The following is a 48,652-nucleotide window of genomic DNA, read 5'->3' as shown; positions in this document are numbered from 1 at the left end:
TGAATTCTTATTCCCCCCCCCACGGGGCCCGCCAGCCCCCACCCAAAAACCGCCCGACCGCGGGGCCCCCCGCGGGGACCCCCGGCCAAACGCCGTCGGCGGACGCCGCCGGTCAGGCGTCGACCAGCTGCTCGCTGGGCAGCTCGACGTGGGCGCCGAGGTCGCGCAGCTTGTCCATGAAGTTCTCGTAGCCGCGGTTGATCAGGTCGATGCCGTGGACGGTCGAGGTGCCCTCGGCCGCGAGCGCCGCGATCAGGTACGAGAAGCCGCCGCGCAGGTCCGGGATGACCAGCTCCGCGCCCATGAGCTTGGACGGGCCGGAGACGACCGCGGAGTGCAGGAAGTTGCGGGCGCCGAAGCGGCACGGGGTGGCGCCGAGGCACTCGCGGTAGAGCTGGATGTGGGCGCCCATCTGGTTGAGCGCGCCGGTGAAGCCCAGGCGCGACTCGTACACCGTCTCGTGGACGATGGACAGGCCGGTGGCCTGGGTCAGCGCGACCACCAGGGGCTGCTGCCAGTCGGTCTGGAAGCCCGGGTGGACGTCCGTCTCCAGGGCGATCGCCTTGAGCTCGCCGCCCGGGTGCCAGAAGCGGATGCCCTCGTCGTCCACCTCGAAGGCGCCGCCGACCTTCCGGAAGGTGTTGAGGAAGGTCATCATCTCCAGCTGGCGGGCGCCGCGGACGTAGATGTCGCCCTTCGTGGCGAGCGCCGCGCAGGCCCAGGAGGCGGCCTCCAGGCGGTCCGGCAGGGCGCGGTGGGTGTAGCCGCCCAGCTCGTCCACACCGGTGATCAGGATGGTGCGGTCGGTGCCCAGGGTGATGATCGCGCCCATCTTCTGCAGCACGCAGATCAGGTCGACGATCTCCGGCTCGATGGCCGCGTTGCGCAGCTCGGTGACGCCCTCGGCGAGGACGGCCGTGAGCAGCACCTGCTCGGTCGCGCCGACCGACGGGTAGGGCAGCTCGATCTTGGTGCCGCGCAGCCGCTGCGCGGCGACCAGGTAGGTGCCCTGCGGGTGCTTCTCGATGGTGGCGCCGAACTGGCGCAGCACCTCGAAGTGGAAGTCGACCGGGCGGCCGCCGATGTCGCAGCCGCCGAGGCCGGGGATGAAGGCGTGGCCGAGGCGGTGCAGCAGCGGGCCGCAGAACAGGATCGGGATCCGTGAGGAGCCGGCGTGCGCGTCGATGTCGGCGACGTTCGCGCTCTCGACGTGCGACGGGTCGAGGATCAGCTCGCCGTCCTCGTCACCGGTGCGCACGGTCACGCCGTGCAGCTGGAGCAGGCCGCGGACCACCTTGACGTCGCGGATGTCCGGGACGTTGCGCAGTCTGCTGGGGCCCTGGCCGAGGAGGGCGGCGACCATGGCCTTGGGGACCAGGTTCTTCGCACCGCGGACGCGGATCTCGCCTTCGAGCGGGTTTCCGCCGTGGACCAGCAGGACGTCGTCGGTCATCGTTCTCGCAATCCGGGGTGCCAGAGAAATGGGGAAGGGCTCCTGCGAGCCGGTGGTGGAACGTTCGTACGGGCGCGTTCGGGCCCCCGGCGAAACCGAGTCGGCACCGTGTAAAGGCGTCCACCATCCGTAGATGGTAGTGGGCGTCCCGATGGTTCCCGTGAGCCTCTCCCGTGATGGTGCTCTCTTCCGGGGTTCCGGCGCCCGCCGATGCGCCCGTACGGGTGTTCGTCCGGCGTGGCGGGGTTTCGTGTGTTGCGGTGTCCGCGCCCGCCCGTTCTGCGGGATCATGTGTGGCATGACGGCGGCCCATTCGCACGGAGGCCGGTCCCACACCGGCCGTCTGCTCGTCGCGACGCCCGTGCTCACCGATCCGAACTTCGCCCGGGCGGTGGTGCTCCTCCTCGACCACGACGCCGAGGGGGCGCTCGGCGTCGTGCTCAACCGGCCGACGCCCGTCGAGGTGGGCAGCGTGCTGGACGGCTGGGGAAGGCTGGTCGGGCAGCCGGCCGTGGTGTTCCAGGGCGGGCCGGTGGCGCTGGACTCGGCGCTCGGGCTGGCGGTGGCCCCGGGGGAGCCGGGCACCGGCGAGCCGCTCGGCTGGCGGCGGGTGCACGGCGCGATCGGGCTGGTGGACCTGGAGGCGCCGCCCGAGGTGCTGGCCGGCGAACTGGGCGCGCTGCGGATCTTCGCCGGGTACGCGGGCTGGTCGCCCGGCCAGCTGGAGGCGGAGATCGAGAGCGGCGCGTGGTACCTGGTGGACTGCGAGCCGGGGGACATCTCCAGCCCCGAGCCGGAGCGGCTGTGGCGCTCGGTGCTGCGCCGCCAGCGCGGCCCGCTGGCGCTGCTGGCGACCTACCCGGACGACCCGACGCTGAACTGACGGCGGGGGCCGTCGGTGCGACACTGGCCCGGTTTCCCGGGGCGCCCATAGACTTGGCACCTATGAGCACTCTTGAGCCCGAGCGCGGCCTCGGCACCGGCACCCTGGTCGAGCCCGTCCCGCAGGTGTCCAACGGGGACGGCGACCACGAGCGCTTCGCGCACTACGTCCAGAAGGACAAGATCATGGAGAGCGCGCTCTCCGGGTCCCCCGTGGTGGCGCTCTGCGGCAAGGTGTGGGTGCCCGGCCGCGACCCGAAGAAGTACCCGGTCTGCCCGATGTGCAAGGAGATCTACGACGGCATCGGCAAGCCGCAGGGCGGGGACGACGACAAGTAGTCCCGCGGGGCCGCCGCACCGCGCCGTTTTGCATCGTGCGGCGTTTGCGCAGTGGTCTATGCCAATCGTTCCGGGCGCGGGCAGGATGTCGGAATGGACCTCATTCCCGCACCTTCGAGTGCCGTCCGCCGCCCGGGCGAGGACTTCCCCCTCGACGACGCCACGACGCTGACCGCCCCGCCGGCGCTGGCCGGTGCCGCGCACTGGCTGCGCGCGGCGCTGTCCGCCGCCACCGGGCTGCCGTTCGCCCCGGGTGCTCCCGGGGCGGGCGTCGAGCTGGTCCACGACGCCGCCCTGGCCGCCGAGGCGTACCGCATCTCGGTCCGCCCGGGCCGCGCGGTGATCACCGCGGGCGGTCCGGCCGGCGCGCTGTGGGGCGCGCAGACGCTCCGCCGGCTGCTCGGCCCGGACGCCTTCCGCCGGGCCCCGCTGCGCCGCACCGGCTGGGTGCTGCCCGGCGCCGACATCGAGGACGCCCCGCGCTTCGGCTGGCGCGGCGCGCTGCTGGACGTCGCCCGGCACTTCCTGCCCAAGGCGGACGTGCTGCGCTTCGTCGACCTGCTGGCCGTCCACAAGCTCAACGTCCTGCACCTGCACCTGACCGACGACCAGGGCTGGCGGGTGGAGATCAAGCGGTACCCGGAGCTGACCGCGCGCGGTGCGTGGCGGGAGCGCTCGATGGTCGGCTACCGCAGCGCCGGGCGCCGCGACGACCGGCCGCACGGCGGCTTCTACACCCAGGACGACCTGCGCGAGATCGTCGCGTACGCGGCGGAGCGCGGGGTCACCGTCGTGCCGGAGATCGACCTGCCGGGCCACACCCAGGCCGCCGTGGCCGCCTACCCCGAGCTCGGCAACACCGACGTCGTGGACACCTCGGCGCTCGGCGTGTGGACGGACTGGGGCGTGAGCCACAACGTGCTCAACGCCTCCGAGGCGACGCTGCGCTTCTTCGAGGGCGTGCTGGAGGAGGTGCTGGAGCTCTTCCCGTCCGAATTCGTCCACCTCGGCGGCGACGAGTGCCCGAAGGAGCAGTGGAAGGACAGCGCCGCCGCCCGGACGCGCATCCGCGAGCTCGGCCTCGCCAACGAGGACGAGCTGCAGAGCTGGATCATCCGGCACTTCGACCGCTGGCTGGCCGAGCGCGGGCGGCGGCTGATCGGCTGGGACGAGATCCTGGAGGGCGGCCTCGCGCCGGGCGCCGCCGTCTCGTCGTGGCGCGGCTTCGGCGGCGGGATCGCGGCCGCGCGCGCCGGCCACGACGTCGTGATGTGCCCCGAGCAGCACGTCTACCTGGACCACCGGCAGGCGGACGGCCCCGACGAGCCGATCCCGGTCGGGTTCGTCCGGACGCTGGAGGACGTGTACCGCTTCGAGCCGGTGCCCGGGGAGCTGGACGAGGCCGCCGCCCGGCGCGTGATCGGCACCCAGGCCAACCTGTGGAGCGAGTTCACGGACACCGCCAGGGACGTCGACTACCGGGCCTTCCCGCGGCTCGCCGCCTTCGCCGAGGTGGCCTGGTCCGCCCTGCCCGCCGAGCCGGCCGAGCGCGACTACCCGGCCTTCGCGCGCCGGCTGGCGGCACACCTGGAGGTCCTGGACGCGCTCGGCGTCGAGTACCGCCCGGCCGATGGCCCGCACCCGTGGCAGCGCCGGCCCGGAGTGGTCGGCCGTCCGATCGAGGGGCCGCCGCCCGTCCGATAGGCGTTCGGGCCGGGCGGCCGGAATGCCGGGCAGCGGGAATGCCGGGCCGCGGGAATGCGGGGGAGGCGGAACACGGGGAACTTCCGGATGGTCATCCGACGTCAAGAACAGATGAACATCTGTTCCGGTCCGGCCCGGGCCGGGGCAGATAACGCCCGGTATCCGCCCCAAACGGGCAGTCCCGTTCACCGGCCCCGAAGTGATCATCGAGCATTGTGTGCCAGAGTTGCCCAACCCGGCCCGATCGCCCGTACCCTACGGGCCAGGCCGGACTGCTGACGCGGACACCACGGCCGAAGGCCGCGGGCGGCAGGCGATCGATGAGCAAGTGGAGCACGGTGGGACCCAGGTGAACCGGACGATCATGCTGCCGGCCTCGCTCGACGAGGCCGTCGACGCGCTGGCCGCCGCCCCGGCCGCGGTGCCCGTGGCCGGCGCCACCGACCTGATGGAGGCCGTCAACGCCGGCCGGCTGCGCCCCGCCGCCCTCGTCGGCCTCGGCCGGATCACCGAACTGCGCGGCTGGCGCTACGAGGACGGTGGCACCGCCGTGCTCGGCGCCGGCCTCACCCACGCCCGGATGGACCGCCCGGACTTCGCCGCGCTGATCCCCGCCCTCGCCGACGCCGCCCGCACCGCCGGACCCCCGCAGGTCCGCAACGTCGGCACTCTCGGCGGCAACATCGTCACCGCCGCCCCGGCCGGCGACACCCTCCCGGTGCTCGCCGCCCTGGAGGCCACCGTCACCCTCGCCCGGGCCGGCGGCACCCGGGAGGTACCGGTCAGTCACCTCCTCACCGGCCTCGACCCGGTGCGCCCCGGTGAACTGCTCACCTGGGTGCGCGTCCCGCTGCTGCACGCGCCCCAGGTCTTCCTCAAGGCGACCGGCCGCAGCGGCCCGGCCCGCGCCACCGCCTCCGTCGCCCTCGTCCTCGACCCCGCCCGGCGCTCCGTGCGCTGCGCCGTCGGCGCCGTCGCGCCGGTGCCGCTGCGGCCGCTGGAGGCCGAGGCCTGGGTGGCCGGCTGCATCGACTGGGACGGCAGCCGGGAGATCGACCCCGCCGCGACCGCCGCCTTCGGCGAGTACGTCGCCGCAGCCTGCGTCCCCGACGGCTACGGCGCCGAGGGTGCCTGGGAGGCCGTGACCGAGGGGCCGAGCGCGGCCGCCGTTCGGCTACGGCGTACCGTGTCGGTGCTGGCCCGACGGGCACTGGGAAGGGCGCTGAAGTGAGCACAGACCCCATCGACACCCTCGACGCCGACCCGCTCGGCTTCTCCCCGCAGGTCAGCCGTGAGCTGCGCCCCTGCGCCTCCTACACCCTGCGGGTGAACGGTTTCGAACGGCCCGTCACCGACGCCTGGATCGGCGAGAGCCTGCTCTACGTGCTGCGCGAGCGGCTCGGCCTGGCCGGTGCCAAGGACGGCTGCGAGCAGGGCGAGTGCGGCGCGTGCTCGGTGCAGGTGGACGGCCAGCTGGTGGCCGGCTGCCTGGTGCCGGCCGCGCTGGCCGCCGACAGCGAGATCAACACCGTCGAGGGCCTGTCGGCGGGCGGCGGCGCGAGCGACGTGCAGCAGGCGCTCGCCGAGTCCGGCGCGGTCCAGTGCGGCTACTGCGCGCCCGGCATGGCGATGGCCGTGCACGACCTGCTCCAGCGCAACCACCGGCCCACCGAGGTCGAGGCCCGGCAGGCGCTGTGCGGCAACCTCTGCCGCTGCACCGGCTACCGCGGGGTGCTGGCCGCCGTCCAGAGCGTCGCCGACGCGCGCGCCCTGGAGGCTGAGGAGGCGGAGGAGGCCGCGCTCGCCGAGGAGGCCTCCGCCGCTGCCGCGCCCGCCGCCGAAGGGGCCGCCGGGCAGCCGGCCGCCGAGGCGCCCGCGGAGGAGCCCGCCGCCGAACCCCCCGTCTACACCGACGCCGACGCCTGGATCGAGCACGTCCCGCAGCCGCCCGCCGAGGAGCCGGCCGCCGCGGTCCCCGGCCAGGGCCTGCCGTACGGCGCCGACGGCCAGGGCGGCTACGACGGCCAGCACGGCTACGACGGCCAGGGCGGCTACGACACCGGGGTGTACGACACCGGTTCGTACGAGATCCCGGCCGTCCCGCCACAGCCGACCGACGACCAGGTCTACTACCAGTCGCAGGGCTACCCCGAGCAGCCGTACCAGGCCACCCCCGCGCACGGCACCTACCTGCCCGGCGCCGGCTACCCCGAGGGCTACCCCCAGCAGCCCGGCTACGACGGCGGCTACGACGCCCCCGTCTACGAGCCCACCCCCGCCCACGGCACCCCGGTGCCCGGTCCCGGCTTCGACGGCACGCCCGGTCCCGGCTTCGACGGCACGCCCGGTCCCGGCTTCGACGGCGCGCCGTACGTCCCCACGCCCCCGCACGGCGTCACGGCCGAGGGCGGCGCCCCGGCCGGCGTCCCGTACGGCGCCACCCCCGCCCACGGCATCCGGCTCCCCGAGGACGACCACGCATCATGACGTCGCCTACCGACATCGGCGCAGCAACCCAGCAGGACGGCGACGGGGCCGGCGCGCCGGAGCCGTTCGGGCTCGGCAGCTCGCCGCTGCGCAGCGACGCCCTGCCCAAGGCGCTCGGCATCTACCCGTACGCCGCCGACCTGTGGGCCGAGGGGCTGCTGTGGGGCGCGCTGCTGCGCTCGCCGCACCCGCACGCCCGGATCAAGGCCATCGACACCTCGGCCGCGCTCGCCCTGCCCGGCGTGCACGCCGTCGTCACCGCCGCCGACCTGCCGCCCGGCCCGGACGGCCTGCCCGACGGCGCCCCGGCCGGGCCGATCGTCGCCGACCGGCCGGTGCTGGCCTCGGGCGTGGTGCGCCACCACGGCGAGCCGGTGGCCGCGGTGGCCGCCGACCACCCCGACACCGCGCGGCTGGCGGTCGGTCTGATCGTCGTCGAGTACGAGCCACTGGAGGCCGTCACCGACCCCGAGCAGGCCTTCACCGCCCCGCCGCTGCACCCGGACGGCAACCTGTTCCGCCACCTGCCGCTGCGCAGCGGGGACCCGGACGCGGTCGGCGAGATCGTCGTCGAGGGCCTGTACCAGGTCGGCCGGCAGGACCCGGCCCCGCTCGGCGCCGAGGCCGGCCTCGCCGTGCCGCGCCCGGACGGCGGCGTCGAACTGCACCTGTCCTCCACCGACCCGCACGGGGACCGCGACCGCACCGCCGCGTGCCTCGGCCTGGAGCCGGACCGGGTGCGACTGGTCGTCACCGGCGTGCCCGGAGCGACCTCGGACCGCGAGGACCTCTCCTTCCAGGTCACCCTCGCGCTGCTGGCGCTGCGCACCGGCCGGCCGGTGAAGATGACGCTCACCCGCGAGGAGTCCTTCCACACCCACACCTCGCGCCACCCCGCGCTCCTGCGCTACCGCCACCACGCGGACGCCGAGGGCCGGCTGGTGAAGGTCGAGGCGCAGATCCTGCTGGACGGCGGCGCCTACGCGGACGTCTCCGCCGAGGCGCTGGCCGCCGCGACGGCGTTCTCGGTCGGCCCGTACGTCTGCCCGAACGTCTTCGTGGACGCGTGGGCGGTGCGCACCAACAACCCGCCGGCCGGGCGGATGCGCGGCGAGGGCGCGCTGCAGTCCTGCTTCGCCTACGAGTCGCAGCTGGACCAGCTGGCCGCCCGGGTGGGCGTGGACTCGGTGGAGATCCGCCGCCGCAACGCGATGGCCACCGGCGACCCGATGCCCACCGGACAGGCCGTCACGTGCCCGGCGCCGGTGACCGCGCTGCTGGAGGCCGTCGCCGCCGAACCGCTGCCGGCACTGCCGGTGGACGACCCGGACGCCGAGTGGCTGCTGCCGGGCGGGCCCGGCGGCGCCGGCGACCCGGCCGCCGTGCGGCGCGGGATCGGCTACGCCGTCGGCATGGTGCACATGCTCGGCGCCGAGGGCGAGGACGAGGTGTCCACCGCCACCGTGCGGGTCAGCGGCGACCACGCGACCGTGATCTGCGCGGCCGTCGACTCCGGCCAGGGCTTCGCGACGCTGGCCCGGCAGATCGTGCAGACCGTGCTGGGGGTCGGCGAGGTCTACATCGCGCCGGCCGACAGCGACCAGTCGATCGCCGGGCCCTCCGCCCGCGGACGGCACACCTGGGTGTCCGGCGGCGCGGTCGAGCGGGCCGCGCTGATGGTCCGCCACCAGCTGCTCCAGCCGATCGCCGCCAACTTCGGGATGTCGGTGGAGCTGCTCCAGATCGCCGACGGCAAGATCACCTCGTACGACGGGGTGCTCGGCATGCCGGTCGCCGAGGCGCTGGAGGGCAAGGAGCTGTGGGCCACCGCGCAGTGCCGCCCGCACCCGACCGAGCCGCTGGACGAGGCCGGGCAGGGCGACGCGTTCGTCTCCATCGCCTTCTGCGCGATGCGCGCGGTCGTGGACGTGGACATCGAGCTGGGCGCCGTCCGGGTGGTCGAGATGACCGTCGCGCAGGACGTCGGCCGGGCGCTCAACCCGCGGCAGATCGAGGACCGGATCGAGGCGGGCGTGGCCCAGGGCGTCGGCCTGGCGCTGCTGGAGGAGCTGCGCACCGAGGGCGGCGTGCTGCAGAACCCGTCGCTCACCGGCTACCGGCTGCCGACCGCGCTGGACACCCCCGAGGTGCGGATCGCGGCCCTGCTGGAGGAGCGGGACGTGGTCGCGACCTTCGGCGCCAAGGCCGTCAGTGCCGTGCCCGCGGTGGTCGCCCCGGCGGCCGTCGCCGCCGCCGTCCGGGCCGCGACCGGTCTGCCGGTGGGGCGCCTGCCGATCCGGCCGGAGGACGCCGTCGCGGTGTGAGAGAAATGCGGAACGAGGTAATGGGGGGGGGGGATTATTTTTGGCGCCGCGGTTTGATTTGTAGGTGGGGGTGGGGGGGGTTATAAACTGGTTGAGTGGGTGTGTCTGTGTGTGGGGGGTGGGGGGGGGCGGGGGGGGGTGCGGGGGCGGGGGGGGCGGGCTGGTACTCGTGGGCGCGTCGGGCGTCAGCACCGCCCCGGGGGGGCGGGGGGGGGTGTTGAATAAACGGCGCAGGCAGATCGGCCGGGACCAAATAGCCTCCCCCCCGGCAATTCCTTTTACCGAGGCCGTGACGGGATTCGAACCCGTGTGTACCGCTTTGCAGACGGTTCCCTGAGCCTCTCGGGCACACGGCCAGTGAATTCAGGATGGCGGATTCCGTGAATGGGGTCAACGCTGTTTTGTAAATTCTGTATGGCAATGTGTGCTACCGTCGGGGACAAGTGGCGTTTTCCCGCCACTCCGGACGAGCGCGTCGTACCCGGTGACGACAAGACGGCGCAGTTCAGCGGCAATCCGGCCGCTGTGGACTGCGGAGGTTCGTACCGTCATGGCCTGGCTCGTTCTGATCGTCTCGGGTGTCCTGGAAACCGTCTGGGCGGTCGCCCTGGAGTCGTCCAAGGGCTTCACCCGCCTCGTCCCCGGCCTCGTCTTCGGCGTCGCCCTGCTGCTGAGCATGGGCGGACTGGCGTACGCGATGCGCACCATCCCGATCGGCACCGGCTACGCGGTGTGGGTCGGCATCGGCGCGGTCGGCACTGCGCTCTACGGCATGGCCGTCCTGGGCGACGCGGTGACCCTGGCCCGGATCGGCTGCCTGCTGCTGATCGTCTCCGGCGTGGTCGGCCTGAAGGTGCTCCACTGACCCGGTCCCGGGGTGTGTCCCGAGGCGTGTCCTAGGTCCTGCGGCGGAGTCGACCACCGACTCCGGTCAGGGGTCCAAACACCGGACGGCCCTTACGATATTACGTATGACCACTGCCTCCCCCACCTCGGTCGACTCCGCCCCGATACCCGTCGAGAACGACCCCGGCGGCGGGGTGCTCAGCGGCCGCTACCGCGCCCTCACGCTGGGGATCGTGTCGGTGGTCCTGCTGCTCGCCTTCGAGGCGACGGCCGTCAACACCGCGATGCCGGTGGCGGCCCGGCAGCTGGACGGCCTCGGTCTGTACGCCTTCGCCTTCTCCGGCTACTTCACCACCACGCTGTTCGCCCTGGTCGTCTCCGGCCAGTGGTGCGACCGGCGCGGCCCGCTGCAACCGCTGTTCACCGGCATCGCGGTGTTCGGCGCGGGCCTGGTGGTGGCCGGGACGGCGCCGGGGATGTGGCTGTTCGTGGCCGGGCGGGCGGTCCAGGGCCTGGGCGGCGGGCTGGTGATCGTCGCGCTGTACGTCGTGGTCGGCCGGGCCTACCCGGAACGGCTGCGGCCCTCCGTGTTCGCGGCCTTCTCCTCGGCCTGGGTGCTCCCCTCGATCGTCGGACCGGTCGTCTCCGGAGCCGTCACCCAGCACCTGGGCTGGCGCTGGGTGTTCCTGGCCGTGCCGGCGCTGATCCTGCTGCCGCTCGCGGTGATGGGTCCGGCGCTGGCCCGATCGGAGCGCGAGCACCCCGTGCCGAAGGGCGCGGAGTTCGACCGCCGCCGCACCGCGCTGGCCGCGATGGCGGCGCTCGGCGCCGGCCTGCTGCAGTACGCGGGCCAGCGGCTGGACCCGATCGGGCTGCTCCCGGCGGCGGCCGGTGCGGCGCTGCTGCTGCCGGCGGTGCTCGGGCTGCTGCCCCAGGGCACGCTGCGGGCCGGGCGCGGTCTGCCGACGGTGATCCTGCTGCGCGGCGTGGCCGCCGGGGCGTTCTTCGCGGCGGAGGCGTTCATCCCGCTGATGATGGTCACCCAGCGCGGCCTGTCGCCGACGCTGGCCGGGCTCACGCTGACCAGCGGCGGGCTGTCCTGGGCGCTGGGCTCGTGGCTGCAGGGCCGTCCGGGCGCCGAGCGCCACCGCGAGGCGATGATCCGGGGCGGGTTCGTGCTGACCGCGGTGGCGATCGCGGGGGCGGCGCTGGTGCTGGTCCCGGCCGTGCCGGTCTGGGCGGCGGCGGTGGCCTGGGGCGTCGGCGGCATCGGGATGGGGCTGACGGTCGCGAGCGTCAGCGTGCTGATGATGAAGCTGTCCGCGCCGCAGGACGCCGGGGCCAACTCGGCCTCGCTGCAGATGAGCGACGCGCTCGGCAACGTCCTGCTGGTGGGCCTCGCCGGGGTGCTCTTCTCGGCGCTGGGCGGCGGTTCGGTGGCGGTCGCCCACGGGAACGCCGAAGGCGCCGGGTCGCCCGGCGCCTTCGCGGTGATCTTCCTGACGATGACCGGGGTGGCCCTGCTGGGGGCGCTGGTCTCCGGCCGGGTCCGCAGGGCCTGACGGTCAGCCGACGGCGGCGGCCGGGGCGCTGGCGGCGGCGGTGGGGGACGGCGGCGCCGCCGGGGTGCCGAGGAAGCTCTCCCAGCCGCCCGCCGGGGCCTGGCCCGGGGCGAGGGTCTGCAGCTTGCGCAGCACCGCCGGGTCCTGGGCGTCCAGCCAGTCGACCAGCTGGCGGAAGGACACCAGCCGGACCTCGGGCTTGCTCGCGATGGACTTGAAGGCGTCCTCGACGGCGTTCATGTAGATGCCGCCGTTCCACTCCTCGAAGTGGTTGCCGATGATGTACGGCGCCCGGTTGCCGTTGTAGGTGCGGTCGAAGCCCATCAGGTAGGCGTCGCGCGCCTGGGCCTGGAAGCCCGGGTAGAGCGCGGGGTCGGCCTTGGTGTTGGGGCCGCACTGGTTGAACATGATGTTGTAGTCCATCGACAGCACCTGGAAGGTGTGCCCGGGGAACGGGATGGACTGCAACGGGAGGTCCCACAGGGCGCCGCCCTGGATCTTCTGCGGCCAGACCTGGCTGCCGTTGCCGCTGCTGTCGTAGCGCCAGCCGCGCTTGACGGCGGTGGGCAGCAGGTTGCGCTGGCCCTCCAGACACGGGGTCCGGCTGCCGATCAGCTCCTTGCCGTAGTCGAACGGCAGCGCCGGCAGGTCGGTGAACCCGGTGTTCGTCCGCCAGTTCGTCACGAAGTCCATGGCCTGCTGGATCTCGCTGTCCCACTCCTCCGGGGACCACTTCCCGACGCCGGTGGAGCCGCAGAAGTGGCCGTTGAAGTGGGTGCCGATCTCGTGGCCCTCCAGCCAGGCGGCGTGGACGTTCTCCAGCGTGTCGTGGATGTGCTGGTCGCTGAGGTAGCCGATCTCGGAGGCGCCGGCCTTGTGCTGGGGCGGGCGGTAGAGGTCCTTCTTGGACTCCGGCAGCAGGTAGAGGCCGCTGAGGAAGAAGGTCATCGACGCGTTGTGCTCCTGCGCCAGCCGGCGGAAGCGGGCGAACAGGCCGTTGTCGAGCTCGCCGGCGCCGTCCCAGGAGAAGACGACGAACTGTGGCGGGCGCTCGCCCGGCTTGAGCCGGTCGGGGACGGGCTGGCGGGGCTGGGCGCCGGTGTCGGAGGTGGAGCCGTCGCCGATCAGCACGACCTGCGGCTTGGCCGGTGCCGGGGCCGGGGTGGCGGGCGGCTCGGTGGTCCCGGCGGGGGCCGGGGTTCCCGTCGCGTGCTCTCCGCCGCCGGCGGCGGTGGTCCCGCAGCCCGCCACCAGGGCGGCGGCGCCGGCCGCGCCGGCGGCCAGCAGGGTGCGACGGGATAGGGAGTCCATGGTCACTCCGTTCATGAGGCGTTCGGCAGGCGTGCAGGCATGCGAAAGTCCGGTCGGACAAGTGGGGTGATAGAACCCGTGACCGGGTCAGCATGGCATGCGAACGCATTCGGTCTGCGAGTCGCCACGTACGGTCTCAAGTGATCGCCCGATGGATGCAACCGGACGGACTCGCTCCGTCGTCGATGGTGTGCGAGGTCGGACCCGCCGTGCCTGGGTGAGGCGGTACCTCGTCGCGCTCCGTGACGCAGCCACCACTCGGCGCACGGGTGACGGCCCTAGCCCTGCCGTTTGGGGGGGATTGGTATGACCATCGTATGGACGTGCCTTAGGGTCCCGTCCGGTTCAATTGGTTCCCAGGAAACTCCCAGGAATCGGGAAGTCGTCGGCAGAGGGGAGCGCCCGTGGGCGCCCAACAGCGCAGGAGCCCGTGGCCGGGCACCATCGCGGCCGGTGCCGCGATGGTCCTCGGCGCCTGGCTGCTGCACGACGGCGGCCCCGGCGAGCTCCCTCCCGCGCCCGGCGCCGGGCAGTCCCTGAGCGGGTTCGCCCCGGTCTCGGTCGTCCCGCCGCTCGGCCCGTCCGTGCCGACCCGGATCCGCATCCCCGCCGTCAAGCTCGACGCCCCGGTCACCGGTCTCGGCCTGGAGGCCGACGGCCGGCTCCAGGCGCCGCCCGCGGCGGACCGCAACCTCGCCGGCTGGTACCGCGGCGGGGCGACCCCGGGCCAGCGGGGGACCGCCATCGTCGCGGGCCACGTGGACAACAAGAGCGGCCCGGCCGTCTTCTACCATCTGGGTGCTCTCCACCGCGGTGACCGGATCGAATTCGTCCGCGCGGACGGCGCCACCGCCGTCTACCAGCTGTACGCCATCGAAGTGCACGACCGAAAGGACTTCCCGGACGACCGGGTGTACGGACAGGCCGCCGACGCGCAGCTGCGGGTGATCACCTGCGGCGGTGCGTACAGCGAGGAACACGGCTACGAAGGCAATGTCGTGGCCTACGGTTTCCTGGCCGACACCACCCGGCCGGGGAAAGCGGCATGACCCCGATCACCCTCGCCAACCGCTGGAACCCACTCGACTGGCCGCTGACGCACGGCCCGATCCCGTACGCCGTGCTGGCCGCGGGCTGGGGTGCGCTGCTCGTGCTCGCCGTCGCCCGCAACCGCTCGTGGTGGAGCTTCCGGCTGCCGGCCGCGCTGTTCACCGCGGCGGCGATCAGCCTGCTGCTGGGCGTGGTCGTCGACGACTGGTGGCACCCCTTCCCGGAGGGCACCCCGGACTACGTCACGTGGTGGATCGCCGTCGCCCTGGTGGGCTTCTGCCTGGTCGGCTACCGCTTCCGCGGGATCTCCTGGCGGCGCCGCGGGCTCGTGCTCGGCCTCGGCTCGCTGGTGCTGCTGATGTCCGCGTCGCAGATCAACATCGGCTTCGGCCAGTACCCGAACGGCAAGATCATGCTGGCGCCGTTCCTCACCGACACCGGGGCGAAGATCGCCCCGAAGGTCGCCGAGACCGCGAGCGCGCCGCCGGACAAGGCGCTCTCGGAGGTCTGGACGCGCCCGCCCGGCCTGCCCGCCAAGGGCACCGTCTCGCAGGTGTACATACCCGGGGCCAAGTCCGGCTTCGTCGGCCGCAGCGCCTACGTCTACCTGCCGCCCGCCTACCAGGCCAGCCCGCGGCCGCTGCTGCCGGTGCTCGTGCTGATCACCGGTCAGCCCGGAACGCCCGGGGACTGGGTGCTCAACGCCCAGGTGAACGAGTCGCTGGACGCGTTCGCGGCGGAGCACGGCGGCCTCGCACCGATCGTCGTGATGCCCGACCAGCTGGGCTCTACCTGGGGGAACACGCTCTGCATGGACTCGAAGATCGCGAAGGCGCAGACCTACCTCGCCGCCGACGTCCCCGACTGGATCGACAAGCACCTGCAGACCGCCAAGGGCCGGGGGTCCTGGGCCGTGGGCGGCGCCTCGATGGGCGGCACCTGCGCCCTCCAGCTCGGCATCAACGCGCCCGACGTCTACGGCACCGTCCTCGACATGTCCGGCCAGGAGGAGCCCACCCTGGGCACCCGGGACGAGACCGTCAGGAAGGCCTTCGGCGGTGACCAGGCCAAGTTCGAGGCCGTCGACCCGCTCTCGGTGATGGCCCACCGCAAGTTCCCCGACACCAACGTCGCGATCGTCGTCGGCCGCTGGGACAACGACTTCCGGTCGGGAATGGAGAAGGTCTACCAAGCCGTCCAGACGGCGGGTATGAAGGCCAAGTTCGACCTGGTCCAGGGCGGGCACGGCTGGGGGGCCTGGCGGATCGGCATCGCCGAGCAGCTGCCCTGGATCGCCCGCCAGACCGGGCTGCTCAAGTGAGCCGCACCCAGGCGGCCGCAGCCGTCGTCGCCAGGCCGGAGGTGGTCGTGGACCAGGAGCCGGTCACCCGTACGCCCGTCACCCGCACCCCGGAGCCGCGGCCGCAGCGCGTGCGCCGGACCGCCCGGCTGGTCGGTGCTCGGCTGCGCTCGGCCCCGCTGACGATGGGGGCGCTCGTCGTCCTGTGGGGCGTCGGCGCGGCCACCGGGAGCCTGTCCGGCGGGCCGTCGGGCCGCGTGCTCCGGCAGGCCGGGACCGGCGTGCAGACGCTCTCCGAGGGCCGCTGGTGGACGCCGTTCACCTCGCTGTTCTGGTGCGCCGGGATCGGCGCGTACGTGTTCACCAGCCTGCTGCTGCTGCTCGTCGGCCCGGCCGCCGAGCGGCGGCTCGGCCGGTGGCGCACCCTCGGGGTGCTGGTCGTGGGGCAGGCCGCGGGCACCCTGCTCGGCACCGCGCTGGTCGCGGCCGGCTCCCGGGCCGGCGAGCAGTGGACCGACTCGGTGGTCGACCAGGTCGCGATCGGCCCCGGCCCCGGCCTGTTCGCCCTGGCCGCGGTGCTCGGCTACCGGCTCACCGTGCTGTGGCGCCGCCGGATGCACCTGCTGGTGCTGCTCGTGCCGCTGGTCATGACGCTGTACGTCGGTCACCTGCAGAGCGTCCAGCGGTGCGCCGCCGCGCTGCTCGGGCTCGGCGCGGGCGCGCTGCTCACCCGCGGGCGGCTGCTGCTGCGCACCCACCGCTCCTCGCACACCGAGACCCGGGTGCTGGTGGCGCTGTGCCTGGTCGCCGCCGCCTTCGGCCCGCTGATCGCCTCGCTGTACGACAACGCGGCCGGGCCGTTCAACACCTTCTCCGAGCTGTACTTCTCGCACCGGCTCAGCCCCGAGGAGGTCGCCGACTTCTGCGCGATGTCGGTGCACGACTGCGCCCGCGCGCACGCCGTCGAGCGGATCTTCGACACGCCGGGCCGGCTGATGGCGGCGCTGTTCCCGGCGCTGCTGCTGGTGCTCGCCGAGGGGCTGCGCCGCGGGCTGCGGTTCGCCTGGCGGATCACCGTCGTCACCGAACTGCTGTGGGTGGCGCTGCTGGTGTGGCTGTACAACGACTCCGGGCCGGACGCCGGGGACGTGATCCAGTACTTCGTCGAGGCGCTGCTGCTGCCGCTGCTGACCACGGCCCTGCTGCTCGCCACCCGCCAGCGGTTCCGGCTGCGGCTGGCGGGCCGGGCGGTCCGCCGGCTGGCGGTCGTCCTGGGCGGCGCCGCGCTCGCGGCCGCCGCGGCGTACACGGTCCTCGGGGTGCTGGTCGCCGGCCAGTTCGAGCCCGGGGCCACGTTCCGCGGGCTGGTGCACGGCCTGCCCGCGCAGTTCCTGCCGCCCGCCTACAACGACCTGCTGCCGGACTACCCGATCGCGGTCGGTCCGGTGGCGCGGTTCCTGGAGACGTACTGCGGGCTGGCGTTCTGGGCGGTCGCGCTGACCGCGCTGCTGCTGGCCTTCCGCCGGCCGGTGGTCCACACGGACGCCGCGGCCGCGGAGCGGGCCCGCGCGCTGCTGACCGCGCACGGCGGCGGGACGCTGTCCTTCATCACCACGTGGGACGGCAACCACTACTGGTTCGACGAGGAGGGCCGGGCGGCCGTCGCCTACCGGGTGCTCAACACGGTGGCGCTGACCACCGGGGACCCGTTCGGCGAGCCCGCGGCCCGCGCCGGGGCGGTGGCCGGCTTCGCGCGCTACTGCGACGCGCGCGGCTGGACCCCGTGCTTCTACAGCGTCTCCCGGGACACCAGGGCCGCCGCCGAGCAGCTCGGCTGGCGCTCGGTGCAGGTCGCCGAGGACACCGTGGTCGCGCTGCCCGAGCTGGCCTTCACCGGCCGCAAGTGGCAGGACATCCGCACGGCCCTCAACAAGGCGGGCAAGCAGGGCATCACCGCCGAGTGGTGGGCCTACCACGAGGCGCCGCTCGCGCTGAAGGACCAGATCCGCTCGATCTCGGAGGAGTGGGTCTCCGAGAAGGGCCTGCCCGAGATGGGCTTCACGCTCGGCGGCCTGGAGGAGCTGGACGACCCGGACGTCCGGGTGCTGGTGGCGGTGGACGAGCAGGGCGTCGTGCACGGGCTGACCAGCTGGATGCCGGTGTACGAGGACGGCGTGCCGGTCGGCTGGACGCTGGACTTCATGCGTCGGCGCTCGGACGGCTTCCGCGGCGTGAACGAGTTCCTGATCGCCTCGGCCGCGCTCGGCTTCAAGGAGGAGGGCGCGCGCTTCCTGTCGCTGTCCGGCGCGCCGCTGGCCCGCTCGGGGCAGGACGAGCCCACCGGGCTGCAGCGGATGCTGGACTGGATGGGCCGGGTGCTGGAGCCGGTGTACGGGTTCCGCTCGCTGCTCGCGTTCAAGTCCAAGTTCCAGCCGGAGTACCGGCCGATGTTCATGGCCTACCCCGACCCGGCCGGGCTGCCCAGCATCACCCGGGCGATCGGCAAGGCCTACCTGCCGCACCTGACGGCGGCGCAGGGGGTCCGGCTGATGCGCCGGCTGTCGGGCTGACCGGGAGCGGTGCGGGCGGTCGCCGGCCGCGGGCGCGGGGGCGCTCGCGGACGCCGGTCCGCCGGTCAGCCGAGCAGCTCGGCGAGTGCGCGGTCGGCGTCCAGGTGCAGGTGCTCCTCGCCCTCCGGGACGAGCAGCCGGCTGCGCCACAGGAAGCGGCGCAGGTCGGCGGTGTCGAACCGGAGCAGCGCGGTGCCCTCCGGGGCCCGCAGCTCGACCATGGTGCGGCGTCCGGCGGCGGGGCGGACGTGGACGTCGCCGAGCCCGGCGGGCAGCTCCAGGCCCGCCGAGAGCAGGTGGCGGGCGAACACCCAGACGATGTCGTCGGCGGCCTCCGCGCCGTCGCGGGGGCCGTCGGCGGGCTCGTCGAGGGAGAACTCCGCGGGGAAGCCCATCCGGACGGCGAGCGGGTCCTCCGGGCGGTAGGCGAGGGTGACCCGCAGGCGGACCGAGCGGTGGAGGGTGAGGAGCAGGCGGGCCTGGACGGTCTCTTCGACGGCGCTGTGGTGCACGGCAGGGTCCTTTCGGGGGTCGGGCGGGGCCTCGGTGGGGCGGCCCCACACCGGTGAGAGCGGGGGGACGGCTTCCGCTTACGTGGTTCAGGGGGTTTTTCGATGTGACCTGCGTCACGTCGATTTCCGGCCGTCCGCCGGCCGCGGGGCTCCCGGGCGGAGCCGGGTCGGAGCGCTGGAACGGTGCCGGGGCCGGTAGGCTGGGCGGGTTGTCCGATCGCCGCCCGACTGCGGGAGGAGGCCGCAAAACCGCCTCTGACCTGCGATGATCCCCTTCGGAGCCCGTGAGTACCGCCGCCGCCTCCTCGATGCCGCTCTTCTCCGACGTGTCGGAGCCGGACGCTCCCGTCCGGGCCGCCGGCCATGCCGCACCCGCCTCCTCGCACCACCTCTCGCCGGCCTTCCCCGGCCGTGCCCCCTGGGGTACGGCGGGCAAGCTGCGTGCCTGGCAGCAGGGGGCGCTGGACAAGTACATCGAGACGCAGCCGCGCGATTTCCTCGCGGTCGCCACCCCGGGCGCGGGGAAGACCACCTTCGCGCTCACCCTCGCCTCGTACCTGCTGCACAACCACCTCGTGCAGCAGGTGACCGTCGTCGCGCCGACCGAGCACCTGAAGAAGCAGTGGGCCGAGGCCGCCGCGCGCATAGGCATCAGGCTGGACCCGGCGTACTCGTCCGGGCCGCTCTCCCGGGACTACCACGGCATCGTGGTCACCTACGCGGGCGTGGGGGTGAACCCGATGCTGCACCGCAACCGGACCGAGGCCCGCAAGACCCTCGTGATCATGGACGAGATCCACCACGCCGGTGACTCGAAGTCCTGGGGCGAGGCCTGTTTCGAGGCCTTCGAGCCGGCCGCCCGGCGGCTCGCGCTGACCGGTACGCCGTTCCGCTCGGACACCAACCCGATCCCGTTCGTCCAGTACGAGGCGGGCGGCGACGGCATCCGCAAGTCCGTCGCCGACTACACCTACGGTTACGGGCACGCGCTCGCCGACCACGTCGTGCGCCCGGTGATCTTCCTCAGCTACAGCGGCAACATGCGCTGGCGCACCAAGTCCGGCGACGAGCTGGAGGCCCGGCTCGGCGAGCCGATGACCAAGGACCTGATCGCCCAGGCCTGGCGCACCGCGCTGGCCCCGCAGGGCGAGTGGATCCCGTCCGTCCTCCAGGCCGCCGACCGGCGGCTGACCGAGGTCCGCAAGGCCATCCCGGACGCCGGCGGGCTCGTCATCGCCACCGACCAGACGGTGGCCCGCGCCTACGCCAAGATCCTGCGCGAGATCAGCGGCGAGAAGGTCACCCTGGTGCTCTCGGACGAGGCCGAGGCGTCCAAGCGCATCTCCGACTTCTCGGCGGGCACCTCCCGCTGGATGGTCGCGGTCCGCATGGTGTCCGAGGGCGTCGACGTGCCCCGGCTGGCCGTCGGGGTGTACGCGACCTCGATCTCCACCCCGCTGTTCTTCGCCCAGGCCGTGGGCCGCTTCGTGCGCGCCCGCAAGCGCGGCGAGACGGCCTCGGTCTTCCTGCCGACCATCCCGATGCTGCTGGGCTTCGCCAACGAGATGGAGCTCCAGCGGGACCACGTGCTGGACCGCCCCAAGAAGGAGGGCGAGGGCCTGTTCGACGAGGAGGACCGGCTGCTCGCCGAGGCCGAGCGGGCCAACGACGGCCCGGACGGCGCCGGCGGCGACGAGTTCTCCTACGAGGCGATCGGCTCCGACGCGGTCTTCGACCGGGTGCTGTACAACGCCATGGAGTTCGGCATGCAGGCCCACCCGGGGAGCGAGGAGGAGGAGGACTACCTCGGCATCCCGGGCCTGCTGGAGCCGGACCAGGTGCAGATGCTGCTCCAGAAGCGCCAGCACCGCCAGATCCAGCGCAGCAAGACCAAGCCCGCCGAGGAGGCCGACCTGCTGGAGCTGCCGGCCGAGCAGCGGCCGGTCGTCACCCACCAGGAACTGCGCGAACTGCGCAAGGAGTTGAACGCCCTGGTGGCGGCCTGGCACCACCGCACCAGCCAGCCGCACGGCACGATCCACAACGAGCTGCGCCGTGAGTGCGGCGGCCCGCTGACCGCCCAGGCGACGGCGAATCAGCTGAAGGCGCGGATCGCCCGAATCCGGGAATGGGCGAAGTAACGGTACGTCAGTGGATTCCTCCCGTTCGGTAAGGGGGGAATCCGGAGCGCGGTAACGCGTTATGACATTCCGGTATAGCTGGTGGAATTGTCGGGGCGATCGGTGTGATCATCCGATAGTGTTCCGCGTGCCGCGCTGCCACCGGACCCGTCCGTGCTGCGCGCCGACCCGACCGGGCCGGCCGTCAGCGACGGTGGAACGGCGGGCACCTCACCACCCGGCAGGCGACGGATCTCGCGGTCGGGCCAGTCAGACCAAGGAGCACAGCGAACGTGTCGTACCCCCCTCAGCCCGGCCAGCCGTACCCGGGCCAGCCGTACCCCGGTCAGCCGTACCCGGGCCAGCCGGAGTACTCGGACAAGTCGAAGATCGTCGCGGGCATCCTGCAGCTCTTCCTCGGCGGGTTCGGCATCGGCCGCTTCTACACCGGTCACATCGGCATGGGCATCGCCCAGCTCCTGACCTGCGGTGGTTTCGGCTTCTGGGCCCTGATCGACGGCATCATGTTCCTGGTCAGCAACGACCGCACGGACGCCCAGGGCCGTCTGCTGCGCGGCTGACCTTGAGCACGCCACGCACGGCACGCCGCCCCGGCTCCGGCCGGGGCGGCTTCGCCGTGCCCGCGCGCCTGCGCACCGCGGGCCCGCCGCTGGCCGTGCTCCTCGGCGGCCTGGCCGGCTCGGCCTACCTGTGGTCGCGCGACCCCCACCTGCCCGGGCAGGCGCTGCCGTTCTGCCCCTGGCGCCGGATCACCGGCCTGCAGTGCCCCGGCTGCGGCGGCACCCGGATGACCTACGACCTCCTGCACGGCGACCTCGCGGCCGCGTTCCACGACAACGCGATGCTGCTGATCTCCCTCCCGCTGGTCGCCCTGATGTACGTGACCTGGCTGCGCGAGGGACTGGCCGGCCGCAGCTGGCGGCCGCCGCTCGGGCGGCGCGGCACGGCGGCGGTGCTCGGCACCGCGGTGGCCTGGACGGTGCTGCGCAACCTCTGGTGAGCGGCCCCGCGCCCGCGGCGGAAACGGCTCCCGCGGCCCGGCCCCCCGAGGCCCCCGACACTCCGGAGTGTCCGGACTTCGGACTGTGCTCGAACTAGCGGTCGGGTGGGGCGGTCGATATGCGGCATTCTGCCCCGATTCGTTCCGGGTGCCGCAATCGATCACGACCGAATTTTGGACAACCACTTCCGTCGCGACATTTCCTTCACTACCTTTCCCACACGCTCTTCCGCCGGGTCACCCCCGAGAGACGGGCGCCGCAGGGCTCGCACGGGCGTCATGGATTCGCACCGCGATTCGCACTGCGCGACCCGAGCGCGGCCACCCCCCCATCTGCGCGCGAAACCCCGCCCCGGGCCGGCCCCCACCGGTCCGTGAGCCGCCGCGGAAAGGAATGCCCGTCGTGACAGCCGAGACCTCCCAGACCCTGGACCGTGGCGTCCGGGTGCTCAAGCTCCTCGCCGACTCCGAGCGCGGCCTCACCGTCACCGAACTGGCCGCCCGGCTGGCCGTCAACCGGACCGTCGTCTACCGGCTGCTGGCCACCCTCGAACAGCACGGACTCGTCCGCCGCGACATCGGCGGCCGGGCCCGGGTCGGCCTCGGCGTGCTGCGCCTGGCCCACCGGGTGCACCCGCTGCTGCGCGAGGCCGCCCTGCCGGCCCTGCGCAGCCTGGCCGAGGACCTCGGCGCCACCGCCCACCTCACCCTGGTGGACGGCAACGAGGCGCTCGCGGTCGCCGTCGTCGAACCGAGCTGGACGGACTTCCACGTCGCCTACCGCACCGGCCTGCGCCATCCGCTCACCGAGAGCGCCGCGGGCCGGGCGATCCTGGAGGCGCGCACCTTCCCCCACCAGCGGCGGCCCGAGCAGGGCTTCGTCATCACCCGTGCGGAGGAGCAGTCCGGGGCGTGCGGCGCCGCCGCCGCGCTGCTCGGGCTGAGCGGCGTCGAGGGCAGCGTCGGCGTGGTGATGCTGAACGGGCTGGTGCCCGAGCGGGTCGGGCCCCGGGTCGTCGAGGCCGCCACCGAGGTCGCCGACGCCCTGCGGTAGTGCCCGGGCGGGACGTCCGGTGTGTTTGGATTCCTCCTGTGTCCGACTCCAAGCTGACCAAGGCCCTGACCGCCCCGCGCACCCGTGCGCTCACGCTCTGCGGGGTGCTGGTCGCCGCGCTGTTCGGGGTGGCCGGGTTCGTCCCGCTGCCGTACACGCTGACCTGGCCCGGCGTGACCGCGGACACCCTCGGCAGCTACCACGACAAGCCCGTGCTCACCATCACCGGGGCGCCGCTGCGCACCACCGGCGGCGAGCTGCGGATGGTCACCATCTCGGCCACCAACCCGGGGGAGCGGACCACCCTCTGGCGCTCCCTGGAGGCCTGGGTCGACCCGAACGAGGCGGTGCGCCCGACCGAGTCGGTGTACCCGCAGAGCAACCCGGCCAAGGCCGAGCAGGAGACGGCGCAGCAGATGACCGAGTCGCAGGACAGCGCGACCACGGCCGCGCTCGCCTACCTGCACCTGTCGCCGGACCAGGTCAAGGTGAAGGTCGACCTCGGCGACGTGGGCGGCCCGAGCGCCGGCCAGATGCTGGCGCTCGGGATCATCGACAAGCTGGCCGGCGACGGCAAGGGCGGCGACCTCACCGGCGGGCTGACCATCGCGGGCACCGGCACCATCGACGACCAGGGCAACGTCGGGGCGGTGGGCGGCGTGCCGCTGAAGACGCAGGCGGCCGCGCGGGACGGTGCGACGGTGTTCCTGCTGCCCAAGGACGAGTGCACGGACGCCGGCGTGAACAAGCCCGCGCAGCTGCGGCTGGTGCCGGTCGGCACGCTCGCCGAGGCGGTCTCGGCGCTGGACGCGCTCAAGAGCGGCGGCAGCGTTCCGTCCTGCTGAGCGCCGACCGGGTTCCGGCTATTCGGCGGCGGCCTGGTCCACCAGCGGCAGGATGCGGTAGGGGACCGGGTTCTCCAGGGCGATCGCCGTCGAGGAGCGGACGATCCCGTCGAAGCCCACCACGCGGTCGATCACCCGCTGGAGGTCGGCGTTGGAGCGGGCCACGATCCGCACCATCATGTCCCCGGCCCCGGTGATCGTGTGCAGTTCCAGCACCTCGGGCACGCTCGCCAGGTGGGCCCGGACGTCCGCGCCCTGGCCCTGGGAGATCTCCAGGGTCGCGAAGGCCGTCACGGGGTAGCCCAGCGCGGCCGGGTCCACCTCGGGGCCGAAGCCGCCGATCACGCCCTTGGCCTGGAGCCGGTCCAGCCGGGCCTGCACGGTGCCGCGGGCCACCTGGAGGCGGCGCGAGCACTCCAGCACGCCGATCCGGGGCTCCTCGGCGAGCAGGCGGATCAGCCGGCCGTCCAGCGCGTCGATCGCGTCGTTCGTGCCGCCGGCCGGGCCGGTGGCGGTGGCGGACGCGGTGGCGGAAGGGCCCTGCGGGGTGGGGGAGTTGGGCGAGCCGGGCGAGCTCGGGGAGTGGTCGGGGGGCATCGCGGCTCCGTCCTCCGGTGGGCATTCTGTACAGCGGTGCGGCCGATTCTCCCGCCCCGGCGCACAGCTTGACCAGGATGAAACGGAACAGTTGCGCGCAGGTCGGCCCGGCGCCACCCTCCAGCCACGAACCCGTGCCGCCGGGCCCCACACCGGCGGGCGGGGGACCGTCGTGGTCCCGTACGCCCACCGGGAGGACGTCATGACCGACACCGCAGCCGGACCCCTCCGGCGGCCGAGGCCCTCCGGGAGACCGGTCGGGCTCGCGGCCCGGGGCGAGGAGCCCGACCTCGTCCCGATGGGCCGCGCCGACGCGGTGGTCTTCGCGGTCGGCGACGCCGAGCGGGCCGCCCGGCGCTACACGGAGGCGCTCGGCCTGCGCTGCACCGCCTACGCGGGGCCGGAGACCGGCGAACCGGAGACCGTCTCCTACGTGCTGGACGCGCCCGGCACCCGGTTCGTGATCACCTCGCTGGTGCAGGTGATCGGCCCGCGCGGGCGGGAGCTGGCCCGGCACCTGGCCCGCCACGGGGACGGCGTGCTGGACCTCGCGGTGGCCGTGCCGGACGTGTACTACGCGTACGACTACGCGGTGGACCGGGGCGCGGTCTCGCTCGCCGAGCCGTACGTCGTGCGGGACCGGCACGGCACGGTGGCGCTCGCCGCGATCGGGATGCCCGGCGGGACCCGGCACACGCTGGTGGACCGCTCGCGCTACGCCGGGCCGTACCTGCCGGGGTACGTGCCGTTCCGGGGCTGGTGAGCCCGGGGGCCCGGCCGGCGGGGCGTCAGCGGACCGCCGTCTCGACGATCGGCGGGTGGCCGTTCCAGTAGACGAACACCGAGTTGGCCTGGTTGTCCTTGGTGAAGTCCACCCGCATCCACTGGTCGCCGTTCCACACCTGCATCTGCCAGCCCGGGTCCGGGGTGGCCGAGACGAGCGAGGCCCGGTCCGGGCGGATGTCCAGGGCGACCCGGCCGCCGGGCACCGGGTAGCTCTTCACCGAGGACGTCGCCGTGGTGGCCGCGGGCACCGGGCGGCGCGAGGCCGGCGGGGCGGCGGCCGTGGAGGCCGGCGCGCGGGACGCCGTGGCGGACGGGGAGACGGGCTGGGCGGACACGTCGGGCTGCGGCGCGGACCGCTCCTCGCCCGGGCTCGCGGTCGGCGTGCGCGGGCCGCCGCCGGTGGCCGGGGAGGGCAGCGGCAGGGCCTTGGGCTGCTCGAACGCGTCGCCGGTCAGCACGGCGTGCACGCCGAACCAGGACAGCGCCACCGCCGCCCCGGTGGCCGCCGCCCAGGCGCCGAGTTGTACCAGTCCGTTCCGCATCGTGCGGACATCCTGCCGTACTCCGTGCCCGGGCGGACCGGCACCCCCGTTAATAGGAAGGGGAGTTGCACAATGTCTGGGCCGCGCCCCCGCCGCCCCCCGACCGACCCCCGAGGTACAGACCAGTGACCGCCCATGGCGTACCGTGCAGGGCCATGGCAACAGTGCTCGTGGTCGAGGACGACCCCTTCGTACGTTCCGCGCTCATCCGGCACCTGACCGACACCGGTCACGCCGTCCGCAGCGTGGGCACGGCCCTGGAGGCGCTTCGGGAGGTCGCCCAGGTCGGCTGCGACCTGGTGATCCTCGACCTGGGGCTGCCCGACCTGGACGGCAGCGAGGCGCTCAAGATGATCAGAGGGCTGACCAACGTGCCGGTGATCATCTCCACCGCCCGGGACGACGAAGCCGAGATCGTCCGGCTGCTCAACGACGGCGCCGACGACTACTTGGTGAAACCTTTCTCCGGAGAGCACCTGAGCGCCCGGATGGCCGCCGTGCTGCGCCGCATCGGCGGCGGTGCCGCCCCCGTCGCCCAGGTGCTGCGGGTCGGCGGGCTGGCCATCGACCTCCAGCGCCGCGAGGCCGTCCTGGACGGGCGGCTGCTCGACCTGACCCGCCGCGAGTTCGACCTGCTGGCCTTCCTCGCGGCCCGCCCCGGCGTCGTGGTGCCGCGCAAGGAGATCCTCGCCGAGGTCTGGCAGCAGACCTACGGCGGCGACCAGACCATCGACGTCCACCTCTCCTGGCTGCGCCGCAAGCTCGGCGAGACCGCCTCCAGCCCCCGCTACCTGCACACCGTCCGCGGCGTCGGGGTGCGGCTGGAGGCCGCCGGGGACCAGGGGGAGCACCGGACATGAGGCGCCCGGACACCGGGCGGTTCGGGCTCTCGCTGCGCTGGGCGCTGATCAAGGCGGCCGTCGCCGGGACCACCATGGTCGCGCTGGCCTTCCTCATCCCGCTCGGCCTGATGGTCCAGCAGACCGCCCGGGACCGCGCCTTCACCGCGGCCGAGCGGCAGGCCGCGGCGCTCGGCCCGGCCCTCGCCATCACCACCGACCAGGACGCCATCGACCGCGCCCTGGCCAGCACCGACGCCGGCGCCCAGAACCGGATGGCCGTCCACCTGCCCGCCAGGGTGCCGCCCGCCGTCGCGCCCGGCGACGGCGGCCCCGGCGGACCGACCATCGGTCAGGCCCGGGCCGCCGCGGCCGACGTCTCCACCGCGAGCGGACAGGGCCGCTCCTTCACGGTCGGGGTGCCCGGCGGCTACGCGCTCCTCCAGCCGGTCGCGGTCGACACCGGCCGGACGGCCGTCGTCGAGGTGTTCGTCGCCGACGGCGACCTCACCCGCGGCGTCGCCACCGCCTGGCTGGTCCTCTCCGCAGTCGCGCTTGGCCTGGTCGCCATCTCGGTGCTGGTCGCCGACCGGATGGGCACCCGGATCGTCGCCTCGGCCCGTCGGCTCGCCTCCGCCGCCCGCTCGCTGGGCGCGGGCGACCTCGCCGTCCGGGTGCCGGTCGACGGCCGGGTGGCGGCCGGCAGTCCCGAAGAACTGCGGGAGGCCGGCCACGCGTTCAACACGATGGCCGACCGGGTGGTCCAACTCCTCGCCGCCGAACGGGAACTGGCCGCCGACCTGTCGCACCGGCTGCGCACCCCGCTCACCGTCCTGCGGCTCAACGCCGCCTCCCTCGGCGAGGGCGACGCCGCCGACGCCACCCGGCACGCCGTCGCCCAGCTGGAGCGCGAGGTCGACCAGATCATCCGCTCGGCCCGCCGCTCGCCCGGGGACGCGCCCGTCGTCGCCGTCGGCTGCGACGTCACCGAGGTGCTCCGCGAGCGGGTCGGCTTCTGGTCCGCGCTCGCCGAGGACGAGGGCCGCCGCTGGCAGCTCGCCGGGGCCGACCGGGCCCTGCCGGTGCCGGTGCAGCGCGGCGACCTGGCCGCGGTGGTGGACGCGCTGCTCGGCAACGTGTTCCGCCACACGGCGGTCGGCACCGCGTTCTCGGTGGACGTCCTCGCGACGGACGGCTCGGTCATCGTGCTGGTCGGCGACGCGGGCCCGGGCTTCAGCGACCCGGCCGCCGCCCTCAAGCGCGGCGAGGGCCACGGCGGCGAGGGCTCGACCGGCCTCGGGCTGGACATCGTCCGCAAGCTCGCCGAGTCCACCGGCGGCGACCTCGCCCTCGGCCGCTCCGCCGTGCTCGGCGGCGCCGAGCTCCGCCTGCGCCTGCGGACCCGCCCGGAGGTCGCCTCCCCGCGCACCGGGCGGCGCCGCAGCCGTGCCGCGCTGTTCCAGAAGTAGTCGTTCGTGCAAGGGAGTTCACGGGATGGGCTGGTACGTCGAGGCGTTCGAACGGGACGGCGACGCGCTGCTCGCCGAGTACCCGCTGCCCGGATTCACCGAGGCGGACGCCGTCCGGGTGGTGGGCGACCACCCGGACATGACGGCGTGCTTCCCGCTGGACGCCGGGCAGCTCGCCGCGCCGGCCGGCCGGATCGGCGCCGCGCCGGATCCCGAGGCCGCCGCCTACTTCCTGAGCGTGTTCGCCAACTGACGCTCCGGACGTCTTCCTTAACGGCCCCCTAAGGGAGTTCTACCCCTCGCTCAGCAGGCCCGTTCGGGCCCTCCGGCGCCGCTAGCGTCGGTCCCGCCGGTCACCCGACCGAGCCGGGACGGCCGTCCGGACACATCCACGCACCCGCGTCCGGCCGGCGGTCTCCCGTAGGCACCCGCGGAGGTAGCGCGCCCATGACGATCCAGCCCGACCGCCGTTCCGGCCACCGCAGGCGCAGCCGCAGGGGCGCCGTCATCGGGGCCTCGGCGGTGGCCGCCGCACTGGTCGCGGGCGGTGCCGTCGTCCTCGCCACCTCGGCGAGCGCCGCCTCGCTCGGCGCGGTCTACAGCCGGACCAGCACCTGGGACTCCGGCTACACCGGCCAGTACCTGGTGACCAACCCGGACGCCGCGGCGATCGACGACTGGACGCTCACCTTCGACCTCCCGGCCGGGGCGAGGATCGACTCGCTCTGGAACGCGACCTTCACCGCCGACGGGCAGCATGTCACCGTCCGGCCGGAGTCGTGGGACAAGCGGCTGGAGCCCGGCAAGAGCGTCGTGGTCGGCTTCGTCGCCCAGGGCGCCGGCGCGGCGCAGGGCGAGCCGGCCAACTGTCTGATCAACCACACGTCCTGCAAGGGCGGCGACGGCAGCGTGCCGACCCCCTCGGGCCGTCCGACCGCGACGGCCACCCCCACGGCGACGGCGACCCCCACCGCCACCGCGACCGCGACCGCGACCGCCAAGCCCAGCCCGACCGCGACGGCGACCACGAAGCCGACCACCCCGGCCCCCACCCCCACGGCGACCGGTGTGCCCGTGCCCCCGCCCGCCGCCGGGGCCGGCTTCGCCCCGTACGTCGACACCTCGCTCTACCCGCCGTACGACCTGGTCGCCACCGCCAAGGCCACCGGCGTGAAGAACGTCAACCTCGCGTTCGTCGTGTCCGGCGGCGGCTGCACCCCCAAGTGGGGCGGCGTGAGCGACCTCTCCACCGACGCCGTGGCCGCCCAGATCGGCGCGCTGCGGGCGGCCGGCGGTGACGTCCGGGCGTCCTTCGGCGGCGCCAACGGCACCGAGCTCGCCGCCGCGTGCTCCTCCGTCGCCGACCTGGCCGCCGCCTACCAGAAGGTCGTCGACGCGTACGGCCTCACCCGGCTCGACTTCGACGTCGAGGGCGGCGCGATCGCCGACGCCGCCGCCAACGGCCGGCGCGCCCAGGCCATCGCCCAGCTCCAGCGGACCGCCGCCGCCAAGGGCCGGCCCCTGGACGTCTCCTTCACCCTGCCCGCGCTGCCCTCCGGCCTGACCCAGGACGGCGTCGACCTGGTCGCCGGCGCCAAGGCCGCCGGCGTCGCGATCGGTGCCGTCAACATCATGGCGATGGACTTCGGCGACGGCGTCGCCCCGAACCCGCAGGGCCGGATGGGCACGTACGCGATCGCCGCGGCCACCGCGACCCAGGCCCAGGTGAAGAGCGTGCTCGGGCTGGACGACGCGGCCGCCTGGCGCAAGGTCGCCGTCACCCCGATGATCGGCGTCAACGACGTCGCCAGCGAGGTGTTCACCGTCGCCGACGCCAAGCAGCTCGCCGACTTCGCCGCCGGCAAGCACCTGGCCTGGCTGGCGATGTGGTCCGGCACCCGGGACAAGGCCTGCGACGGCGGTGCGAAGGCCTACGCCGACGCGAGCTGCAGCAGCATCGTCCAGCAGCCGCTGGACTTCACCCGGGCCTTCGGCGCCTACACCGGCTGACCTCGGGCCGGACCCGCTTCCCCTCCCCGCGCCCGGGCCGGGCGTGCTCCGATCCGCGACGGAGCACACCCGGCCCGGGCCTTTCGTCACCCTGCGTGACCGTTCGTGGCCGGGCCCGCCCGGCGGCCATCCGGTATCGTCGCTGGTTGGCCGAGCGGTGGACGGAGTGGACAGTGACAGCGGTGCAAGACGAGCGCAGCCCGGTGCGGACCGCACCCGACCCCTCGCCCGGCCCCCTGTCGGAACGGCTGAAGCACGCGTTCGGCGCACCCGTCCGCTCCCTGCGCGAGGCCCCCCGCCGGCCGCTGCTGGCCGTCTCGGCCGTGGCGTTGCTCTCCCTGGTCGTGTACGCCGTGGTCCGCCACTTCGTGCACACCTCGATGGTCGACATGATCGTCTACCGGGCCGAGGGCGCCGCCGTCGCCAACGGCACCGACCTGTACGCACTGCGCGTCACCGAGTGGAACCTCCCCGCGACCTACCCCCCGTTCGCGGCCATGCTGTTCGTCCCCACGACCTGGTTCCCGGTGCCGTTCCTGCGGGTGGCGATCACTCTCGGCAACCTCGGGCTGCTGGCGCTGCTCACCCACCTGTCGTTCAAGCTGGTCGGCTGGCCGCGCAGGGAACTGCGGCCGCTCGGCGTGATCCTGGTGACCGGCTGCGGCGTCTGGCTCGAACCGGTGTTCACCACGCTCCGCTACGGCCAGATCAACCTCGCGCTCGCCTGCCTGATCCTCTGGGACCTCACCCGCCCGGACGCCCGGCGCAGCAAGGGCGTGGCGATCGGCATCGCGGCCGGCCTCAAGCTCACCCCCGGCCTGTTCGCCGTCTACCTGCTGCTCACCGGCCGGATCCGGGCCGCCTTCGTGGCCGGCCTCACCTTCCTCGGCACCTTCCTGATCGGCGCGGTCGCCCTGCCCGACGCCACCTGGGGCTTCTGGACCAAGTACCTCTACGACTCGTCCCGGGTCGGCAAGACCGAGATCGTCGACAACCAGTCGCTGCGCGGCGCCTTCGCCCGCCTCCTGCACGCCGCCGACCCCGGCACGCTCGCCACCCTCGGGGCCGGCGCGGCCGCCGTCGCCGGGCTCTTCGTCGCGGCCTGGGCCGCCCGCAGCTCCCGCTGGCTGCCGCGCGCCGAGGCCTGGGGCGTGTGCTGCGCCGCCGTCACCGCCGTGCTGATCTCCCCGATCAGCTGGACCCACCACTGGGTGTGGTGCGTGCCGGTGCTCGTCCTGCTCGCCGCCGAGGCCTCCGTCGAGCACGCCCGCCCGGCGGCCGTCCGCAGGGTCCGCTGGCGGGCCGCGTTCTGGGCCACGCTCCTCGCGTTCTTCTCCTTCGCGATGTGGGCCGCCAAGCCGCAGGGGCCGGCCGTCCTGCACATGGGGCCGCTGCGCCAGCTGCCCACCTCCGTCTACCCGTGGGTCGGGCTCTGCTTCCTGCTCGCCGCCGCCATCCGGATAAGGGCCCGGCGGCGGGCCGGCGGCGCACCGGTCGTCCGGCTGCCCGGGCAGCGCGACGGCGGACCCGGCGCCGCGCGCGAGCGTCAGCAGGCCCCCGCGGCCCGCTGAGCCGCGCCGGGCCCGGCCCGGCGTCGGGTCGGGTGCGGGCCGGTGGTGGGCCGGGTGCCGCTGCGGCCGGTCCCCGTCCGGCCGGGTGCCCCCGCCGGGGCGGATCCTCACGCGAGCAGCTCGGCGAGCGAGCCGTCCATGTCCAGCGCGGCCAGCTCGCTGCCCGGGGGGACGAGCCGGTGCGCCCGCTCCAGCCAGGCCGCGACGACCGGCAGCGGCGCCTCCAGCAGCGCGTCCCCGGCGGGGGAGCTCAGCGCCAGGCACAGCACGCTGCGCCGGCCCGAGCGGGTCGGCCAGATTCGCACGTCGCCCTGGCCGCACGGGCGGAACGTGCCCTCGACCAGCAGCTCGCGGGCGAACACCCAGGTCACCGGGGAGCCGGAGTCCAGGTGGAAGGTGATGTAGACCGCGTACGGGTCGTGGCTGCCGTACGACAGGCGGGCCTGGACGGGGACGCTGTGTTCGGGGGAGAGCACCAGGTTGAGCTCCAGCTCGTGCTCGACCACGCTGACGGGGCGATCCATGATCGTCTTCCTCTCTGCCTTCGGTTCGTGCCCGGTTTCGGGCCCTGTGACCTTTGAGAGAGCGGTCCGCACCGGCTCTTACTCGTGTTTCCGGAATTTCTTCGGGAAGTTCGGCCCGGGGTTGTGAACGGATGGGGCGAGGGCGCGCGACGGCATTCGCGCGCCAGGGGGCGGCGCGGCCGGATCCCATACCCCGGGCGGGCTCCCGGTGTCCGGTGATTCGCCAACTTCCCGTCACCGGTCCGCCGAGGTACTACCCTTTGTGACTGCCCGGCGACTGTCCGCCCTTCCGGTGATGCCCCCGCACGCACCGACCGCGTAGCCGCCCGCCGCGCCCCGGGCCGCCCGCGGGCCCGCCGGGCGGGCGTGCCGCGGTGGCGCCGCCGGGACCTGCCAGGAAAGAAGACCCTGCATGACGGACCAGTCCTTCGCCGGCGGCGCGGACACGGCGGTCGGGCCCGAGCCGGGCTACTACCCCGACCCCTCGATCCCGGGCTTCGTCCGGTACTGGGGCGGCTCCGCCTGGGTGCCGGGCACCAGCCGGCCCGCCCCGGCGGAGGGCGAGGTGCTGGAGCCGCCGCGTTTCGCGGCCCGGCGGCCGGGGGCGGGGGCCGGTGCCCTGGCAGGGGTGCGGCCGGTGCCGCCGCCCGCGCCCGCCCGGGAACCGGAGCCCGCCGCGTCGGACGGCGGGGGCGGCGCCGGGGAGCGCGCCTCCGGGGACACCGGGCCGGTGTACCTGGACCAGACGGAGGGCGGGGCGTCGTTCGTCGTGGGGCCGCGGATGGAACCGGTCGTGGAGCCGGCAGTGGAGCCGGTTGTGCAACCGGTCGGCGGGCCGGTGTTCCGGACGGGCGGGGAGGAGGCCGGTGGCCCTGGTGCTTCCGGTGTCTCCGGTGAGCCGTCGATGGCGGTGGACGCGTCCGGGTGGCAGGTCGATCCTCGGGCGCAGCGGGGGCTGATGGAGACGGGCGGGGCGCCGCGCTGGGTCTCGTGGGGGGTGCTTCCGGAGGCGCCCGGGGAAGAAGAGGGGCGCGCGGGCGAGGGGCGCACTCCGGTTGATGAGGCGGCGGCGGTCGACGCCGATCCGGTGGCGGTCGGCGCGGCCGGCGGCCCTGCGGCGGTGCTCGTCGCGGGCGTTCCGGCTGCGCCGGCTGCCACGACTTCCACGACTGCTCCGGCTTCTCCGGCCTTTCCGGGGTCCTCGGCTTCTTCGGATTCTCTGGCTTCTTCGGCTTCTTCGGCTTCTCCGGTTTCTTCGGTGGCGGTGCGGGCGCCGGAGCGGGCGACGGTGGCAGAGCCGGTTCTCGCCGTATCCGCCCCCGCTTCGGAAGAGCCCGGCAAGGCTGCGGAAGCGGGGGCGGCCCAGGCCCCGGCCCCGGCGCCGACCCCCGCCGCCCATCCGCAGCGGCAGGCCGCCAAGCGCCGCCGCCCCGCCCCCGCCCCGCCCGCCGGACTCGGACGGCGTCTCGCCGCGCGCGCCGTCGACACCGCCGTCCTCGCGGTCGTCGCCACCGCGGCCGGGATCCCGCTCGGCAACTCCGTGTCCGACCACATCCAGCAGAAGCTCGACCAGGCCCGGATGGCCAGCGCCCTCAGCCGCCACGAGGTCCAGGTGTGGCTGGTGGACGACGTCGTGGTCGGCAAGATCGCCGTCCTGCTCGGCATCCTGCTCTTCGTCAGCCTGCTCTACGAGGTGCTGCCGACCGCCCGCACCGGCCAGACCTTCGGCAAGCGGCTCACCGGGATCCGGGTGGCCGACGCGGCCGCCTCCCCGAGCGCCGCCGTCCGCACCCGGCTGAGCCTCGGCCGGTCACTGCTGCGGTGGGCCGTCAGACAGCTCTCCCTCTTCGTCCCCGTCGCCCTGCTCTGGCCGCTGCTCGACCGCTCGGCCCGGCGCGGCTGGCACGACCGGGCGGCGCGCACCCGGGTCGTCCGCGACTGAGCGGCGGAGTTCGGCCGCTCCCTGCCCTCACCGCGCTCACCGCCCTCCCTGCCCTCCCTGCCCTCACCGTGCAAAACGGACTGAATATCCCAAACCCTGAGAATGTGTGATGTTCTACTCGGGGCATGAGTACCCACGACCCCTCAGGCCCTCAGCCGGAGGGGGGCGGCAAGCCCTCCTTCGACAAGCAGTCCCCGCAGCCGGGCGGCGGCACGCCGGAAGGCACGCCGTCGGACCCGTACGGAAACCCGCCGCCCGCCGACACCCCCCAGGACCGCCCCGGCGCGTACGGCGGCACGTACGGTGGCACGCCCCAGGACGCACCCGGTTACGGCCAGGCCCCGTACGGGCAGCAGACCTACGGCCGGCCGCCGTACGGACAGGACCCCTACGGCCAGAACCCGCCCGGCCACGACCCGAACGCCTACGGATCCCCCGGCGCCGGACCGGTGCCCGGGATGCCACCGATCGGCAGCTGGCCCAACCGGATCCTCGCCCGGATCATCGACTACCTGCTCGTCCAGGTGATCGGCGTGCTCCTCGTCCTGCCCTTCGCGAGCCTCGGCGACCGCTCCGGCGAGACCGGCGCGTTCTGGCTCGCCTGCGCCCTCTACCTCGTCTACGAGGGCCTCATGCTCGGCCGGGACGGCCAGACCCTCGGCAAGAAGGCGATGAAGGTCCGCGTCGCCATGCTCATCGACGGCAACTCGCCCACCCAGTCCGCCGCCTGGACCCGTGCCGCCGTCTACATCCTCCCCGCCGTGCTCTGCTGCGCCGTCCTGTGGTGGATCATCGACGGGCTCTTCGGCGTCTTCGACAAGCCCTACCGCCAGTGCATCCACGACAAGGCCGCGAAGACCGTGGTGGTCTCCACGGCCTGACCGGTGGAGCGGCGACGCCCGAGCGGGACGCCCGGCGGCGGATCAGCGCTGCCGGGCGTACTCGTGCCCGGCCGGCGCCGGCACCCGGGCCGTCCGCCCGGACCTCGACGGCAGGGGCAGCAGCGCCACCAGCGTGCCGAGCGCCAGGGCGAACCCCACCAGCACCGCGACCTCCAGGACGCCCGAGGCGCCCGAGACGGCCAGCAGCGCCACGGTGGCGGCGACGACGGTGAACGTACCGAGGAATAGCTGGGCAGCGGACGGACGCGGCATGGCGGGGTCCTTCGCACGTCGGGGGAAACGGGCGGTCGGGGGGATCTGGCCGGCGTGGTGGTGCAGGCCGCCAGGAGTCCTACCCGGAACAGGAGTTCGGTAAGTCCAGGCTAAGCCGGCGGCCCCGGGGCACGGGGGGCGCACGGGCTCACCCCGGGGTCGTCCGGGCCCCTCGGTACGGTGATCGGGACCGACCCTTCACTCTTCAGGGGGAACCGCCCGTGCCCATCCCCGCCGACTGGCCCACCACCGAGGCCGAGGCCCGCGCCGAACAGGAGCGCCTCCGGCCGCTCGTCCAGGCCCACGACGACCCGGACGCCGCCGCCGTACGGCTCGTCGCCGGCGTCGACGTCGCCTACGACGACGACCGGGACCTCGTCGTCGCGGCCGCCGTCCTCCTCGACGCCGACACCCTCGACGTCGTCGAGCAGGCCACCGCCGCCGGGCGGATCCCCTTCCCGTACGTCCCCGGGCTCCTCGCCTTCCGCGAGATCCCCGCCGTCCTCGACGCCCTCGCCGGCCTCACCCGCACCCCCGACCTCGTCGTCTGCGACGGCTACGGCCTCGCCCACCCCCGCCGCCTCGGCCTCGCCAGCCACCTCGGCGTCCTCACCGGCCTGCGCACCCTCGGCGTCGCCAAGACCCCGTTCACCTTCGACCACGACGCCCCCGACACCCCGCGCGGCTCCACCAGCCCCCTCACCGACCCCGCCACCGGCGAGGAGGTCGGCCGGGCCCTCCGCACCCAGCCCGGCGTCAAGCCCGTCTTCGTCTCCGTCGGCCACCGCATCGGCCTCGACACCGCCGTCGCCACCACCCTCCACCTCGCCCGCCGCTACCGCCTCCCCGAAACCACCCGCCACGCCGACCACCTCTGCCGCGGAGCGCTGACGGCGGCGCAGGCGGCGTCAACGAACTGATGTCACAACGGGGTTGGTGCGGCGCACGTGTGTTAGACATGGCCTAGTCAAACGGACGTACCGGGGAGGCGCCGCCGATGGCCGCGGGCACTGACACGGGAACAGGCACGGGCACGGGGCCCAAAGGCGCCGCGGGGCGGGGCTACCGGGTCGAGGTCGAACAGCTCCGCGCCTTCGCCGCCCAAGTGCGGCTCCTCCTCGCCGAGTTCCAGCACCGCGCCGACGGCACCACCACCCACGGCCAGAGCACCATCGGTCGCACCGCCCTCGGCACCTTCGCCGAGGCCACCGAACTCCACGGCCGCTACGACACCATGCGCGACGCGCTCCGCGACATCCTCAACCAGCTCCAACAGGCCGTCGACGAAGCCCAGAAGAAGGCCGAACTCACCGCCACCACCTACGAGGAACACGAACGGCACACCGCGGGCACGCTCCAACTCGCCTCCGACGGCTGGTCCGTGGCCGCCCCCTCCGCCACCAGCCAGGCCGCCTACCAGCGGACCACCGCCCCGCCCGCCCACCACGGCGGCAAGTCCGACCGCTGACGAACGGAGGCGAATCGCCCGTGGCCTACACCGACTTCGGCACGTACAGCCACACCCAGCTGCGCGCCATGGTCCACGCCCTCAACCCCGGCGAGGTCATGGCCGCCGGCGACCCCTGGCGCCGCGCCGCCGACACCCTCAAGGCCATCCGCACCACCCTCACCCGCGCCAGCACCGAAGCCGCCACGACCTGGGAAGGCACCACCAGCGACGCCTTCCACACCCGCATGCTCCACCTCGCCGAGCGCATCAACCACGCCGCCGCCTACGCCAACGACGCGGCCAACACCCTCCACCACGTCGCCGACGCCATCGCCAAGGCGAAACGCGACATGCCCGAAGAACCCGGCAATTGGGCCCAGTTCAAGGACGCCGTCACCACCTTCACCGACGACGACCCCACCCCGCTGGCCGCCCGCAAGAAGGCCGAAGCCGCCACCGTCATGCAGACCCTAGCCATGCACTACCGCACGGCAACCCCGATGCTGAAGGCGCCCAGCCCACTGGGTGAGCCACCGAAGCCGGGTGGACGCGACGACTTCACCGATATGACGGCCGGCGATCAGGTCGGCGTCGCGGCTGTGGCCGGCCTGGTCGGTGGGGTGGGCGGCGGCCAATTCGGTGGAGCTGTCGCGCGTCCCGAACCCGGGCCGGCCTCACCGGGACGTGGATCCGGCGGTGGAGACGGCCGAGCGAGGCCGCAGAAGGCGGGAGCAAGTGGGGCAGTGGCCCCGGTGGCCAGGGTCGGGGAGGTTCCCGACCGGCCGAGGCGGGTCGAGGGTGGCGCGGCTACCGGGATCGACGCTGCGAGGACGTCGATGGTCAGCGGCTCGAACCAGCCTATGACGGGGCCGGGTGTCGATCCGGGGCCGCGGAAGGGTGGCGAGAGCGACGGGCTCGGGTCGATCGGTCGGGGTGTACCGGCGCCCGGTGCGCCAGGGTTCTTCGGGAAGCTGCAGCCCCTTCCCGAGCGCGGCGGCAGCGCGGAGGCATCCGAGGGCATCCACGGTGGCGCTCCGGTCGCTGAAGGACGGCGTACGGGGGCCGGTCGCACAGGGGGAATCGTGGTGGGTCCCGGGGAACGCCCCGGAGGTGGGCCGCTCGGGCAAGCGGCGCCCCGGGGCCGGGGTGCTTTCACCGAAGGGGGATCCGGTCTGGGGATGCGTAATCGGATCATTCCGGAGCCGGCCGGTGGCCCGGAGCCTACCCGCTCGCCGTTCGTCCCGTACGGCGGTGCCAACGGGGCGGCGAAGGAGAAGGAACGAGGCGGGAGGCGCCCGGACTACCTGGTCGAGGACGAGGAGACCTGGGCGTCGGACCCGGTGGTGAACCCGAACGTGGTGAAATGACCGGGGTCTTCAGGTGATCAGGTGAGTCGGTCGGTACCCTCGGCGTTCTGCGAGTCCCGGGGTGGCCGTGGCGCTGAGTGGGGTGACCGGGCTTGAGGAACGCGCGGCTTGTGCGCGGAGCGGCTGTGGCGGCGGTGACGGCGGTGGTCGTTGGGCTCGGTGCGGGCCCCGCCTTCACGGACGCCGCCCGCGACGGCCAGTGGGTCCTCACCGACTACAAGGCCGAATCGGCGCTCTGGCCGGTCTCGCAGGGGGACGGCGTCACGGTCGCCGTCATCGACAGCGGCGTCATGAAGGACCATCAGGATCTTTCCGGACAGGTCCTCTCCGGTGCGGACTTCTCCGGCGAGAGCGGTGACGGCACGATCGACCGGGACGGCCACGGCACCGGGATGGCGAGCCTCATCGCCGGGCACGGCCACGGCGACGGGGCCGGGATCATGGGTCTCGCGCCGAAGGCGCGGATCCTGCCGGTCCGGGTGAGCTGGACGGCCGGGAGTACCGCTGGCCAGGCAGAGGTGGCGAAGGCGATCCGGTTCGCCGTCGATCGTGGGGCCGGGGTGGTCAATCTGTCGATCGGTGGATTCCCGGGAGCCGACGACGAGACACGGGCGGCGGTGAAGTACGCCGTCGACAAGGACGTGGTCCTCGTGGCGTCGACCGGGAACAGCGGAGACCAGGCCGGCCGGGTCGAGTATCCGGCGGCGTTTCCCGGAGTGGTCGCCGTCGGCGCGGTGGACCGGCAAGGGCGCCTGTGGGAGAAGTCGAGCTACGGGCCCGAGACCACCCTGACCGCTCCGGGGGCCGATATCTACCGCGCGAGCGTGAAGTCTTCCGTCGGCTATGGCGCGGCCAACGGGACCTCGGATGCCGCCGCTTACGTCTCCGCCACCGCCGCGCTCGTCCGGGCCGCCTACCCCGGGTTGTCGGCGGGGCAGGTGATCAACCGGATGATCACGTCGGCGTCGGCGCCGGCCGATGCGTCGGCTGTGCCGAACGGCAGGTACGGGTACGGGATCCTCGCGCCGGCCAAGGCCCTGGAGGCGAATCCCGCCGTCGACGGTGGGCCGCGTGAGAATCCGTTGGTGCACCGGGCGGAGTCTCAGTATCCCGATGCCCGGTCCGCTGACGACACCCCTGGGCCCGTCGTTCCCCGGGCTGCTGCGTCGGCCGGGTGGTACCGGGTCGTGTGGGGGCTCGTCGGGGGTGGGGTTCTGCTCGTCGGGGGGCTTGCCGGGTGGGTGTGGTGGCGGGTGCGGCGGGGGTAGGTGCCGTGGCGGCAATTCGGTGGGTGTTGGCGGCAATGGTGCTGGTCGGGGCTGTGTGCCGGGTTCCATGCTGGGGGCATGAGTGATTCGGGGAACACCGCCGCCATCGTGCCGGACGTCAAGGACTGGACCTGGGTGCTGGAGCGCGCCTGTCCGGAGTGCGGGCTGGAGACGCCGGCCGTCGTCCGGGAGGACGTCGCGGGCATGATCCGGGCGAACGCGGCGGGTTGGGTGGCGCTGCTGGGGGCGGACGGGGCCGCGGTGCGCCGGCGGCCGGCGCCGGGGGTGTGGTCGGCGCTGGAGTACGCGTGCCACGTGCGGGACGTGTTCCGGCTGTTCCACGTGCGGCTGGGGCTGATGCTGACGCAGGACGGGCCGCTGTTCGCCAACTGGGACCAGGACGAGACGGCCGTCGCCGAGCGGTACGGGGAGCAGAGCCCCGCCGTGGTGGCGGAGGAGCTGGTGGCGGCGGCCGAGGTGCTGGCGGCGGCGTTCGACGCGGTGGCGGGGGAGGAGCAGTGGCGGCGGACCGGGAGCCGGAGTGACGGGGCGCGGTTCACGGTGGAGTCGTTCTCCCGCTACCTGGTCCACGACCCGGTGCACCACCTGTTCGACGTGACCGGCGTGCGGCACGCGTAGTGCCTCACCAGCCGGAGGCCTCGCGGTGCATGGTGCGGCGGAGCCGGCCGGCCACGCTGGCGGTGTCGGTGCCGATGACGTCGGCGATCTCGGGTGCGGCGAGGCCGACGACGTAGTGGAGGATCGCCAGGTCGTCGTCGGCGGGGTGGCGCTGCGGGGTGGCGGGCACGGGTCGGCGCGTGTGTTCGGCGACGGTGCCGCGCAGGATCTGCCAGGCGTGTGCGGTGGGGTTGGCGGTGCCGAGCAACTCGCGCCAGTGGACGGCGATTTCGGCGAAGGCCTGTTGGACCGCGGTGGCCGCCTCGGTGCGGTCGGGGAGCCAGACCCGGGCGTAGCTGAGGTACCGCGGGCGGTGGAGTTCGCAGAAGGCGGCGAAGTCCACCGGCACGTCCGCGGGCAGGACGAGCGGAAGGTCGACGGCGAGGTCCGCGGGCAGGTCTGCGGGCAGGTCCGCGGGCGTGCGCGCGGAGGCGCCCGCGGGCACGCCCGTGGGCGCGTCGGCCGGTGCCCGGCCCGGTGGGCCGGCGGGTTCGCCGGGCCTCGGGGGCGGCTCGGCGGAGCTCGGGTGGCGGTTGGTCATCTCGGCTTCTCGGCAAGGGAGATGGGTGTCTGACGGTCGATCATCTGTGCTCACTCTACGGTAGGCCCTCGGTGCGCTGGGTGACCAATCGGATGGAATGCCCGGATCCCGCCGCCGCTCGGCCGGTTCCCGTGCCGGCGGGTGCGGCGCGGTGCGGGCGCGGCCGGTGCGGCGGCGGCGGGGGGATCGGCGGGAGGGTGGTGCGCAGTGCCGCTGGGGCGTGGGGGTGAGCGTGTCGAGGCTGGTCAGAGGTGTGCGGGGGCGTGCTGTCGGTGAGGTCGGCGTGGGTCGCGCGGCGGTTGATGTGCCACCGTAGGCCTTGCGGCGGCCTGCGTCCACGCCTACGGCGCGAAGGCGTGCGCGCGCAACCGCACGCACGACCGGGGCGCCCGATTCCCGGCGTCCGGGGGTGGTGCGGCCACGCCCCGGGGGCATGCTGCCCGGGGCGTGGAGAGGTTGACGGTCCGTCAGTGATGCGGGCGGGCCTCCACGGGGGAGATGCGGTCGTCCGCGGCGGTGCTGCGTTCGGTCTGGGCGGGGAAGGTTTCGATGGCCCGTCGGCGGGCGAGCTGTGCGGCTGCCGCGGCGGCGGCTCCGGCGGCGCTCGCGGCGGCGGCGGTCGTGCCCGCGCTCTCCTCGCAGGGGTGGGTGGAGTGCGCGCCGGTGACGCGTCGTCGGCGGCCGAGGGCGGTGCGTGCGGCGTGCTCCTCGGCCGCCTGTCTCGCCGCCAGGTAGGCCTGGACGGCGGCCATGCCGTAGACGGGCTGGATGAGCTGGTGGCCCTTGAAGAAGGGTCTGGCGGGGGCGAAGCCGGCGGCGACGACGAGGTCGCGGATCTCCGCTATCTCGGCTTCGCTGCGGGCGGTGAAGCGGACCTCCCACCCCTTCTTGTACGTATGGCCCTGTTCGCCGCTGCGGCGGGCCGGGTCCGGGCGGCGGACGTATCCGGGCAGGCGGCCGAGGCGGAGTTGGGCCGCGCGGAGGCCTGCGGTCTCGTCACGTGACATGACGTAAGCCTAGGCAATCCGGCGGGCGGGAGTGACGCCTGGAGGGTGTCTCGCCGTATGCCTTTGGTCACCCTCGGTCAGACGACCTGGTCGGTGATCGTTTTCGATCAGATAGGACAAGCATATTGGCATCCATTACTCCGAAAGAGTGAGGGTATGGGGACTTTAGTGCGGGCTGGTCCCGGTTTCGCGACGGTTGGGTAACAGTGCGTCAGGCGGTGGCTCGCAGGTCCGGGCGGTTGGGGATGGTGTCGGCATGACCTACCGCATCCCCTCGCCGCCGCCGTCCCTGGAGGAGCTGGCGAAGCGTCAGCAGAACGTCGTCACCGCTAGCCAGCTGCGCGCCCGGGGCGTGCCGGCTCGTCTCATCACCGAGCACTGCCGCCGGGGCGGACCCTGGCAGCGCGTCCTGCCCCGGGTGTACCTGCTGCAGGTCGGGGAGCCCACGCCGGAGCAGCGGATGTGGGCCGCGCTGCTGTACGCGGCGCAGAACGGCCGCGAGGAGGGCCGCCGCGAGGGCGCGGTGATCACCGGCACGGCGGCGCTCGCGCTGTACGGCTTCGCCGCCGTGCCGCGGCTGCCGGCCGTCACCGGGGTGGACGTCCTGGTGCCGCGCCAGCGCCGCCTGAAGGACGTCGGCGAGGTGCGGATCCGGCGCACCGAACGGGAGTTGGTGGCCCGCTCGGTGCACGGCCTGGCCTGTGCGCCGGTGGCCAGGGCGGTGGCCGACGCGCTGTGCGAGTGGACGGCGGACGGGATGGCCCCGGCGCCGGTCCGGGCGGTGCTGCGGGAGGCCGTGTCGCGGCCCGAGGGCCGGTGCACGGTGCGGGAGTTGGCGGCCGAACTGGCCGAGTCGGGGCTGACCTCCGAGCCGCGGGTGCGGGCGGCGCTGGACGAACTGCAGGCCGCCGAGCGGGAGTCGGTGCTGGACCGGCTCGGCGGGCTGGTGGACGAGTGGCTGCTGCCCGTCCCGCTGGCCGGCCCGGAGCTGCGGATGCGCGGCGGCACGTACATCGCCGTCCCGGACCTGTACTGGCCGGAGCGCGGCGTCGCGGTGGAGGTGGACTCGGACCTGCGCTGCGTCAGCGAGGGGGAGGCCGCGTGGGTGCGCGGGGGCCAGCACCGGATGGAGTACCTGGGGATCCGGGTGGTCTACGTCAGCGGGGCGCGCCTGGCCGCCGACCCGGAGGCCGTCGGCGGCGAGCTGCGCGAGGCCTTCCGGGAGGGCGGGACGGACGTGGTGGAACTGCTCCTCGCCTAGCTCCTCGCCTAGTGCCGTGGCACTGGCGGTGCCTCAGCGCACCACGGGAGCGCCCACCAGCTCGACCCCGGCCGCCCGGAGCTCCTCCAGCGCGGCGGCGGTGGTCCCCGCCGCGACCCCCGCGGTGAGCTCCAGCAGGACGCGGGTGGTGAACCCGGCCCTGGCCGCGTCCAGCGCGGTGGCCCGGACGCAGTGGTCGGTGGCGATGCCGACCACGTCGACCTCGTCGACCTGGCGCTCGCGCAGCCACTCGACCGGCCCGCGCCCGTTCTCGTCCAGCCCCTCGAAGCCGCTGTACGCGGCCGAGTGGGCGCCCTTGTCGAACACCGCCTCGACCGCGCCGGAGATGACGGCGGGCGCGAAGTTGGGGTGGAAGCCCACGCCCTCGGTGCCGGCGACGCAGTGCACGGGCCAGCTGGTGACGTAGTCCGGCTCGGCGGAGAAGTGGTCGCCCGGGTCGATGTGGTGGTCGCGGGTGGCGAGGATGTGGTGGTAGCCGGCGGAGGACTCGGCGATCAGGTCGGTGATGGCGGCGGCCACCTCGGCGCCGCCGGCGACGGCCAGGCTGCCGCCCTCGCAGAAGTCGTTCTGCACGTCGACGACGATCAGTGCCCGGTGCATGGCTCGCATCCTCGAAATGTGGGGGGCGTCCGGTGGAAGCGGGTGCCCCGGTGGTGGGGGTCCCCGGGAGCGCCCGGCCCGCGGGCGGGTGAGCGCGCGCGGATCGTTCGCGGGGCGTACGCTCCGCCGTCCGGCTCGGCCGGTCGTCACGGTGTACGCGGGGAGTTCCCGGGGACTCCATGGGAACTCTACGGCTGACTCTAGGGAGTGGCGCGCGGAGGCGGAAGGCCCGTGGAGCCGTCCGCCACCCGCGCCCGGTGCTCAGAGGTGCAGTTCGGTCGGCAGGACCGGGTCGCCCTTGGAGAGCTGAGTGGCCGACAGCGGCAGCGCGGCCCGGGCGCGGACGTGCCGGTCGCGCGCGGCGCCGAGCGGTTCGCGGCCGACCGTCTCGCCGGCCAGGACGAGCGGCACCTGCGTCAGGTGCGGCTCCAGCTCGGCCGGGACGGGTCCGGTGCCGACCACCTCGGCCTCGGCCACGCCGTCCGCGTCGGGCCGGCGGGCGGCCCACTTGCGGCCGCCGATGCTGGTCTTGCCGCCGGCCGCGCGCTTGGCGACGGGCACCAGCGGCCCGTCCGGGGTCTCGGCGCGGGCGACGAGCTTGTAGACCATGGCGCAGGTCGGGTGGCCGCTGCCGGTGACCAGGCTGGTGCCGACGCCGTACCCGTCGACGGGGGCGGCGGCGAGCGCGGCGATCGCGTACTCGTCGAGGTCGGAGGTGACGATGATCCGGGTGTTCTCGGCGCCGAGCTCGTCGAGCTGGCGGCGGACGCGGTGGGCGAGCAGGGTGAGGTCGCCGGAGTCGATCCGGACGGCGCCGAGTTCGGGCCCGGCCACCTCGACGGCGGTGCGGACGGCCTCGCGCAGGTCGTAGGTGTCGACCAGCAGGGTGGTGCCCTTGCCCATGGAGGCGATCTGGGCCTGGAAGGCGTCCCGCTCGCTGTCGTGGACGAGGGTGAAGGCGTGCGCGGCCGTGCCGGTGGTGGGGATGCCGTGGGTGAAGCCGGCCTCCAGGTCGGAGGTGGCGGCGAACCCGGCCACGTACGCGGCCCGGGCGGCGGAGACGGCGGCCCGCTCGTGGGCCCGGCGGGCGCCCATCTCGATGACGGGGCGGCTGGCGGCGGCGGCGGTCATCCGGGAGGCGGCGGCGGCGATCGCCGAGTCGTGGTTGAGGATCGAGAGGATGACGGTCTCCAGGATCACCGCCTCGGCGAAGGTGCCGGTGACGGTGAGCAGCGGCGAGCCGGGGAAGTAGACCTCGCCCTCGGGGTAGCCGTGGATGTCGCCGGTGAAGCGGTAGTCGGCGAGGTAGCGCAGGGTGTCGTCGTCGACGACGCCCTGGCCGGCGAGCCAGTCCAGCTGGGCGGGCGTGAAACGGAAGTCCTCGACCGCGTCGAGCACCCGGCCGGTGCCGGCCATCACCCCGTAGCGCCGCCCGTTCGGCAGCCGCCGGGTGAACACCTCGAAGACGGAGCGGCGGTGCGCGGCCCCGCTGCGCAGGGCGGCCTGCAGCATGGTGAGCTCGTAGCGGTCGGTGAACAGCGCGGTCGAGCCGGCCGCGCGCACTGAAGTGGCGTCCATGAGGATGATGCTACTACCACTTAGCGTCAGTTTGACGATTTCTCATGACCGGGCCGGGGCGAAATCGCCTGGGGGTCCCCCGGATGGCAGCATGGGCACTGGAAGCGCATGGACGTCGAGCGCGGGGAACGCGCAGCGAGGAGGACCCGGCGGTGAGTGTCGCGCCCGTGGAGATCGAGCGCCCGGAGGTCGAAGGACTGCCGGTGACGGAGCCCGACACCCCCTGGGTGACCATCGTGCACAACGACCCGGTCAACCTGATGAGCTACGTCCAGTACGTTTTCCAGGCCTACTTCGGATACCCGAAGGACAAGGCGCGGAAGCTGATGATGGACGTCCACACCAAGGGCCGGGCGGTCGTCTCCAGCGGGTCCCGCGAGGAGATGGAGCGCGACGTCCAGGCGATGCACGGCTACGGCCTCTGGGCCACGCTGCAGCACGACTGACCTCAAGGGCTCCCGGCGGATCCCCGCTGTGCGGCCGGCGTGCGGCCGATGTGCGAACGACGAGTGACGACGAAGACGGGCTGACCGATACAGATGGCTGGGTTGTTCGAGAGCACCGGTGGCGGGAGCGCGGCGATCGCGCTGGACGAGGTCGAGGCCTCCATCCTGCGCTCGCTGGAAGTGCAGATGCTGGAGCTGATCGGCCCCGGCCCGGGCGGGGAGGCCGCCGACCCGCTGGCGGCGCTGTTCGCCGAGGGGCCGACCGAGGCTCCCACCGACCCGGCGCTGGCCCGGCTCTTCCCGGACGCCTACGGGGATCCGGCGAAGCCGGCGGACGCGGAGGCCGAGGCGGCCGCCGCGGAGTTCCGCCGCTACACCGAGCTCGACCTGCGGGCCCGCAAGCGGGATGACGCGCTGTCCGTCGTCCGGTCGCTGGACGGCCTCGGCGGCGGTGGCGTGCTCAAGCTGCCCGCCCCGGACTGCCTGCGCTGGCTGGGCGCGCTCAACGACCTGCGGCTGACGCTGGGTGCCCGGCTGGAGGTGACCGAGGAGGACGAGCAGGGCCTCTACGACCTGCCGGACGGCGACGAGCGCAAGCCGCTGGTCATGGCGTACCTGTGGCTGGGCGCGCTCCAGGAGTCGCTGCTGGAGGCGATCGCGGACTGAGGTCCTTGCGCCGCCCCGGTCGTCCGCCTGCGGTCGATCGTGCCTGATCACGGGCGTGCCCCGGTTGATTTGTCCAGGATGTGGACGATCTGCCGGGGCATTCCCGTTCAAATCGGGCGAACCATACCAGGTCATGCTCAAATAACGCTCAGATGAACACCGCTCTCCGAACCCTGCGTGGTACGACTTCTCCACCCCACGAGACCCACCCAGGACGGTGCACCATGGCCGAGCAGCAGTACGACCAAGTGGTCGACGCCACACCGGACGAGGAGGGCTACGAGCGGGGACTCGGCAGCCGCCAGATCCAGATGATCGCGATCGGCGGCGCCATCGGCACCGGCCTGTTCCTCGGCGCCGGGACGGCGATCTCCAAGTCCGGCCCGAGCCTGATCCTCTCCTACGCCGTCGCCGGCGTGGTGATCTTCGCGATCATGCGGGCCCTCGGCGAACTGCTCACCTACCGCCCGGTGTCCGGCAGCTTCGCCGAGTACGCGCGCGAGTTCCTCGGCCCCTTCGCCGGCTACGTGACCGGCTGGACGTACTGGCTGTTCTGGGTCGTCACCGGCATGGCGGAGACCACCGCCGCCGCGGTGTACGTGAAGTTCTGGGCGCCCGGCTTCCCGCAGTGGGTCAGCGCCCTGTCCTTCCTCGTCATCCTCTACGCGGCCAACCTGATCTCGGTGAAGCTGTTCGGCGAGATCGAGTTCTGGTTCTCGATGGTCAAGGTCACCGCCATCATCGGCATGATCCTGATCGGCATCGGCGTGCTCACCCTCGGCTTCAGCAAGGCCGGTGACACCGCGTCGATCACCCACCTGTGGCAGGACGGCGGCTTCTTCCCCAAGGGCATCGGCGCCACCGTGATGACCCTGCAGATCGTCATGTTCGCCTACCTGGGCGTCGAACTCGTCGGCGTCACCGCGGGCGAGAGCGAGAACCCCGAGAAGACCCTGCCGCGCGCCATCAACACCCTGCCCTGGCGCATCGCGCTGTTCTACATCGGCGCCCTCGTGGTCATCCTCTCCCTCGTACCGTGGACCGAGTTCCAGCCCGGCGTCAGCCCGTTCGTCGCCGCCTTCGGCAAGATCGGCATCCCCGCCGCGGCCGGCATCATCAACTTCGTCGTGCTCACCGCCGCACTGTCCTCCTGCAACTCCGGCATGTACTCCACCGGCCGCATGCTGCGCGACCTCGCGCTGCGCGGACAGGCCCCCGGGCAGCTCACCAAACTCAACTCCCGCCGCACGCCGGCCTTCGCGATCACCCTGTCCTGCATCCTGATGGGCGCCGGCGTGGTGCTCAACTACCTCGTCCCGGCCCGGGCGTTCGAGTACATCACCTCCGTCGCCACGGTCTGCGGCCTGTGGACGTGGGCGATGATCCTGATCGCCCAGATCCGCTACCGCAAGGCCTGGCGGGCCGGCCATCTGCCGGCCCCCACCTTCAAGGCGCCCGGCGGCGCGTGGGTCAGCTGGGCCGCGCTCGCCTTCCTCGTCCTGGTCGTCATCCTGATCGGCTTCGACGAGGACAACCGGATCTCGCTGTACGTCTTCCCGGTCTGGGCCGTCGTGCTCGTGGTCGGCTACCAGGTGCTCAAGAGCCGCCGCCCCGAGGCCGTCCACGGCGTCGCGCACGACCACCTGCACGCCCCGGCCGGCGCCGACGAGACCCGCTGACCGCTCCCCGGACGCCCCGGCGGACAGCCGCCGGGGCGTGGCTATCCTGACCGCATGCTGACCATCACCCGAGAACTGCGCGACCGGATCGTCGCCCACGCCCGCGCCGACCACCCGGACGAGGCCTGCGGCGTGGTCGCCGGACCGGCCGGCAGCGGCCGTCCCGAGCGGTTCGTCCCGATGCTCAACGCCGCCCGCTCGCCCACCTTCTACGAGTTCGACTCGGGCGACCTGCTCAAGCTCTACCGCGAGATGGACGACCGCGACGAGGAACCCGTGATCGTCTACCACTCGCACACCGCGACCGAGGCCTACCCGTCGCGCACCGACGTGAGCTACGCCTCCGAGCCCTTCGCCCACTACGTCCTGGTCTCCACCGCCGAGGGCAACGGACCCGAGGACGCCTACCAGTTCCGCTCGTTCCGCATCGTGGACGGCGAGATCACGGAGGAAGACGTCCAGGTCGTCGAGGCCTACCCGGCCTGACCCGCACCCGCCCGGGCACGGCCCGCCGACCGTCACCGGACGGGCGGCGGGCCGCCGTCATCCCCGGCGAGTCTCACCAGAGGGAACGAAAACATCCGGATCCCGAGACGGACGTGTCGGAGCGGGGCCGGGAATCTATACGATGAGCCCATGCGTTCCGTCGATGTGAGCACCCAGGCCCCGGGCACCCGCCTCGTGGCGCGCCTGCACGTCGACCTGTGCCGGCTCGCCAGTGCGATCTGTCCCGGCACGCCCGCGCGCTCGCGCTGAGCCGCCCACGCCCCACCGGGCCCGCCGCCGCAGGCCGTGCCGCGCCCCGGAACCCGCCACCCCGCCGCGCCCGCTGCGGCCCACCCACCTCACGACTCGCACAGGAGCGCACCCATGGCCATCGAGGTCCGCATCCCGACCATCCTCCGCACCTACACCGACGGCGCCAAGGCCGTCGAGGGCACCGGCAGCAACCTCGGTGAGCTGTTCACCGACCTCGACGCCCGCCACCCGGGCATCGCCGCCCGCCTGCTGGAGGGCGGTGAGCTGCGCCGCTTCGTCAACGTCTACCTGAACGACGAGGACGTCCGCTTCCTGGAGGGCATCTCCACCGCCGTCGCCGACGGCGACAGCGTCACCATCCTGCCCGCCGTGGCCGGCGGCGCCCGCTGATCCCCGGCCCTGGGGGGCCCCCCCCCCCCCGGCCGGGGGGCGGGGGCCGCAAAGACCCCACCACCAGAACCACACAGCAGCCCCCAAAACGGGGAGGAGAGGACACAACAGGACGCCCGCGCACCCC

Annotated in this window: 47 protein-coding genes, 1 tRNA gene and 1 riboswitch; of the genes, 36 read left to right on the top strand and 12 right to left on the bottom strand. The window is 73.8% G+C overall.

The window, feature by feature from the left end; translation table 11 throughout:
• Positions 1 to 112: 112 nt before the first annotated feature.
• Entirely contained in the window at positions 113 to 1,453 is a 1,341-nt protein-coding gene (gene murA / locus ACFV4F_RS10730) for a UDP-N-acetylglucosamine 1-carboxyvinyltransferase (protein WP_380435420.1), read from the bottom strand.
• A gap of 289 nt (positions 1,454 to 1,742) precedes the next feature.
• Here murA and ACFV4F_RS10725 point away from each other — a divergent pair, with 289 nt between their 5' ends.
• From ACFV4F_RS10725 to ACFV4F_RS10700, 6 genes are all read left to right on the top strand, one after another.
• A complete protein-coding gene (locus ACFV4F_RS10725) occupies positions 1,743 to 2,336 on the top strand; it encodes a YqgE/AlgH family protein (protein WP_380491206.1) in 594 nt (197 codons plus the stop codon).
• Positions 2,337 to 2,398: 62 nt separating this feature from the next.
• Positions 2,399 to 2,674, top strand: coding sequence for a DUF3039 domain-containing protein (locus ACFV4F_RS10720; protein ID WP_329929182.1), 276 nt, complete (start codon positions 2,399 to 2,401; stop codon positions 2,672 to 2,674).
• Positions 2,675 to 2,767: 93 nt separating this feature from the next.
• Entirely contained in the window at positions 2,768 to 4,378 is a 1,611-nt protein-coding gene (locus tag ACFV4F_RS10715; RefSeq protein ID WP_380501583.1) for a beta-N-acetylhexosaminidase, read from the top strand.
• A gap of 364 nt (positions 4,379 to 4,742) precedes the next feature.
• Complete coding sequence (locus ACFV4F_RS10710; RefSeq protein ID WP_359960722.1) at positions 4,743 to 5,609, top strand: FAD binding domain-containing protein; 867 nt, start codon at positions 4,743 to 4,745, stop codon at positions 5,607 to 5,609.
• Positions 5,606 to 6,865, top strand: coding sequence for a 2Fe-2S iron-sulfur cluster-binding protein (locus tag ACFV4F_RS10705; RefSeq protein WP_380501581.1), 1,260 nt, complete (start codon positions 5,606 to 5,608; stop codon positions 6,863 to 6,865). Before ACFV4F_RS10710 ends, ACFV4F_RS10705 begins: the two co-directional genes overlap by 4 nt.
• Positions 6,862 to 9,189: a xanthine dehydrogenase family protein molybdopterin-binding subunit gene (locus tag ACFV4F_RS10700; RefSeq protein WP_380491213.1), complete on the top strand. Its 2,328-nt coding sequence runs from the start codon at positions 6,862 to 6,864 to the stop codon at positions 9,187 to 9,189. Before ACFV4F_RS10705 ends, ACFV4F_RS10700 begins: the two co-directional genes overlap by 4 nt.
• 284 nt (positions 9,190 to 9,473) lie before the next feature.
• Here ACFV4F_RS10700 and ACFV4F_RS10695 read toward each other — a convergent pair.
• A tRNA-Cys gene (locus ACFV4F_RS10695) sits at positions 9,474 to 9,545 on the bottom strand.
• Positions 9,546 to 9,628: 83 nt separating this feature from the next.
• Positions 9,629 to 9,694: riboswitch (guanidine-III (ykkC-III) riboswitch) on the top strand.
• 45 nt (positions 9,695 to 9,739) lie between these two features.
• Between ACFV4F_RS10695 and ACFV4F_RS10690 the strand changes: the two genes are divergently transcribed.
• A complete protein-coding gene (locus tag ACFV4F_RS10690; protein WP_359960387.1) occupies positions 9,740 to 10,054 on the top strand; it encodes an SMR family transporter in 315 nt (104 codons plus the stop codon).
• Positions 10,055 to 10,160: 106 nt separating this feature from the next.
• On the top strand, positions 10,161 to 11,597 hold the full coding sequence (locus ACFV4F_RS10685; protein WP_380501579.1) for an MFS transporter: 1,437 nt from the start codon (positions 10,161 to 10,163) through the stop codon (positions 11,595 to 11,597).
• A gap of 3 nt (positions 11,598 to 11,600) precedes the next feature.
• Here the strand turns inward: ACFV4F_RS10685 and ACFV4F_RS10680 are convergent, their stop codons facing one another.
• Entirely contained in the window at positions 11,601 to 12,908 is a 1,308-nt protein-coding gene (locus tag ACFV4F_RS10680; RefSeq protein ID WP_380501577.1) for a hypothetical protein, read from the bottom strand.
• 461 nt (positions 12,909 to 13,369) lie between these two features.
• On the opposite strand from ACFV4F_RS10680, the gene ACFV4F_RS10675 reads away from it, so the two are divergent.
• From ACFV4F_RS10675 to ACFV4F_RS10665, 3 genes are read left to right on the top strand one after another with little or no spacing between them, the layout of a single operon-like run.
• Entirely contained in the window at positions 13,370 to 13,957 is a 588-nt protein-coding gene (locus ACFV4F_RS10675; protein WP_380435292.1) for a class F sortase, read from the top strand.
• The gene (locus ACFV4F_RS10670; protein ID WP_380435111.1) at positions 13,954 to 15,279 is read left to right on the top strand and encodes an alpha/beta hydrolase; all 1,326 of its coding nucleotides are present in this window, start codon (positions 13,954 to 13,956) and stop codon (positions 15,277 to 15,279) included. Before ACFV4F_RS10675 ends, ACFV4F_RS10670 begins: the two co-directional genes overlap by 4 nt.
• On the top strand, positions 15,276 to 17,828 hold the full coding sequence (locus ACFV4F_RS10665) for a rhomboid family intramembrane serine protease (RefSeq protein ID WP_380491222.1): 2,553 nt from the start codon (positions 15,276 to 15,278) through the stop codon (positions 17,826 to 17,828). The genes ACFV4F_RS10670 and ACFV4F_RS10665 overlap by 4 nt, the downstream gene beginning before the upstream one ends.
• Before the next feature lie 65 nt (positions 17,829 to 17,893).
• Here ACFV4F_RS10665 and ACFV4F_RS10660 read toward each other — a convergent pair whose 3' ends face one another.
• Positions 17,894 to 18,340, bottom strand: coding sequence for an SsgA family sporulation/cell division regulator (locus tag ACFV4F_RS10660; protein WP_380435113.1), 447 nt, complete (start codon positions 18,338 to 18,340; stop codon positions 17,894 to 17,896).
• Positions 18,341 to 18,648: 308 nt separating this feature from the next.
• Between ACFV4F_RS10660 and ACFV4F_RS10655 the strand changes: the two genes are divergently transcribed.
• From ACFV4F_RS10655 to ACFV4F_RS10635, 5 genes are all read left to right on the top strand, one after another.
• Positions 18,649 to 20,481, top strand: coding sequence for a DEAD/DEAH box helicase (locus ACFV4F_RS10655; RefSeq protein ID WP_380491456.1), 1,833 nt, complete (start codon positions 18,649 to 18,651; stop codon positions 20,479 to 20,481).
• Between the two features lie 272 nt (positions 20,482 to 20,753).
• Positions 20,754 to 21,041, top strand: coding sequence for a TM2 domain-containing protein (locus ACFV4F_RS10650; protein WP_380435114.1), 288 nt, complete (start codon positions 20,754 to 20,756; stop codon positions 21,039 to 21,041).
• Positions 21,042 to 21,043: 2 nt separating this feature from the next.
• Positions 21,044 to 21,481, top strand: a complete 438-nt coding sequence (locus ACFV4F_RS10645) for a DUF2752 domain-containing protein (RefSeq protein ID WP_380435115.1) — start codon at positions 21,044 to 21,046, stop codon at positions 21,479 to 21,481.
• Between the two features lie 403 nt (positions 21,482 to 21,884).
• Positions 21,885 to 22,535, top strand: a complete 651-nt coding sequence (locus ACFV4F_RS10640; RefSeq protein ID WP_359960406.1) for a helix-turn-helix domain-containing protein — start codon at positions 21,885 to 21,887, stop codon at positions 22,533 to 22,535.
• Between the two features lie 38 nt (positions 22,536 to 22,573).
• A complete protein-coding gene (locus ACFV4F_RS10635; protein WP_380435116.1) occupies positions 22,574 to 23,380 on the top strand; it encodes a S16 family serine protease in 807 nt (268 codons plus the stop codon).
• An 18-nt stretch (positions 23,381 to 23,398) separates the two neighbouring features.
• Here ACFV4F_RS10635 and ACFV4F_RS10630 read toward each other — a convergent pair whose 3' ends face one another.
• Positions 23,399 to 23,977, bottom strand: a complete 579-nt coding sequence (locus tag ACFV4F_RS10630) for an Lrp/AsnC family transcriptional regulator (RefSeq protein WP_380435117.1) — start codon at positions 23,975 to 23,977, stop codon at positions 23,399 to 23,401.
• Between the two features lie 202 nt (positions 23,978 to 24,179).
• Here ACFV4F_RS10630 and ACFV4F_RS10625 point away from each other — a divergent pair, with 202 nt between their 5' ends.
• Complete coding sequence (locus ACFV4F_RS10625; RefSeq protein ID WP_380435118.1) at positions 24,180 to 24,740, top strand: VOC family protein; 561 nt, start codon at positions 24,180 to 24,182, stop codon at positions 24,738 to 24,740.
• A 25-nt stretch (positions 24,741 to 24,765) separates the two neighbouring features.
• Here ACFV4F_RS10625 and ACFV4F_RS10620 read toward each other — a convergent pair whose 3' ends face one another.
• On the bottom strand, positions 24,766 to 25,305 hold the full coding sequence (locus ACFV4F_RS10620) for a hypothetical protein (RefSeq protein WP_380501575.1): 540 nt from the start codon (positions 25,303 to 25,305) through the stop codon (positions 24,766 to 24,768).
• A 155-nt stretch (positions 25,306 to 25,460) separates the two neighbouring features.
• Here ACFV4F_RS10620 and ACFV4F_RS10615 point away from each other — a divergent pair, with 155 nt between their 5' ends.
• From ACFV4F_RS10615 to ACFV4F_RS10595, 5 genes are all read left to right on the top strand, one after another.
• Complete coding sequence (locus ACFV4F_RS10615; protein WP_380435120.1) at positions 25,461 to 26,165, top strand: response regulator transcription factor; 705 nt, start codon at positions 25,461 to 25,463, stop codon at positions 26,163 to 26,165.
• Between the two features lie 32 nt (positions 26,166 to 26,197).
• On the top strand, positions 26,198 to 27,613 hold the full coding sequence (locus tag ACFV4F_RS10610) for a sensor histidine kinase (RefSeq protein ID WP_380501614.1): 1,416 nt from the start codon (positions 26,198 to 26,200) through the stop codon (positions 27,611 to 27,613).
• Between the two features lie 25 nt (positions 27,614 to 27,638).
• Positions 27,639 to 27,866, top strand: a complete 228-nt coding sequence (locus ACFV4F_RS10605) for a hypothetical protein (RefSeq protein ID WP_380501573.1) — start codon at positions 27,639 to 27,641, stop codon at positions 27,864 to 27,866.
• 194 nt (positions 27,867 to 28,060) lie between these two features.
• Positions 28,061 to 29,623 carry a cellulose binding domain-containing protein gene (locus tag ACFV4F_RS10600; RefSeq protein WP_380501571.1) on the top strand — a complete coding sequence of 521 codons (1,563 nt, stop codon included), beginning with the start codon at positions 28,061 to 28,063 and terminating at the stop codon, positions 29,621 to 29,623.
• A gap of 173 nt (positions 29,624 to 29,796) precedes the next feature.
• Positions 29,797 to 31,194, top strand: coding sequence for a glycosyltransferase 87 family protein (locus tag ACFV4F_RS10595; protein ID WP_380435123.1), 1,398 nt, complete (start codon positions 29,797 to 29,799; stop codon positions 31,192 to 31,194).
• Positions 31,195 to 31,301: 107 nt separating this feature from the next.
• Here the strand turns inward: ACFV4F_RS10595 and ACFV4F_RS10590 are convergent, their stop codons facing one another.
• The gene (locus ACFV4F_RS10590; RefSeq protein WP_380435124.1) at positions 31,302 to 31,718 is read right to left on the bottom strand and encodes an SsgA family sporulation/cell division regulator; all 417 of its coding nucleotides are present in this window, start codon (positions 31,716 to 31,718) and stop codon (positions 31,302 to 31,304) included.
• A 412-nt stretch (positions 31,719 to 32,130) separates the two neighbouring features.
• Here ACFV4F_RS10590 and ACFV4F_RS10585 point away from each other — a divergent pair, with 412 nt between their 5' ends.
• Positions 32,131 to 33,660, top strand: coding sequence for an RDD family protein (locus tag ACFV4F_RS10585; RefSeq protein ID WP_380501569.1), 1,530 nt, complete (start codon positions 32,131 to 32,133; stop codon positions 33,658 to 33,660).
• A 125-nt stretch (positions 33,661 to 33,785) separates the two neighbouring features.
• Entirely contained in the window at positions 33,786 to 34,541 is a 756-nt protein-coding gene (locus ACFV4F_RS10580; protein WP_380501567.1) for an RDD family protein, read from the top strand.
• Between the two features lie 42 nt (positions 34,542 to 34,583).
• Here the strand turns inward: ACFV4F_RS10580 and ACFV4F_RS10575 are convergent, their stop codons facing one another.
• Positions 34,584 to 34,814, bottom strand: coding sequence for a hypothetical protein (locus ACFV4F_RS10575; RefSeq protein ID WP_380501565.1), 231 nt, complete (start codon positions 34,812 to 34,814; stop codon positions 34,584 to 34,586).
• 221 nt (positions 34,815 to 35,035) lie between these two features.
• On the opposite strand from ACFV4F_RS10575, the gene ACFV4F_RS10570 reads away from it, so the two are divergent.
• From ACFV4F_RS10570 to ACFV4F_RS10550, 5 genes are all read left to right on the top strand, one after another.
• Positions 35,036 to 35,734, top strand: coding sequence for an endonuclease V (locus ACFV4F_RS10570; protein WP_380501563.1), 699 nt, complete (start codon positions 35,036 to 35,038; stop codon positions 35,732 to 35,734).
• Positions 35,735 to 35,811: 77 nt separating this feature from the next.
• On the top strand, positions 35,812 to 36,282 hold the full coding sequence (locus tag ACFV4F_RS10565) for a hypothetical protein (protein ID WP_380501561.1): 471 nt from the start codon (positions 35,812 to 35,814) through the stop codon (positions 36,280 to 36,282).
• 20 nt (positions 36,283 to 36,302) lie between these two features.
• Complete coding sequence (locus ACFV4F_RS10560; protein WP_380501559.1) at positions 36,303 to 37,631, top strand: WXG100 family type VII secretion target; 1,329 nt, start codon at positions 36,303 to 36,305, stop codon at positions 37,629 to 37,631.
• A 125-nt stretch (positions 37,632 to 37,756) separates the two neighbouring features.
• The gene (mycP, locus tag ACFV4F_RS10555; protein ID WP_380501557.1) at positions 37,757 to 38,899 is read left to right on the top strand and encodes a type VII secretion-associated serine protease mycosin; all 1,143 of its coding nucleotides are present in this window, start codon (positions 37,757 to 37,759) and stop codon (positions 38,897 to 38,899) included.
• Between the two features lie 78 nt (positions 38,900 to 38,977).
• Positions 38,978 to 39,538 carry a DinB family protein gene (locus ACFV4F_RS10550; protein ID WP_380435132.1) on the top strand — a complete coding sequence of 187 codons (561 nt, stop codon included), beginning with the start codon at positions 38,978 to 38,980 and terminating at the stop codon, positions 39,536 to 39,538.
• Positions 39,539 to 39,542: 4 nt separating this feature from the next.
• Here ACFV4F_RS10550 and ACFV4F_RS10545 read toward each other — a convergent pair whose 3' ends face one another.
• Together ACFV4F_RS10545 and ACFV4F_RS10540 are read right to left on the bottom strand one after the other, a co-directional pair.
• Complete coding sequence (locus tag ACFV4F_RS10545) at positions 39,543 to 40,118, bottom strand: RNA polymerase sigma factor (protein ID WP_380501555.1); 576 nt, start codon at positions 40,116 to 40,118, stop codon at positions 39,543 to 39,545.
• A 467-nt stretch (positions 40,119 to 40,585) separates the two neighbouring features.
• The gene (locus tag ACFV4F_RS10540; protein ID WP_380435134.1) at positions 40,586 to 41,125 is read right to left on the bottom strand and encodes a hypothetical protein; all 540 of its coding nucleotides are present in this window, start codon (positions 41,123 to 41,125) and stop codon (positions 40,586 to 40,588) included.
• A 256-nt stretch (positions 41,126 to 41,381) separates the two neighbouring features.
• Between ACFV4F_RS10540 and ACFV4F_RS10535 the strand changes: the two genes are divergently transcribed.
• Positions 41,382 to 42,386: a hypothetical protein gene (locus ACFV4F_RS10535; RefSeq protein WP_380501553.1), complete on the top strand. Its 1,005-nt coding sequence runs from the start codon at positions 41,382 to 41,384 to the stop codon at positions 42,384 to 42,386.
• A gap of 33 nt (positions 42,387 to 42,419) precedes the next feature.
• Here ACFV4F_RS10535 and ACFV4F_RS10530 read toward each other — a convergent pair whose 3' ends face one another.
• Together ACFV4F_RS10530 and ACFV4F_RS10525 are read right to left on the bottom strand one after the other, a co-directional pair.
• Complete coding sequence (locus ACFV4F_RS10530) at positions 42,420 to 43,007, bottom strand: isochorismatase family protein (RefSeq protein WP_380435136.1); 588 nt, start codon at positions 43,005 to 43,007, stop codon at positions 42,420 to 42,422.
• A gap of 261 nt (positions 43,008 to 43,268) precedes the next feature.
• On the bottom strand, positions 43,269 to 44,585 hold the full coding sequence (locus ACFV4F_RS10525; RefSeq protein WP_380501551.1) for a nicotinate phosphoribosyltransferase: 1,317 nt from the start codon (positions 44,583 to 44,585) through the stop codon (positions 43,269 to 43,271).
• 152 nt (positions 44,586 to 44,737) lie between these two features.
• Here ACFV4F_RS10525 and clpS point away from each other — a divergent pair, with 152 nt between their 5' ends.
• From clpS to ACFV4F_RS10495, 6 genes are all read left to right on the top strand, one after another.
• Positions 44,738 to 45,031: an ATP-dependent Clp protease adapter ClpS gene (gene clpS, locus ACFV4F_RS10520; protein WP_280680041.1), complete on the top strand. Its 294-nt coding sequence runs from the start codon at positions 44,738 to 44,740 to the stop codon at positions 45,029 to 45,031.
• A gap of 93 nt (positions 45,032 to 45,124) precedes the next feature.
• Complete coding sequence (locus tag ACFV4F_RS10515; protein WP_380435138.1) at positions 45,125 to 45,697, top strand: DUF2017 domain-containing protein; 573 nt, start codon at positions 45,125 to 45,127, stop codon at positions 45,695 to 45,697.
• 224 nt (positions 45,698 to 45,921) lie between these two features.
• Positions 45,922 to 47,376 carry an amino acid permease gene (locus tag ACFV4F_RS10510; protein WP_380435139.1) on the top strand — a complete coding sequence of 485 codons (1,455 nt, stop codon included), beginning with the start codon at positions 45,922 to 45,924 and terminating at the stop codon, positions 47,374 to 47,376.
• Positions 47,377 to 47,430: 54 nt separating this feature from the next.
• Complete coding sequence (locus tag ACFV4F_RS10505) at positions 47,431 to 47,862, top strand: Mov34/MPN/PAD-1 family protein (RefSeq protein WP_380435140.1); 432 nt, start codon at positions 47,431 to 47,433, stop codon at positions 47,860 to 47,862.
• A gap of 150 nt (positions 47,863 to 48,012) precedes the next feature.
• Positions 48,013 to 48,132, top strand: a complete 120-nt coding sequence (locus ACFV4F_RS10500) for a putative leader peptide (RefSeq protein WP_327677307.1) — start codon at positions 48,013 to 48,015, stop codon at positions 48,130 to 48,132.
• A 114-nt stretch (positions 48,133 to 48,246) separates the two neighbouring features.
• Entirely contained in the window at positions 48,247 to 48,525 is a 279-nt protein-coding gene (locus ACFV4F_RS10495) for a MoaD/ThiS family protein (protein WP_218200404.1), read from the top strand.
• The last annotated feature ends 127 nt before the right edge of the window (positions 48,526 to 48,652 follow it).

This window comes from Kitasatospora sp. NPDC059722 (assembly GCF_042733235.1).
In the GTDB taxonomy this organism is placed as follows: domain Bacteria; phylum Actinomycetota; class Actinomycetes; order Streptomycetales; family Streptomycetaceae; genus Kitasatospora.
The sequence above is the reverse complement of the archived record's forward strand: the minus strand, read 5'-3'. Positions and strand labels throughout refer to the sequence as shown.

Bases quoted from the DNA above. Each gene is read 5' to 3' on its own strand.
- ACFV4F_RS10670 (WP_380435111.1), top strand. From the start codon at position 13,954: ATGACCCCGATCACCCTCGCCAACCGCTGGAACCCACTCGACTGGCCG.
- ACFV4F_RS10685 (WP_380501579.1), top strand. From the start codon at position 10,161: ATGACCACTGCCTCCCCCACCTCGGTCGACTCCGCCCCGATACCCGTC.
- ACFV4F_RS10580 (WP_380501567.1), top strand. From the start codon at position 33,786: ATGAGTACCCACGACCCCTCAGGCCCTCAGCCGGAGGGGGGCGGCAAG.
- ACFV4F_RS10655 (WP_380491456.1), top strand. From the start codon at position 18,649: ATGCCGCTCTTCTCCGACGTGTCGGAGCCGGACGCTCCCGTCCGGGCC.
- ACFV4F_RS10540 (WP_380435134.1), bottom strand. From the start codon at position 41,125: ATGTCACGTGACGAGACCGCAGGCCTCCGCGCGGCCCAACTCCGCCTC.
- ACFV4F_RS10720 (WP_329929182.1), top strand. From the start codon at position 2,399: ATGAGCACTCTTGAGCCCGAGCGCGGCCTCGGCACCGGCACCCTGGTC.
- ACFV4F_RS10500 (WP_327677307.1), top strand. From the start codon at position 48,013: ATGCGTTCCGTCGATGTGAGCACCCAGGCCCCGGGCACCCGCCTCGTG.
- ACFV4F_RS10575 (WP_380501565.1), bottom strand. From the start codon at position 34,814: ATGCCGCGTCCGTCCGCTGCCCAGCTATTCCTCGGTACGTTCACCGTC.
- ACFV4F_RS10505 (WP_380435140.1), top strand. From the start codon at position 47,431: ATGCTGACCATCACCCGAGAACTGCGCGACCGGATCGTCGCCCACGCC.
- ACFV4F_RS10615 (WP_380435120.1), top strand. From the start codon at position 25,461: ATGGCAACAGTGCTCGTGGTCGAGGACGACCCCTTCGTACGTTCCGCG.
- ACFV4F_RS10620 (WP_380501575.1), bottom strand. From the start codon at position 25,305: ATGCGGAACGGACTGGTACAACTCGGCGCCTGGGCGGCGGCCACCGGG.
- ACFV4F_RS10530 (WP_380435136.1), bottom strand. From the start codon at position 43,007: ATGCACCGGGCACTGATCGTCGTCGACGTGCAGAACGACTTCTGCGAG.
- ACFV4F_RS10625 (WP_380435118.1), top strand. From the start codon at position 24,180: ATGACCGACACCGCAGCCGGACCCCTCCGGCGGCCGAGGCCCTCCGGG.
- ACFV4F_RS10700 (WP_380491213.1), top strand. From the start codon at position 6,862: ATGACGTCGCCTACCGACATCGGCGCAGCAACCCAGCAGGACGGCGAC.
- ACFV4F_RS10495 (WP_218200404.1), top strand. From the start codon at position 48,247: ATGGCCATCGAGGTCCGCATCCCGACCATCCTCCGCACCTACACCGAC.
- ACFV4F_RS10590 (WP_380435124.1), bottom strand. From the start codon at position 31,718: ATGGATCGCCCCGTCAGCGTGGTCGAGCACGAGCTGGAGCTCAACCTG.
- ACFV4F_RS10510 (WP_380435139.1), top strand. From the start codon at position 45,922: ATGGCCGAGCAGCAGTACGACCAAGTGGTCGACGCCACACCGGACGAG.
- ACFV4F_RS10545 (WP_380501555.1), bottom strand. From the start codon at position 40,118: ATGACCAACCGCCACCCGAGCTCCGCCGAGCCGCCCCCGAGGCCCGGC.
- ACFV4F_RS10715 (WP_380501583.1), top strand. From the start codon at position 2,768: ATGGACCTCATTCCCGCACCTTCGAGTGCCGTCCGCCGCCCGGGCGAG.
- ACFV4F_RS10680 (WP_380501577.1), bottom strand. From the start codon at position 12,908: ATGGACTCCCTATCCCGTCGCACCCTGCTGGCCGCCGGCGCGGCCGGC.
- ACFV4F_RS10565 (WP_380501561.1), top strand. From the start codon at position 35,812: ATGGCCGCGGGCACTGACACGGGAACAGGCACGGGCACGGGGCCCAAA.
- ACFV4F_RS10550 (WP_380435132.1), top strand. From the start codon at position 38,978: ATGAGTGATTCGGGGAACACCGCCGCCATCGTGCCGGACGTCAAGGAC.
- ACFV4F_RS10600 (WP_380501571.1), top strand. From the start codon at position 28,061: ATGACGATCCAGCCCGACCGCCGTTCCGGCCACCGCAGGCGCAGCCGC.
- ACFV4F_RS10605 (WP_380501573.1), top strand. From the start codon at position 27,639: ATGGGCTGGTACGTCGAGGCGTTCGAACGGGACGGCGACGCGCTGCTC.
- ACFV4F_RS10525 (WP_380501551.1), bottom strand. From the start codon at position 44,585: ATGGACGCCACTTCAGTGCGCGCGGCCGGCTCGACCGCGCTGTTCACC.
- ACFV4F_RS10515 (WP_380435138.1), top strand. From the start codon at position 45,125: ATGGCTGGGTTGTTCGAGAGCACCGGTGGCGGGAGCGCGGCGATCGCG.
- ACFV4F_RS10725 (WP_380491206.1), top strand. From the start codon at position 1,743: ATGTGTGGCATGACGGCGGCCCATTCGCACGGAGGCCGGTCCCACACC.
- ACFV4F_RS10710 (WP_359960722.1), top strand. From the start codon at position 4,743: ATGCTGCCGGCCTCGCTCGACGAGGCCGTCGACGCGCTGGCCGCCGCC.
- ACFV4F_RS10585 (WP_380501569.1), top strand. From the start codon at position 32,131: ATGACGGACCAGTCCTTCGCCGGCGGCGCGGACACGGCGGTCGGGCCC.
- murA (WP_380435420.1), bottom strand. From the start codon at position 1,453: ATGACCGACGACGTCCTGCTGGTCCACGGCGGAAACCCGCTCGAAGGC.
- ACFV4F_RS10535 (WP_380501553.1), top strand. From the start codon at position 41,382: ATGACCTACCGCATCCCCTCGCCGCCGCCGTCCCTGGAGGAGCTGGCG.
- ACFV4F_RS10630 (WP_380435117.1), bottom strand. From the start codon at position 23,977: ATGCCCCCCGACCACTCCCCGAGCTCGCCCGGCTCGCCCAACTCCCCC.
- ACFV4F_RS10675 (WP_380435292.1), top strand. From the start codon at position 13,370: ATGGTCCTCGGCGCCTGGCTGCTGCACGACGGCGGCCCCGGCGAGCTC.
- ACFV4F_RS10690 (WP_359960387.1), top strand. From the start codon at position 9,740: ATGGCCTGGCTCGTTCTGATCGTCTCGGGTGTCCTGGAAACCGTCTGG.